The following is a 56,885-nucleotide window of genomic DNA, read 5'->3' as shown; positions in this document are numbered from 1 at the left end:
CCTCGTACCATCCGGTGTGACCACCGACACGAGGCGATCCTCTGCGTCCCAGGTGTAGCGCCAAGTGTCGGGTTTGCGGGACAGACGAGGTTTTTGGCGCAGAGTGATGCGGCCAGCGTCATCGTGTTCGTAGCGGACGCCGCCGGCTGTGCGGATGCGGGTCCCTGTGTAAGTGCGCGAACCCACCGCTTCCTGGCCAGGCAGGGGCGTCGGCCAGCTGGCCTGGACCTGGTTACCCGCCTCGTCGTATGCGTACGTTTCCGTCCAACCCGCCGCATGAACCGCGGTGACCCGGCCAGCCGCGTCCAGGTCGAAATTCCGGATGCCATTCAGCTCATCATCGATCCCGACCAGGTTGCCGTCCGCTCGATAGGTGTAGGCACGGCGCTGGATACGTCGGTTGGAGGGGCCGACAAGTTCTTGACTGGTCAGGCGGCCCAGCTCGTCGAAGGCGCTGTTGAGGGTGACATCATCGCCGATGCTGCGGGAGAGTTCCCGGCCTGCCTTGTCATGGGCGAAGATCAAGGTGCGGCCGGAGGTGGTCAGTTCGGTGCGGTTGCCCACAGCGTCGTATGTCCACGTGCTCATCGCACCGGACGGTGTGATGCGGCCCGTGCGGCGCCCCAGCACATCGTGTGTGTACGTCAGGGTGCGGTCGTCTACCGTCTCCGCTATGAGACGGCCCGTCTCATCCCGCCTCCGGGTCAGGACCGCATCCGGTCCACGCGCCTCAGCCAAGCCCCCCGTCGGGTCGTATGTGTATGTCGTGACCGCACCTGCCGCGTCCTTTGTCACCGTGCGCCCCAGCACATCCCGCTCGAAGCGGATGGTCTTACCGGAAGCGGTAGTGCGGGCTGTCAGCTGTCCGGTTGCATCGTGCGCGTAAGCGAGGACGCGGTCGTCAAAGTCTGTCTCGGATACTAGACGCCCGGCCGGGTCGTACTCGTAGGTCCATGTCAGTCCCTGAGGGTTGGTCACCTTACGTAGTTGAAGCTGCGTGTCGTGCTCGAACTCGTACCGCACACCGTCCGGCCCCGTGCGGGCGATCATCAGGTCGAAGTGTGTGTACTCGAAGCGGGATATCGCGCCCATCGCATCGGTATGGGTGGTGCAGTTTCCCTCGGCGTCGTATGTCCACCACTCCGTGCCGCCGTCCGGTGCGGTGCGCTGGGCCAGCCTGCCTTCGACTGTCCACTCCAGCAGGGTGGTCGCTCCCAGAGGATCGGTGACAGCGACCGGGCGGCCAAAACTGTCCCGCTCGTAACGCGTCACCGCACCCAGCGGATCCGTGATCTCCAGCGGCAGTCCCGCCGGATTGCACCGTACTGTCGTCGTGGCGCCCAGCGGGTTCGTGATGCCAGACAGGTTCCCCAGCTGGTCGTACGTGATGCGAGTCGTGCCCCTGGAGGAATCCGTCTGCTCCGTGCGGTTGCCGAACTCGTCGAAGCACTGGGTGAGGTGAGTGCCGTCGGCGTCGGCTATGGAGACAGGCAGGCCCTGGTCGTTGTAGCCGACGCTGCTGTAACGGCCGTCGGGCCTTGTGATCATCAGCGTGCGGCCCGCTGCGTCGTAGGCGTAGCTGACTGTGCGGCCGAGCGGGTCGGTGGCGGTCAGGAGCCGGTCGTGTCGGTCATATGTGGTGCGGGTGGTGGCCCCGTCTGGGGCGATCTCTTTGACGACCTGCAGGTCACGGTTGACGTGGTAGCGAGTGCTGTGACCCAGTGAATTGGTCGCCGTGATGACCCGGTTGCCCGTGTCGGGATCGGTGCCGTCGTAGGTGAAGGTATTACCCAGATGGCCGGCTTCGCCTGACTGAGAGATACAACGCGCTTGGTCGTCGTAGACGTAGCTGTACGACGAGTTGTTGGTGTCCGTCCATGCGGTGATGCGGCCGAGTGAGTCGTTAGTGAAGCGGGTCGGGATGCCGGAGGACTTGGTCACCGCTGCCAGGTGGCCGTGTTCGTCGTAGCCGAAGCGGACCAGTTCTTGGTCACCGCCGTCGGTGGCTGCACCGGCCAGGTGCAGGGCGGTTATTCGGTCCTCAGCCGTCGTGATCTTGAGGTGATAACCGGCTGAGTGCACGATTGCCGTGGGGGCGCCTTGGTCGTCGTATTCGAAGGTGAGGCTCTGGCCCGAGCGGTCGATGACCTGGGCCAGGAGTGCGATGCCGTTGCCGTCGCCGCCCGGGGCGGCGAAGTCCCATATTCGGCCGCTCAGCTCGTCGGTGACTGTGTAGTCGCCGTGGGCGTCGATGGTCAGCGGGTACTGGCCGCCCTCCAGGGGCAGGGTCGGCACGCCGGGCACGGGGTGGGGGTAGGCCAGCATGGCCCCGTTGTCGCGGATGAAGATGACGCCTTCGGCGTCGATCTCCAGGCGCTGGTCGGCGGTGGAGGTCCAGTGGGGGCCGAACCAGCGACCGGCTTGGTAGGACGACTCGAATTGACGAGAGAAGACCAGCGGTAGCCGGGCAGGCAGTGACACATCGGTTTGCGACAGCGCCATCCGGCCGGTGGCCATGTCGATGGGGTCGCCGAACCACTTGCACTTCAGCTCCCGGGAGAAGTCCTTGAGCGCTGTTCCGACGCCTCGGCGTGCGGCGCCCGTGCCGGCTCCCCTTGCTGCTCCTCGAGCGGCGCCCTTGGCCACCCCGCCCGCGCCCTTGGTTCCGATCAGGTTGGAGAGGAATCTGCCGCTGGAGTCGCCGGGGTCGCTTGACCACCCGGTGCCGATGATGCCCTTCGGGATGCGCTCCGGATGGGCAGCCGTGCCGAGCAGGTTTGTAGCCAGCAGATGCTGCTGCTTGCCCCACTCGGCGGGGTGGGTGATGTTGTATGGGTCCAGTGGGTTGAGGGTGCGTGCCAGGACCACCATGTCGCCGGCGCCTTTGAGGAAGCCGCCGGCCACGTGGGTGAGGTTCATGCTCGCGCTGAGGGCGGAGTCTTTGGCTTCGGCACGGAGCCGGTCGGTGAGACCTGGTTTCTGCGGGGCCTGTTCCATTGCCTGCTTGACGCGCAGGTAGGCGTCGCGTGCGGCCTCGGTGCGCTGGCGGCGGGCTTCGGTGAGGATTGCCTGCGCCTCGCGACGGCCGGCCTCACCCGGGTCGTGGAACGCGCCTGGTTGGGCCGGTTTGGGGCCGGGATCACCACCTGCCGCGGCGATCTTGTTGTACTGGGTGGCGGCCGTCTCGTACTGGGCGACCTGGGCGGCATATGCCGTTTCGGCGCTCTGGCTGGCCCGCTGGGCACTCTTGTAGGCCTCGATGGCGGCGGCGGCCTGCCCCTGGGCCCAGCTGACCGCTTCCCCGTACGCCTTCAGGGCCTTGCCGGCTTCCTCGCAGGAGTCGGCAGCCTTCAGCCAAGCAGGCGGCTGCATCCCGAACTTCTCCCGGAACGCATCCCCGGCCTTGCCCTGCCAGGCACCGCTGTCCAGCCCGCGCAACCCCTGGCCGACCGTCTCGAACGCCTTGCCGAAGTCGGCCAGGTGGGACGCCCGCGCCTCGATCGCCGGGGCGCTGCCGTGGATCAGTTCCCTGGGGTCATCGCTCTCGCCCAGTTGCCGCTCGGGGACATCGCCCCCCAGGCGGTTGCTCACGCCTTCGCCGTAGTCCCGGACGCCTTCGGCGATCCGGTCGGCACCCACCGCGGAAAAGCCGTCCGCCACCTTGTCCGTGACCTGGTTGGTGGCCTCTCCGACGCGCTCCTTGGCGGAGTCGAGCATGTTCTCGGCCTTGGCGCCGACATGATCGACGGTGTTCTTGATCGCACCGCCTATATCGGGCAGGTCGATCCCCATCAGCGCTCACCCCCGGCAGAGCCTTCGGCGGGGTTCTGCTCTGCTTGAGGCGGGCCGTCCCACTGCCATTGGGTGTCGTCCTGCCACGCATTCCACGTCGAGGTATCCAGGTCCTGCGCCAGTTGGTCGTTGGCCTCGCTCTTCGCTTGTTCCGCGTTGACGATGGACTGGGCGCTGTAGTCCGCGTCCATGAAGTGGCCGATCGCGTTGCCCTTGAGGACCGTGTCCTTCACGGACGTCCTCTCGATCTCCTCCTGAGACGCGTACGGGTTGCCGGCGACCTGGTTCCACACGGTCTTGAACGTGTTGGCGGCGTAACGTTCCTGCTCGTGATACAGGCCTGCGTTCAAGCCGAGGCCGGCGGCGAAGTTGTTGGCGTCCTGCATGAGGGTCCGTACGCCCCAGCCCCACCGGTCGCAGAACTCCGCGAAGATCTCCTGCAGCGGCTTGTCACCCAACTCCAGCCCGGCCAGCTCCAAGTCGTCGAAACCCCGGCCCAGATTCGCATCGACGTCGAACCCGAGCTCCTTGAGCTCGTCCATCGCCAGGTTGATGCCCCTGGTGATCTCGCCCAGTGACTCGGTATCCGCCCGGTACCCGCCCGCGTCACTCATACCGCAGCCCCCTCCCCGTTGAGTGCCACCACGTCCGGCACGATCCCGGCCACCGGCGGCAGCACAAGCGGCGCCGCACCCGCCACATCCACAGCGATACCGACCGGCCCGCCAATGTCCGGAATCACCTGATCCAGAAGCCGGGCCCCGAACACCGGCACCCACTCATCAACGACCTCGCCCCGCTGCCCGGCGAAAGCCTCCAGCGCCTCTACACCGGTGAAGGCGAACAGCCAGCGCACCGGACCCGTCGCCACCGACAGCAACCCCCCGTCCACCACCGGCACAAGCACCTCACTGCGCCGGAACTCCCCCACCAACGCCCGCAGATCACCCGACCCCGTCCCGGCCAACTGCTGCAGCCGCAGTGCCAACGCCTCAGCACGCATACCAGGCACCCCCGTTACTCATTGCGTACGCGAACCAGCACCGTAACCGACCCGTCCGACAACCCACCAACAGCCCCAGACACCAAACACCCAAGATGACGCGAAGAAGCCAAGAAACGCACATGCCTGCTTCCCGGTGGGGTCCAGGGACATGATCGCCATGTAGACGCACTTTAGGGCGGCGGTCTCGTTCGGGAAAGTGGCCGCGGGCCTGGCTGTTACTCGCCCCGCGATGCGCTGGGCGAATTCATCCATGTAGACCCGGTGTTCCACGTGGATCATGGATTCCGGGATTTCCCCGAGCGGTGAGAGGTTGACACCTTCGAGCTTCCCACACCCGTCGAGATCGCTCAGCGCGTGCAGTAGGGCTTCCAGGGCCACCCGGGACTCTTCGTGCGGGACCAGCATGGCGACCAGGTCCCCTCCCACTCTGGCCTGGGTGTCGGAGAGCAAGTGCACGAAGTCCTGAACGCGATTACGGTTCGGTCCTCGTGCATGTTGATCTGCTGGCCGGGCTGGACGTGCGTCCAGGGGGAGGGGGTGAGGGGCACGAGGCGAACCGTGGCTCCCCACCGGGCTCCAGAGAGGGTCCTCAACCCAGAGCCGGGAAATGCTGACAGCGCGCAGTCCCTCCCCTCCGACGTCGAGCGCCGCCCGGCGGGCTCGCTGCTGTCGCCAGGCGTTGGTGCGGCAGGTCGCCGAGCAGAATCGTCGCGACTTCCTCGACTCCGGAAGGAGCGGGCTCCCGCATTGGTCGCACCGGGGAACGATCCTCCTGACCACGATCCCAGGGTCCTCCGGATGCAGGCCGGTCGCCAGGAGGGCCACGCGGAGCTGTGCTGCCGCAGGTGGGCTTGGCTCGGCGCGAAGGAGGGGATCCGGCGGCATCGCACTGGGTGGAGGCCGCCTCGCCCCCGTGCTCGAAGTCCAGACGGAACGGCTGCGGCAGCACCTCCACCACAGTGAGAAGGTCCAGCGCCAGAAGAAGCCGTTGCTCCTCCAGCGACTCGAATCCGTGGTGTCGGCCGGTCGCCACGAACTACAGACCAGGGCGGTGCCGCTGTCGGGCCCGCCAGGTGAACCGGCGAACCGGCCGCGAGTCCAACACCGGCACCGACTCCAGATGCCGCACCGGCCAGACGACTTCACCGCCTTCGAGCAGCAGGTCGTCGACCACCGACGCGGCCAGGACCCGCCCAGCCCAAGCTGCCCGCGAAGAGTCTCGTCACCCGTGAACGGGCTGATCAGCGCATCAAGATCGCACCCATCCGACCGGATCACCGGCCTGGCCCGCGTACTCATGCGCCAACGAGACCACCCCCAGCCGCCTCACCGACCGCAGCGGGACAGATCCCACCCGTCCGAGTGACAGCCGAACCCGGCCCGAGGCATTGTGGTGACGCAGTTCACTCGCCGATGGCCGCCTTGTAGCCGGCAGCGTCGAGGAGCCTCCCGAGCTCGGAACTGTCCGACGGCCTGATCTTGAAGATCCACGCCTCGTAGGACCAGTACGCCGCGTTGATGAGATGCGGTTTGTAGCACAGCTCCTCGTTCACGGCGATCACCTCGCCGCCGACCGGCGCGTGGATGTCCGACTGGGCCGTGACCGCCTCGACGGCACCGACGACATCGCCAGCCGCGACGGGTTTGCCGACCTCCGGCAGCTCCACGAACACCATGTCGCCAAGCGCCTGCTGAGCGTGATCGGTGAGCCCGACCGCCAACGTGCCGTCCGACTCCGACCGCACCCACTCATGCGACTCGGTATACCGCAGATCAGCCGGAATGTTCGACATGCTCACTCCACAGTTGTCCTAGTTGATCAGCAGACTCAGCATGCCCGATATCACGAAGGATCGACCGGATTTCAGTAATGTAACTGACGAGGCGTCAACAACCCATGACGACGCGCAGCCGGCCGACTTGGAGCGGCCAGACCGCGATCATCTTGAACGCAGAGAGTGATCAGCGCGTGGTGGGCCGCCCGGAGTGGCGGGGTGACGCCGCCGGGCCGAAACTGGACTGCGTGGGCGAGGGGGTGAGCGCTACCCTGCGTCACCATGCAGGAATATGAAGCGAAGAGCGAGCCCCTCATCGGCCGCGAGCGCACCGTCCCGGTGGGCGAACTGAACCTCTGGGCCGAGGACTTCGGGGCGCCGGGGTCGCCGGTGGTGCTGTTGGTGATGGGCGCGCAGGCGCAGGGCGTCCAGTGGAACGACGGCCTTGTGCGGCGCCTGGTCGACGGGGGCCGCCGAGTGATCCGCTACGACCACCGGGACGTCGGCCGGTCCTCCACCGTCGACTTCGCCGCGCACCCGTACACCGTTGCCGACATGGCCTCGGACGCTCTCGCGGTCCTGGACGCGTTCGGCGTCCAGCGAGCCCATTGGGTGGGCGCCTCCCTCGGCGGGGTCATCGCCCAGCGCGTCGCCCTCACCCACCCCCACCGGGTCCTCACCCTGACCAGCCTCTCCTCCCAGCCGCTGGGCACGAACACGGTGGCGACGGTGCAGCGCGCCCTCACCGGACTGCCCCCACTCGTCGACCACCTCCCACCGCCCAGCGCCGCGTTGCTCGACACCCTCTTGTCGACCCTGCCCGCTCCGGACGCGTCGCTGCCCGAGTACCTGGCGACCAGACTGCCGCTGTGGCGAGTGCTGCACGGACCGGTACTGCCGTTCGACGAGGAGGAGTACCGCGCGATGGAGACCCGGGTGTACGAGCGGACACGCGATGCGCGCTCCGGGCTCAACCACACCCTCGCCGGCGCCGCCGCGGAGGAACTCACCACCGCGGACCTGGCGGCCGTCACAGCGCCCACACTGGTACTGCACGGCACGGAGGACCCGATGTTCCCGCCCGCGCACGCACAGGCCACTGCCACGGCGGTCCCCGGTGCTCGCCTGGTCATGATCGAGGGCATGGGACACACGCTGCCCACCGCACTGGACACCCGCCTGGCCGACGAGATCCTGCGGCACACAGCACTCGACCGGGCGTGAGCCCCCCTGAGCGGGCCGACCCGCTCAACAGGGCTCACGCCAGCCCGACGCGCCGGTGCGGACAGCTCCCCTCAGGGGCGGCTGTCCGCCACGTTCACCGCGTGAGTAGCTCAAACCCGCCACTGGCACGGCTCGCACATCGACGGGAACAACTTTGACTGGGAGGCCGCGTGCGACGTACGCGGGAGCGCGGGAGGCGGCGCCGCCTGGGCGCCATTTGTGTGGGGAACCGGCCCTCATACCTCGTCGTCGTGGTTGTACAGGCGCTGCTCCAAGTCGCTCACCCAATGCTGGGCCCACGCACGCAGCTCGGCCGTCTCTTCTGTAGTGAGGCCGTACGCCATGAACTCGTCGTCGTCGGCCCACTCCGCACCGATCAGTCGGTCGCGGAGGTCGTGCAGGCGAAACTCATCGCGGCCATGGCGCCTGCCGAGCCGTTCCAGTTCATTGCTGGTGCGGTGGCGGGAGGCTGCGTGTACGTCAATCAGGTCGCGGACGGCGCCGCGGTCGGCCAGGGCGCGGACCTTGGTGCCGATGACGGAGTCGAAAGCGAGGACCGGCCCGTACTCGGTCTGGGCCGGGGGTGTCCAGAAGTGTTCTTTGAGGACATCGACCTCGCACTCCTCGCCGGTGTCCGGGTCCGCGGCGATCAGACGGGCCGACAGTGCGTCTACATCGATCACGCGCACTCTCCAGCCCCGCGAGACCAGGCCCTGTTCCAGGCTGACGATGATCTCCGCCATCGGAGCGGGGTTCTCGGTGGCGACGTCGAGATCTTGGCTCAGGCGCTCGACGAGACCGTGCGCTTGGACGGCGTACCCGCCGGTAAGGACGAGGGGGAATGGGGTACCGAGGTCGATGACGTCGGCCAGGAGCCGGCGGTGCAGGTCGCTCAGTTTCACGCGGCGGCTGATCCCGCGGTCGTCAGCTCGGGGAAGGCTTCCTCCCAGACCTGCCGCAGGTGCCTGCTGACCAGGGTGCGCAGGACGGGCCACTGTGCCAGGAGGAGGTCGCGGTTCAGCAGGGTCACGAGGTCCTCGTGCTGCCCCTCGGCCAGGACGGTGCGGTACAGGCCCATGCGAAGGCGTGGGCGGTCCAGGTCGTAGGCGCGCAGTCCGGACCAGGCGACGTGCAGCGGCAGCTCGACCACGCCGTGCTTCGGGCCTGCGAGCTTGTCCAGCGAGGCAGGCAGCCGGCCCGCGTACCGGGCGTGCAGCACCTCGGCGGCCGAGGACGCCGCGCCTGTGGAGGAGAGCATGACCATGGACCCGATTATCCCCCGTCCCGCCCGTCTCCGGAACCGCAGAGGAGCGCAGCCGTCCCGCCGGCGGTTCGCGATCCGCTCCGGGCGGGATCGCTCTGGGTAGCAGTCCTGCCGCGTGGGGGTCATGACCTCACACCATGGCAATGCGCGCGCTGCAGGGGCCCTGACCGCGCCTGGCCCAGGAACCCGCTCCAATCCTTCGCACCCGCGCCGAGGCGGTGAGCGCGTGCCAGACGGGCAGAGCTCGGGTGTTTCAACGTCGCAGGAAGCCAAAGATCTTGTTCTCCCGGCGCCACGCATCGGCTTGCGCCTGCGCCCTACTCAAGCGGCCCGCTCCTCCGCCCGCGGGCGCTCGCTCTCCTTGCCTCGGATGCAGTTATCGCAGTCGCCGCCACGGGGTACGGTCTCCAACCCGTCACCCGCTGGGCCAGACCTCACGCCCGCGGGCCGGGCACGCCCATGCGGCGGCCTTCTGCCTCCGCCGGGTCTCCTCCCGCTCGCCCTGCTCCTAGGCGCGGCGTTCGGCGCGACGGCAGGCGTCGGACCTGCTGGTGCAGCTCGGACAGGGCACACCGAACACGGCCTGATATCCGGCTAGGCCCGGGCAACGTACTACATCTCGTCGAGGTACCCCGCGTGCCCCTCATACGCAGTACAAGCTCCTCGGTGCAGGAGCGCCCCCTGCCGCCCTCTGGGGTTCGATCGCGGGAGTCCACCACGAGTGCAACGAGCCTCTGCACGGAGGGCGGCACCTTTTCTATGACCACATCGAGCGACTGCGTCCACCCTCGGGAATGGAAGTGGTCCCGCGATCTCTGGGGGGGGTGAGATCGCGGGACCATCTCAGGGCCGGACAACGGGGGGCGTCCGGCTGGGGGACTCTTTGGTGCTGGTGCCCCAGTGAGTGAACGTTTATGCACAGCGCTAGGTCACGGCATGGTCGAAAGGTCGTATCGGGGGCGCCGGGGCTCCCCGACCGAAGCTGCTCCGCCATCACGGACTGCGGCCTGGTCAGCCGCTGGGGGCTGTACCCCTTCCCCGGATCTCGGTGCCTCGGCCACGGGGACGTCCAAGCGTGGCCGCGCCAAGAGCGGCGGATGGGTCCCAGCGCTCGATCGCGGTGTCCTCGCTGACTTCCTCGACCCGTTCGGGGATGCCTGACGTGAAGGGGTTCGCGGCTGCCCGGGCGCGGGAGAAGCCTACGGCGGTCCAGGGTGGTCGGAACCGGTCTGGCTGATGTGGTCGGTCAGTTGGCGGGGCGGGCGGCTTGAGTCCGTCAGTGCTGGTGGCCGAGTGCGGCTGACGGACCACTGCCGGCCGTCGGCTCAACAAGCGGCGCCGCACGCCTGCACGTCGTCCGGCTCTTCGCGGGCACCTAGGGGCCTGTGTGATGTCGTGATCAGCTGTCGAGTCCTGTCCTCTTCGCGGGGTGGGATCCGGTAGGACTGGGGTTGTGACACGTAGGCAACTCACCCATGCTCAGTGGAAGTTCATCGAGCCGTATCTGCCGATTGGTAGGTACGGCCCGTACCCGGAGCGGTTGCGGGAGCAGTTCGAAGGTGTGATCTGGTAGGCCTTGTCCGCGGCGACCGCGCCGGGCGTCGTGCGGGGACGGCCGACCGGCAGGCGGACATGATCTGGATCGACGACCTCCTGAAACCCGCCGACTGATCACAACCTCACACAGGCCCTAGCGCCAGCACTGCGCAGGTGATGTCCACCTGGCGGAACCGGGAGGGTGTACCCCAGGTCAGTACGGTCCATATCAGGCCCGCCAGGACCGCACCGCCAGCCACAGCCAGGGCGACGCCCACCGTGCGGACCCTCCTCCTTCGCCGAAGCAGGTCCCGCTCCGTCTGCTTCACGTCGTGCCTCAGCTTGCGCAGCGAAGCGCGTTCATTGGCTTCGGCCTGCCGTTGTTCAGCGCTCAGATGGTCATCGGCGTCGCTGACACGGTGAGGCGCATCGTCGTCAAGGTTGCGGGCCACGGCTTCCGTCCTCTCGTCTGCGCAGGCTCAGCGGGCGAACGCTTCGGTCAGGCTGATGCGGTAGCCGTCCTCTTCCATCAGCACGACGGTGACACCGAACGGGTCGGAGTGGTCCAGCTCGATCGGGGTGAAGGAGAAGTTCACCGCGGCCTGGATCGGCGGCACCAGCTCGCCGCCGGGCTGCGGCGCGGGGGCCGGCCTCCAGTCGGGGGCCACCGACGCCCAGCCCTCGGGGCTGCGCGACAGGAGCTGCTCGCTGTAAGGGAACTGGTGCAGGACGTGCCCGTCGCGCGTGGCGAGCACCATGTTCAGGCACGGTGCCGGGCCGACGATCGGCAGCTCGCAGGCGGTGGCGACGTCGTGGGTCTCCCAGGCGAGGACGACCTCGTCCGCGCCGGCCGCCGCAGCGATGTTAGCGAGTTCGGCGATCCCGGCGAGCGCGTCCTGGCCGACCTTGAGCGGGCGGACCCAGATCAGCCCGACCAGCTCGCCGCGCACCAGCGGCATCATGAGCGGCCGCGGCACGATCCCCTCGTTCAGCGAGGCGGTGTACGTCTCCTTCGCGACGCCGACCAAGCCGTTCCACATCCGTGCTTCCACGGGAGCCCCCTCCGTCTACGTGACCGATCACCGCTGACCCTGCCACTCAAGGTGATGCCGTGTCAGCGAATTGATCAGCCAGCCACAGGCCGGCGTGGCTGGCGGCGCGTGGCCGAGCCTGCGGGGAACGAAGACAGCGCGGGGTACGGGCGCGATTCTCGCCGCGCCCACGGCAACACCGTCATTTCTGGTCGACGCTCGTGGACCCGGTGATCACCAACTGACTCCGGAACCTGTCGAGAATCGCTGTTCCTAGTGCTGTGACCGCGTAGGTTCGCCGGGTTGGTGGTCGCGACGGTTGGATGTGCGGTGACGTCCGTTCGACCGCTGGAACGCGGTGGCTGAGCCTGTCCGTGTACGCAGACTGACCGACCAGGAGGGGCAGAAGCTGCAGCAGATCGTGCGCCGGGGCAGCACGAGTTTGTGCGCTATCGGCGCGCGATGATGCTGCTGGCCTCGGCGGGCGGGAACCGTGTGCCGGTGATCGCCCAGCTGGTCCAGGCAGACGAGGACACCGTGCGCGATGTGATCCACCGCTTCAACGCGATCGGCCTGGCCTGCCTGGACCCTCAGTGGGCGGGAGGCCGTCCCCGCCTGCTCACCCCTGACGACGAGGACTTCGTCATCCGGACGGCCACCACTCGCCCCACCAGGCTCGGCCAGCCCTTTACCCGCTGGTCGGTCCGCAAACTCGCCGCCTACCTGCGGAAAGTGCACGGACGTGTCATCCGCATCGGCCGGGAAGCCTTACGGTGCGCGCTCCGGCGCCACGGCATCACCTTCCAGCGCACCAAGACCTGGAAGGAGTCCCCAGATCCCGACCGCGACGCCAAGCTCGACCGGATCGAGCAGGTGCTGGGGCGCTTCCCCGACCGGGTCTTCGCCTTCGACGAGTTCGGGCCCCTGGGGGTCCGGCCCACCGCAGGCTCCTGCTGGGCGAAGCAGGGCAAGCCCGACCGGCTGCCGGCGACCTACCGCCGCACCCACGGCGTCACCTACTTCCACGGCTGCTACTCCGTCGGCGACGACCGTCTATGGGGCATCAACCGCCGCCGCAAAGGCACCGCCAACACCCTGGCCGCGCTGAAGTCGATCCGCGCCGCCCGACCCGACGGCGCCCCGATCTACATCATCTTGGACAACCTCTCCGCCCACACCGGCGCGGACATCCGCCGCTGGGCGAAGAAGAACAAGGTCGAGCTGTGCTTCACCCCGGCCTACGCCTCCTGGGCCAACCCGATCGAAGCCCACTTCGGACCGCTGCGGCAGTTCACCCTGGCCAACTCCGACCACCGCAGCCACCCCGCGCAGACTCGGGCCCTGCACCGCTACCTGCGCTGGCGCAACGCCAACGCCCGCCACCCCGACGTACTCGCCGCACAACGCCGAGAGCGTGCCCGCATCCGCAGCGAGAAAGGCATCCGCTGGGGCGGACGTGCCAGATGCCCGGCGGCGTGAAGGATCGGCAACCGGCACAGCCCACTCCCACAACACGGACCGCGAGGAGCTCTGCATGGACCATCAGGACGTCGACGCCGCCGTGGCAGAGATGCTGCGGGTGCTTGGCCCCCATACCGCCGAGGACTGGACGGTGCCGGCGGGGCCGCTCGAATGGACCTGCTGGCAAACAGCAGCCCACATCGGCCACGACCTGCTGGCCTACGCAGGGCAGCTGGCAGCACAGCCCGCCGACGCCTACCTTCCCATCGACCTGAACGTTCGCCCCACTGCCTCGCCAGCCGAAGTACTCCAGGCCGTCACCGCCTGCGGCGGACTGCTCAGCAGCGCCCTGGCCACAGCCAATCCGACCCTGAGGGCCTGGCACTGGGGCCCGTGCGACCCCGAAGGGTTTGCGGCGATGGGCGTCGCCGAAACCCTGCTGCACACCTACGACGTTACGCAGGGCCTGTCCGTGGACTGGCTGCCACCAGCACCGCTGAGCGCAGCAGTACTCAACCGGCTCTTCCCCGCCGCCCCTCCCGGAGACCCCACCCAGGTACTCCTTTGGTGCACCGGCCGCGGAGAACTCGACGGCCTCCCTCGCCAAACCTCATGGAGGTGGGAAGCAGCACGATCGGACTGATCGAGCTGACCCCGGCGAACGTTCGCGGTCACAGCACTAGAGATCAACGAAGTCAGTTCTCGTTCGGCTGAGCCCAGGCGTGGCGGCTGTGCAGCGCTGGACCGGTGCGTCAGTCTGCAAATGCAGACAGGGCGCCCCCGGCATGGCCGTCACAATCCGGCCGGGGGCGTACGCACGAGCGGGCGGAGGGTGCGAACGTCGTACCGCCCACGTCTGGCACGCCGGACTGCCACCGCCTCGCCCTCGAAGCGCACCGCCAGGCCTCCCTGCAGCGCCCGATGACCTGGCCATCACGGAGGCGGCGGAGCGCGCCGCGATGCGGGAGCTGAGCCGCCACGCGCTCCCCGAACCTTCGAACGCGCGGCGAGTGCCCTTTGGACCCGCCGCGTTCCGGCGTACAGGCGGTGCCTACTCGAAGGGGCACTCGCCATTACCGGCCACTGCCCCTCTTTTCTTTGGCCCGGTCACCGCAAGGTGGGCGGGCCTTCTTGTTCTGGGTCTCTTGCCGTGCGGCGCCTACTCGGCGGCTCCGAGCAGAGCACGCCGGTCCTGGACGAGCTGCCGCCAGCGGGCACGGACAGGAACCGGGCCGTCGACCCATGTGGTGGAAGTGAGACCAGGCAGGGGCAGGCTGGCCATGAAGTGGGCGATGTCGGTGAAGTAGGCGAAGTCACCGGACGCGGTGAGCGCGCGGTGCGGCCAGCTCTTGGTCCCTCTGCGGACAGCGTGGTGGAACGCGAGGGTGAGCTCCACGAACCGGTGGAGGAAAGGGAGCCCTGTGACGTCGATGTCGGTGTGCGGGCTTTGCGCGCGGCCGGTCGGGACGTGGGGGCGGGGTAGCCCTACTGTTGCTGACTGCTCAGAAGTTGAGAGACGCGCTGCGGCGAGATGCCGAGGATGAATGCGATGTCTCGTCCCGTCATTCCATGGCCTCTCAGTGACATGGTCGTGCGCCGCATCTCAGCAGCCGCCTCAAGTTGGGCCCTGTGAGCATCAACAGTTGCTTGAGTGGCCGATTTGACGCGCTCATTCAGTTCGTCGCCCAGATCTACTTTGACCTGAACGCCATGCTCCGAACCCGTCACCCCAGCGGCCCGCATTAGCGTGCGACCGTGTTCGCTTACGTCAGACAACCTCTTGACGTAGGCAGGGCCAAGACCTGCAATCTCCAGCTCCCAGCCTTTCTCGGATCGGCGAGCGGTGATCCTTGGCAGATCCATCTCACATCCCTCTCTTTGAAGGCTGGAGTCAATCTAGACCCCCTAGACGCAAGATGTCAAGGGGGCCTAGATTGATCCGGGCCAACTAGTGGCGCCATGCATCTCATGGCGGGGCTCTTCGTCCGCGCTCCGAGTCATTAACGCCAAAACCCATAAAGGTCTGCGGTGTCCTTTACGGCGGACCTGAGCCGTTCAGCCAGAAGGCGCCGTAGATGGCACCGCCAACCGCTGTGACAATTATGAGGGCATAGGCATACAAGGGGCGACCCCGAGCCAGAGCTATTGCGAGCGGCAGCAGTATAGGGAAGGCCGGCATCAGGAGGCGGGGCTTTGACCCGAAATAGCCTGAGGCGCCTACCGCCAATATCGTGACAACTGCAGAGTAAACTATCAGGGGAATCGGATGCTTCTGCCTCAATGCGATCCAGTGAGGCCAAGCGGAGAGGCCAATGATGAAGAGCGCGCACGTGCTCTTGAGTCGCCGCTGGGCGGATCGACGTGCTGCCCAGCCGCACGGCCGACACCCTCACGCGCTCCTGGCCAAGCTCACCGCCACCTGCCCCGAGATGACCCAACTGGCCTCAGCTATCGGCGCTTTCGCCCCGCTCCTTGCCCCCCACGCCGACAATGCCGACGCACTCTCGCGCTGGATCGTCCAGATCCGCGGCGCCGACCTGCCCCACCTGCACGCCTTCGCCCGAGGTCTGGAACGAGACCGCGATGCCGTGACCGCCGCCCTCACGCTGCCGTACAGCAACGGCCCCACCGAGGGCGTCAACACCAAGACCAAGCGGATCGCGCGCCAGATGCACGGACGCGCCGGCTTCACCCTGCTTCGCCACCGCATCCTCCTCGGATAGCAGCACGCGCCGTCACCACCGAATGTGAGACAGGGCCGTTTCTTTTACAGTCCCCCCGGACTCGTTGCGCCAGTGCTCGCGCACCCGCTCCAACTCAGGGCCGCCGAAGAAACGCGGCACTGGCCACGGCGTCACGTTACGCAGTTGCTGGATCGCCGCTTGGACCTTGGCGTCTGACCTCCGGTTCAGAGAAGCGGACGGATCGCGTACGCGCCGAAACTCACGGATACGCGCGGAGAATCAAGAACGAGGCGTCCTGGACCTGGGGGAAGATCGCGGTTGACCGCGTGTCCTGATGTCGTCCGTCCGAGCCGCAGGACAGCATCGACCGGATGAAGCCTCCTGCGGACCCGGAGCGGACTCCGGACGGCAGATACGTGGTCATCGACCACCGCCGATGGCCTGCGACGGATCCGGAGATCCCCGAGGACGTCGCCTCCCGCCTACGGCATCATCTGATGGCGGCGCGCCGCGGGGTGGCTGCCGCACGCCGCGCCGCAGACGCGAAGGCTGAGGGCCGGGCGCGGAAACGCGTGAACACCGCGAAGGTGGCGCTCGGTGAGCGGGGTGATCCCTGGTGGGAGCAGTCTGCCGAGGTTCGCCGTCTGCGCTGGGAGAGGGGGCTCCACGAGCTCGACCAGGCTGAGCGGGAGGAGGGCGGGCGCGCACCGTGAGGCGGGTTGTCTCCTTGGGCGTGGTACGAGGCTCCGGCTCGTGGTGCACGGAGCGATCAGGTCCCTGGACCCCTGCCAATTCGAAGCGGACCGCTGTGCACTCCGGTACGGGCCGCTGAGGGGCGAGGTCCGACATACCTCGCGCGGGAGTTCGCCGAGAAGGCGCCGGCCGTTGCGCGCAGGGATGGGCCCCGGCGGGTCGGTTCGTCCCGGGGGAGCCGGGGCGCCCGGCCGGCGATGCCGCCCTGACCGGTATGACCTCAGCCCCCGGGGAAAGGAGACTCACGTTACCCACCCCGGGCGAGAGGAGTCCACCGATGGCAGCCGACGACATGGGGCACGCCGAGGACGCGTGGTGGCGGTCCGCGGTGGTCTACCAGGTCTATCCGCGCAGCTTCGCCGACTCCGACGGTGACGGCGTCGGCGACCTGGACGGCCTCACCGGACGCCTGGACCACCTGTCCGGGCTCGGCGTCGACGTGCTTTGGCTGTCGCCCGTCAACCCGTCCCCGCAGGCCGACAACGGGTACGACATCAGCGACTACCAGGACATCGACCCCGTCTTCGGTGACCTGGCGGCCTTCGACCGGCTGGTGGGCGCCGTGCACGAGCGCGGGATGAAACTCGTCATGGACCTGGTCGTCAACCACACCTCCGACGAGCATCCGTGGTTCCAGGAGTCACGCGACCCGGCGAGCCCGAAGCGCGACTGGTACTGGTGGCGTCCGCCACGTGAGGGACGCGAACCCAACAACTGGGGCTCCTTCTTCTCCGGTGCCGCCTGGGAGCTGGACGCGGCGAGCGACGCGTACTACCTCCATCTCTTCTCGCCGAAGCAGCCCGACCTCAACTGGGAGAACCCCCGGATGCGTCGGGCCGTGTACGCGATGATGCGCTGGTGGCTGGACCGGGGCGTGGACGGCTTCCGGATGGACGTCGTCAACCTCATCTCCAAGGACCCCGCCCTCCCCGACGGCGAGGTGCACGAACAGGGGCCGTACGGTGACGGCTCGCCCTACTTCGTCTGCGGACCCCGCATACACGACTACCTCCAGGAGATGCACCGCGAGGTGATCGCCCGGTACCCGGGCCGGCTGCTGACCGTCGGGGAGATGCCCGGGGTGACGGTCGAGCAGGCCCGCCTGTTCACCGACCCGGCGCGTGCCGAGCTCGACATGGTCTTCCAGTTCGAGCACGTAGGGCTCGACCACGGGCGGGGCAAGTTCGATCCCCGCCCGCTGCGGCTCACCGACCTCAAGGCCTCGCTCGGCCGCTGGCAGTCCGGCCTCGCCGACGTCGGGTGGAACAGCCTGTACTGGAACAACCACGACCAGCCCCGGGTGGTCTCCCGGTTCGGTGACGACGGACCGAGCCACCGGACCCGGTCCGCGACGATGCTCGCGACCGTGCTCCACCTGCACCGGGGCACGCCGTACGTCTACCAGGGCGAGGAACTCGGCATGGCCAACGCGCCTCTGCGCACCATCGAGGACTTCAGGGACATCGAGTCCCTGAACCACTACACGGAGGCGCTGCGCGCGGGGGCGCAACCCGAAGACGTCCTGCCGGGACTACGGGTGATGGGCCGCGACAACGCCCGTACACCCATGCAGTGGGACGCGTCCCCGCATGCGGGGTTCACCACAGGCACCCCGTGGATCCCCGTCAACCCGGACCACACCGAGGTCAACGCCGAAGCGGCCCTCGCGGACCCCGGCTCCGTCTACCACCACTACCGTCGGCTGATCGCCCTCCGGCACCAGGAACCGGCCGTCGTGCACGGCGACTTCACGATGCTGCTGCCGGACGACGAGCGGATCTACGCGTTCACACGCCGGCATGGCCGCACAGTGCTCCTGGTCGTCGGAAATTTCACCGGCGACACGGCCTCCGCCGTCATGCCCGCCGGATGGGACGGCGCCGAACTCGTCATGAGCAACGGCCCTTCGGTCCCCGCGCGGCCCGGCCGCCTCGTGCTCGCCCCGTGGGAGGCGCGGGTGCACCGGCGCAACGACTGAGCCGGGCGGGCGCGACGGCGATCGATGATCCCTCCGGTACCGGGTATGCGGACCTCATGACCGTCTATGGATTCCACGCCTCCCACGAACAAGTACCTCCCGCCGACCTGCTGGCAGCCGTCGTACGCGCGGAAGGCGCGGGCTTCACCGCCGCGATGTGCTCGGATCACTTCTCGCCCTGGAGTGTCCGGCAGGGTGAGTCCGGCTTCGCCTGGTCCTGGCTCGGCGCGGCGCTCCAGGCCACCGGCCGGATCCCCTTCGGAGTGGTGAACGCCCCGGGCCAGCGCTACCACCCGGCGATCGTCGCGCAGGCGATCGGCAGCCTCGCCGCGATGTACCCAGGCCGCTTCTGGGCGGCGCTGGGAAGCGGTGAGGCGTCCAACGAGCACATAACCGGCGACCGTTGGCCGCGCAAAGACGTCCGGAACGCGCGGCTGCGCGAGTGCGTCGACATCATCCGGGCGCTGCTGTGCGGCGAGGAGGTGAGCCACGACGGGCTGGTGACCGTGGACCGGGCCCGGCTGTGGACGCGCCCGGAGACGGTGCCGCCGTTGGTGGGAGCCGCGTGCAGCGAGGCGACCGCGCGGTGGTGCGCGGAGTGGGCGGACGGCCTGATCACGGTCAACGCGCCGCGCGAGACGCTGCGCCGGATCGTGGATGCCTACCGTTCGGCGGGTGGCGCCGGCCGGCTGCACCTCCAGGTCCACCTCAGCTGGGCCCCCGACCTGGGGACCGCCCAGGAACTCGCCCACGACCAGTGGCGCACCAATGTTCACGGGCCGCCGGCGAGCTGGGACCTGGACTCGGCCGAGCTGTTCGACAACGTCAGCGAGCACGTCTCACCGGACAGGGTCGCGGAGTCCGTCAACATCTCCGACGACCTCGGCCGGCACGCGGCCTGGCTCCAGGAGTACGCCGACCTGGGCTTCGACTCCGTCATGCTGCACCACGTCGGCAAGGAGCAGAGCGCCTTCATCGACGCGTTCGGCGCGAAGGTGCTGCCGCAGCTGGACGTCACCCGTCCCCCGGCCGCCGTCGCGGAGGGTGTCCGATGAGGATGACCCGTACCTCCGACCTGTGGTGGAAGAACGCGGTCGTCTACTGCCTGGACGTGGAGACGTACCAGGACTCCGACGGCGACGGCACCGGCGACTTCGCGGGGCTGACCCAGCGCATCGACCACCTGGTGCGCCTCGGTGTCACCTGCGTGTGGCTGATGCCGTTCTATCCAACGCGGGAACGCGACGACGGCTACGACATCACCGACTTCTACGCCGTCGATCCCCGGCTCGGCACGCTGGGCGACTTCACCGAGTTCGTGCGCACCGCCCGCGACCGGGGCATCCGGGTCATCGCCGACCTGGTCGTCAACCACACCTCCGACCACCATCCGTGGTTCCAGGACGCCCGCTCCAGCCGCACGTCGAAGTACCGCGACTGGTACGTCTGGTGCGACAGCCCGCCGGAGGACGGCCCCGAGGGTGTGGTCTTCCCCGACGTCGAGAAGAGCGTGTGGGAGTACGACGAGACCACCGAGCAGTACTACCTGCACCGGTTCTACAAGCAGCAGCCCGACCTCAACGTCGCCAACCCGGCGGTCCGTGACGAGATAACGCGCATCATGGGCTTCTGGACGCAGCTCGGACTGTCGGGATTCCGGGTCGACGCGGTGCCGTTCCTGCTGGAGACCGACGGCCAGGAGGACGCGGACCAGCTGCCCGACCCGCACGAGTACCTCGCCGACCTGCGGGCCTTCCTCGGACGTCGCAGCGGTGACGCGGTGCTGCTGGGCGAGGTGAACCTGCCCTACCCGGACACCGCGAAGTTCTTCGGCGACTCGGAGTCCTCCCGCGGTGACGAGCTGACCATGTGCTTCGACTTCATCGGTATGCAGCAGATGTACCTGTCGATGGCGCGGGGCGAGGCGGCCCCTCTGGCGGCGGCTCTCCGGGAGCGCCCTGCGGCGCCCCGCGACGCGCACTGGGGGACGTTCGTCCGCAACCACGACGAGCTCACGCTCGACAAACTCGACGACGACGAGCGCGCCGAGGTGTTCGCCGCCTTCGGCCCCGACAAGGACATGCAGCTCTACGACCGGGGCCTGCGCCGCCGCCTGCCGCCGATGGTCGACGGCGACCGGCGGCGCGTGGAACTGGCGTACAGCCTGCTCTTCTCCCTGCCCGGCACACCGGTGCTGTTCTACGGCGAGGAGATAGGCATGGGCGAGAACCTCGCCGCCGAGGGCCGGCAGGCCGTCCGCACCCCGATGCAGTGGACGCCCGACAAGAGTGGCGGTTTCACCGCGGGGGAGGGAGTGGAGCTGCCCAATCCCGTCGTGACGGGTGCGTTCGGCCCGACGAAGGTCAACGCGCACGACCAGGCGCACGACCAGGCTTCGCCGCTGGGTCGGATGCGGACGCTGATCGAACGCTACCGGGAGACCCCCGAGCTGGCCTGGGGCGACTACCGGGTCATCGACGCGGACGATCCGGGCGTGCTGGTCCACCTCAGTTCGATGGAGGGCGGCGCGGTGCTCGTGCTGCACAATTTCTCCGAGCGGTCCGTCACCGCCTCCGTCGAGGTCCCGGGACTGAGGGGCGGCCGGCTGCTCACCGATGTCTTCACCGGTGACACCCTCAAGTCGGCGGCCGCCGGCCTCGTCGATGTCGCGCTGGACCCGTACGGCTACCGGTGGCTGAGGGTCAACACCCCCCTTGACGACCCGGATCGGGCGGCAGCGGTGTGATCCGACGCGCGCGAGGTGTCCGGCCGCACGGAGTGGGCCGGGCACCTCGCGCGATGGTCGTCGTCCCGCCGGCTAAAGAGGTCCTAACAGAAGCCGTTGATGGTGTGACTGGCGGCTTGGACGCTCGTTGCTCTGTTCGTGGGGAAGAGGAACTCTCGTCCGCGGATTGTTTCGGACGAACTGTGGCTGTTGATCGAGCCGTTGCTGCCTGAGCCGACGCCGAAGGTGGTGGCGGGGCGGCCGCGGGTGCCTGACCGGCAGGCTCTGTGCGGGATCCTGTTCGTCCTGCACACCGGCATCCAGTGGGAGTACTTGCCCCAGGAGCTCGGCTTCGGCTCTGGCATGACCTGTTGGCGGCGTTTGGCCGCGTGGAACGAGGCCGGCGTGTGGGACCGGCTCCATGCCGTCCTGTTGACGAAGCTGCGGGCGGCGAAGCAGCTGGACTGGGCCCGGGCGGTGATCGACTCCAGCCACGTGAGGGCCGCTCGGCGGGGCCCAGAAGCGGACCCAGCCCGGTCGATCGCGCACGTCCGGGCAGCAAGCACCACGTCCTCGTCGACGGGCAGGGCATCCCGCTCGCGGTGTCGCTGACCGGAGGCAACCGCAACGACATCACCCAGCTGATGCCCCTGCTCGCCAAGATTCCGTCTGCCCCCGGCCTGGTCGGTCGACCGCGGCGGAGGCCGGAGACCTTGCTCGGCGACCGAGCCTACGACCACGACAAATACCGCCGCCTTGTCCGGTCCCAGGGCATCAAACCGGTGATTGCCCGCCGCGGCGTTCCACACGGCTCTGGTCTGGGCGTGTATCGGTGGGTCGTCGAACGCACCATCTCCTGGCTGCACGGCTTCCGACGCCTACGCGTCCGCTGGGAACGACGCGACGACATCCATGAAGCCTTCCTCGGCCTCGCCACCTGCCTCATCACCCACCGACACGTCCAACGCCTTGTTAGGACCTCTAAGTGAGCGTAGACGGCAACGATCAAGAAACGGGCGCCTCTTGGCCCTTCCGTTACCGCGCCGTGGGCCCCCGGCTGGTCGGCAGGGGCCGCCCGGTGGCTCAGTCGGCAAAAGGGAGGTATACCCGGTTCCCGGCAGCGGCGGAAGCCCTCCGAGACGGCGAGCTTCTGATCACCGCTTCAGGTAACGGATCGGGCAGCTGACGTCGCGGTGAGCGCAGACGGGCGAGGCTGACTTCGGTGCGCCCGCGCCCGCGACGTTTCCTGCAACGAAGGGCGCCCCAGGCGGGCTTCTCGCCGGCGCACCTTGTACCCCGCTCCCCGACCGGTTCGGCCCGGGGCGATCGTGCGCCGGGCCCCGTCGGACGGCCGCGCAGGAACATCCCTGGTGCGAAAACGCACGAGGGGGCGGCGCGCCGTTGGCGTGCCGCCCCGTGGTGCCCTGTGCCTGCGGTCAGGTGGGGGCGGTGTGGCCAGCCGCGGTGGTGGCCGCCGCGGCCCCAGGACTCGGTGTCCACGGTGTGGCGGCGGTCGTTGCGCAGGGTGGCGGTGTCGGAGTGGTTGTCCCACATGTAGTGGTGGCAGTCCATGTAGAGGTCGGTGCGGGTGTCGCGGCCGACACCGGTGTGGATACGGACGGTTGAGCGGCCGGCGAGGCGTACGTCGTGGAAGCGGTAGCGGTTGCCGTCACGGTCGCGCAGGGTCCAGCCGTCCAGGTTCACCGCGCGCCGGTGGCTGTTGGTGATCTCGATCCACTCGCGGTTCAGCGACCGGTTCGAGCGGGTGTCGGGGCCGGGGCTGTCGGCCTGGACGGCACTGATCTCGACGCCCGACCGGCGCTGCTGCCGGTCCTCAGCAGCATGACGAAGTCTGGCTCCCGCGGGGTAGCGGGGCCGGACTTCGAAACTCGTTCAGCGCTGCCGGAGTGCCGGGGTTCAGTCGGTGTCGATGCCGCGCGCGGCGAAGACCTCCGCCGCGTCCGGCACGGCCAGGACGCCGTCCTCCACGAAGGTGACCTCCCGCAGGTTGGGCAGCAGGGCGAGGTCGTCGAGCGAGCGGACGTCGAACAGGTCGTCCTCGCCGTCCCAGGCGGGGGCGCAGTGCCGGAAAACGTCCGCCCCGGCGTCGAAGCACAACTCCTCGACGCGGGCGAGCAGCTCGGCCGGGATCTCCAGGGCCTCGAAATGGGCCCGGGACTCCGGCAGCACCTCCGCGTGGAGGCCGTTCTCCAGGACGTGGGACGCAGGGTCGCCGATCCCCCGCTCGGCCAGCCGCGCGGGCAGGTCGTAGACCGGAAGAAGCGGGGCGGGGCCGTACATGAGCTCCTCGATGACGAGCAGCTTGAGGTTGAAGTCGCGGAACTGGGTCATGGCAGATGAGTACCACGGAGGTACGACACGCCCCCGGCCGGGCCCGGCCCCGCTCAGGCCGCCGTGGGCGGTCAGCCTTCGAAGGCGCATGGGCGTGGCGGACGTGGAGGCGCCGCAGCTCGAAACCGACTCGCGTCATGGCTTCGCTGCTATCGCACTGACATCACGACGCCGAACCACCACCGCCAAAATCGCAGATCATCAGGTGCCGCTCGACATCACCAGCGCGCTCGTCTCGCGCGGCAGCCGGCTCGCCTTGTTCGGCAGACGCTCCAGGATGCGGTGGTCGTGGCTGGCGAGCGCGGTGGTGATCGCCCAGACCGGCTCGTGGGCGGTGGCGAGGATGTCTTCGGGGTCGGCGCCGCGGGGGATGTAGGCGGGGACGACAAGGCTTGCGGTCTTGTGTGGAGGCGCTGCGCTCGTACGGTTTCGGTGCCACCGTCTTCCAGCGGCCCGGCTCTCGGGCGGCCGCCGCTTTGGACACCACGGGGCAGGACTTTCCGAGGCGAAGCGGGCGCCGGCACCGACGTTCCGGGTGAAGCTGGAGTTCGAGAGCTTCTACTGCAAGCGGGCGTGCCAGGGAAATGGGCCGGAGCGTTCCTCCAGCTTCGCGGGCGGTATCGAGACCTGGTGCTCGCCGTCATCAGGATGGGCGGCGCGGGTCCGTCTGCCCGACTCGGCGGGTCCGAGCGGTGCGCGGCCGCGGCACCGACCCCAAGCCTCAAGAGACCTGAACAGCATCCGCGAACCGCCCCGCCCGGCCAGCACCACACCAACCGCCTCAACCAAGCGCTGCAGCTCTGGTGTGCGCCGCTGGTAACGCACGGTCAGTCCCGCCACTTGCTCGGCGAAGGTGCCCTTCGAACAAGCTGGGTTTTCGCAGTACAGGCGGCGCACGGACAAGTGGAGGTGCAGAGGCCGGCCTCCGAGAGTGACGTCGGCGAGGCGCCGCATGTAGCGGCTGTGGACCCACGCGCTGGGCTCGCCGCATCCCGTACATCCCGCTGGAACACCGGACCTCGTGCGGGCGCGGACCGTCACGGCAGCATCGGAGACATCAACCGAGACCACCAACACATTTGCCAACTGAGGTAACAGGCTTGCTAGTTCGACAGAGCACAGCCACAGGCTGCCCGCTACGGGGGCTGGCCCACCGTGTCACCGAGACGATCTCCGACTACGAAAATCTTGCCAGAGCCAGCTGAGATCGTACGCCGACACCCGTCGATGTATCGAGTGATCCCTCGCGCTATCTCCGCGAGGCCGACCGCGTCTACATAGCCGACCGGCTACTGGAGAAGGCCACCATCCGGGCGATCGCCGCCGAGCTGGGCCGCAGCCCATCGACGATCAGCCGCGAAGTCCGCCGCGACGGCAGCATCTTGGCCGACGGCCGCTGGCATTACCGGCCCTATACCGCCCAGCGCCGCGCTGACGCCCGCCGGCCTCGCCCCAAGACCGGGAAGATCGGCCAGAACCCGGAACTGCACGACTTCATCCAGTCGCACCTGACCATGCGCTGGAGCCCTGAGCAGATCTGTCACGCTCTGCGCAGACGCTTCACGCATCGGCCGGACATGCACGTGAGCCACGAGACCATCTACCAGGCCCTTTACACCCAAGGCCGCACAGAACTCCGCCGCGAACTGACCCAAACTCTGCGCACCGGACGTGCCAGGCGACGCCCTCGCCGCCTGGCCGACCGCAGGCGCTTCCGTGCAGTCAAGAACATGGTCATGATCAGCCAACGGCCGCCCGAGGCAGCCGACCGGGCTGTCCCCGGGCACTGGGAAGGCGACCTGATCCTCGGCCGCAGGAAGCACTCCGCGATCGCCACTCTGGTCGACCGCAGCACCCGTTACCTGATGCTGGTCCACCTGCCCGACGGCTACAACTCCGCAGCCGTGCGCGACGCCCTCATCGCCACCTTCGAGACCTTGCCGCCCCTGCTGAAGCGGTCCCTGACCTGGGATCAGGGCACCGAGATGGCCGCTCCCCACGGCTTCAGCATTGCTACCAACATCCCGGTCTACTTCTGCGATCCCGGCAGTCCCTGGCAGCGAGGCTCGAACGAGAACACCAACGGCCTGCTACGGCAGTACTTCCCCAGGGGCACCGACCTGTCCACGCACACCCCTGAGGACCTTCAAGCCGTCGCCGCCGAGCTCAACAGCCGCCCGCGCAAGACGCTCGGCTGGCAAACCCCAGCCGAGCGTCTGTCTAAACTGCTCGCAGCTTGATCAACTCACCACGGTGTTGCAACGCCCCCTACAGCGGACCCCTCACCCGAGGGGCGGGCCGGGGGGAAGCTGTTCTGCACCCGGGCGAGTGATAGTGAAGGCTCCGACGGCGGAACACCCGGTAGGCGGCCCGCCTACCGCAGGGAGTGGAACCACCGCACCACGGCGGCGGTTCCCGCCTGCTGGGAACCCAGGTGGCGTGAGCCGCCGTAGTCAGGGGTGCCGAGGTCGATCGGTGGGGCATGGACGCCGCGGGTGCGCAGGGCGGCGTGGCAGCGGCCGCGGGTGCGCAGGGCGGCGTGGCAGCGGGCGGTGTTCGCGGTGACGGCCTGCTCGTCGCCGTCGGCGTAGTAGAGCCGAATCGGAGCGCGCGGCGTCCAGTCGGTACACACGCCATCGGCAATCCGCAGGGCCGCAGCGAGCCGTCCGGTGGGATGGGCCAGCATCGCCCGGCCTCGGGGGGTAAGCAGCGCGTCGACGGAGTCCGGGGTGCCCGCCTCGACCTCCTGACCGGTGTGTGTGCCGTCTAGCAGACCTTCGATCGTCTGGTCGTAAGGCGCGCGGAACACCTGGGCCGGCGTGTCGTACAGGTGGTGCAGGCGGTTGAAGGCGACCAGGGTCAGCGCCGTGTAGATCACGCTTGCCTTCGGCTCCGTCTGCCCGGCCAGCAGCGCGGGCAGTTCCGCGTCGCGGAACGCGTACGCGCCGCTGATGGGCGCCACCGCTCGCAGCCGGAACCATCCGTCGGCGCCTTCCTGCAGCGACCGGGCCAGTCCCAGTGCCGCCGAGGCGCCCTGTGAGAAGCCGGTGACCAGTACGTCGCGCCGCAGCTCCCGGCCCTTCGCCGTCGCGACGGCGCGGGAGGCGCGCAGCATGTCCAGGGCGGCCGTCGTCTCCGAGGGCACGTCCATCCAGGGATGTGGGCCGGGGCCCAAGCCCAACCCGAGGTAGTCGGGGAGCACTGTGGCGAATCCGGCGGAGGCGTAGGTCAGGGCGGGTGCCTGGTCCCAGACGCTGGTCGACACGGAGGCGACGTCGCCCTTGAACAGTTCGGTGCCGTGCGTGAAGGACACGGTCCGCAGCCGCCGTTCACCGCTCCGAGGCAGGGCCAGCAGTCCGCTGGCCGTCGTGGGCCGACCATGAGCGTCAACTGTGCGGTACACGATCCGGAAGGTGTCCAGACCGTACCGTACGGCGCCGGTGTCCCAGGCACCCGCCTTGTCCCCCGCAAGTTCGGCCGCGACCTCGCGGGCGGTGAGCGTACGCAGGTGCTCGACCGACACGAGCGGGCCCCGCGATAAGTCCGCCGCAACGGGCGCGACAGCGGCGGCCCGGGGTTTCTCTGCTGTGTTTGCGACTACGGCCGTCGTGCCGCTCGCCGTCAGCGCCACCGACACCGCCGAGACCATCAGTATCCTGCTCATTCGCTTCATGCCGTGACCGTACGTATCCGCCGACAGAGCCGACCACCCGGCCAACCCTCCGACGTGTGTGGGGTTTTCCCCAGAGTGCGTTCGGTGCTCGCCGTCGCTGTCCCGACGACGGCGTTCCCCGCCAACTTGATCCGGCACACCTGCAGCGACCTCGACGCCGTCACCTCCGAACTCAACAGCCGTCCACGCAAGACGCTCGGCTGGGAACCCCAGCCGAGCGTCTGTCTAAACTGCTCGCGGTTTGATCAACTCACCGCGGTGTTGCAACGACCCCTGGAATTCGCCGTGATCGCCCCGACCATGGCGGCTCGGTGGGCGCTCCGCCCGGGTCATTGTGCTGGGCGACGCGTGCATGATCCGCCCCACAGCAAGCGCGCTCGAGGGCCTGCCCGCCCGGCCAGGGCCGTCACCTCCCCAACGGCGCTCCCGGTCTTTCGCTCACGCGGCGTTCCACTGATGGGGCCGGCCCCCGCGCCACTCCACCCAGCGCGGATCGTCCAGCACCCTGTCCGGGTCGATCACCCCGGCGGCTTCCAGGAAGACGACCAGGTCGTGGTCGGACGCATCGGCGCGGGCGGCCTGGTCGCGGTAGAGGACCTCGCCGTCGGGGTTGTCGAGCGCGGCCGTCAGCGTCTGCTCGCCCTCCCGTCCCAGCCGCCGCCACACCGCCGCGTCCGCGCCGTGCTCCTGGAACTGCTCCAGGGTGGTGAGGACGACGGGCACCGCCTGGCCGTAGGCGCGCATGATCCCCCGGTGGTAGGTCTCGTACCGGCGCGGCGCCCAGTAGCGGCGGCCGGCCCCCTCCAGCACGCCGACCGTGTTGTCGACCTTGGCCTCGGTGCTGTCCGCGAACACGAACGCCACCGGCACCAGGCCCTCCCGGCCGGTCGGCGGGTAAAACCGGCGCCACAGCCGCTTCTCGTGGTCGACGTGGTCGATCGCGCCCGGCCGCGAGCGAACCAGGCCCACGGTGTGCTTGTCCGCGTCCCGTGGCAGCAGCCGGCCCCACTCCCAGTACCGGCGCAGCTTGGTAACCAGGTCGTGCGCGTCTTCGGTGCGGCGGTCGATTTCCACCAGCATTACCGGCACCCCGGCCGTCGGGGCCCGCACCACCAGGTCCGCCCGCTGCACGTAGCCGCCTGCGAGCCGGTGGCCGATCTCGGTCTGGAAGCCGAGCCGGTGACCGACCCCGGCACGGTGGAGTTCGGCGGCCGTCGAGGTGACCGCCGCCGCATGGTCGTCGTAGCTGGCGCCGAGCAGATCCCCGGTAACCGGGTCGTACTTCTCCTCGCGCAGCGCCGAGACCCGTATGCCCTTCGGCTCCAGCAGCTTCTTCGCCTCGCCATGTCCTCGCTTGGTCAGCACCCACACCTGCCGCTGGTCATCCCGTACCAACTCGATCCTCACCAGGTGGTGCTCCTCCAGATACAGGAGGTTGTCCCGTACGAGCTTGTCGTGCTGGTTGTCCGGACGGGTCAGCTTCCACAACTGATCGGGCGTCGCCCTCTGGAAGATCCCCAGCGCTTGCAGCAGTTCCCTCCGCCTGGGCTCTGTCGAGCGTCTGATCAAGGCCGCCGCTTCGGCCGAGCAGGGCTGGTGGGACGGGGTCCTGCCCGACTGCTGGCTGCTGGCTGCTGGCTGCTGGCTGCTGGCTGCTGGCTGCTGGCTGCTGGCTGCTGGCTGCTGGCCGAGTGGCCAGAAGAGGCCCCGGTTCCCACCGATTACTGGCTGTCCAGCCTGCCCGCTGACACCCCGATCGCCGATCTGGTCCGGCTGGCCAAGGTCCGCTGGCGCATCGAGCACGACTCCCAGGTCAGCTTCTCCGACTTCTCGCACAACCCTTGGGCCGCATCAGCGGTCTCCTGTTCGAACCCCGTGCACATCCGAGGACAGCTCCGGCAAACACGGGCGATTCCCACATGCAACAGGAGACTCAACTTGCGTAAGCACCTTGTCACCGCGCTGGCCACCGCCACGGCAGCGGCACTGACCGGCGGTCTGCTCGTCGTCGGCGCGGGCACCGCCGCCGCGGCCGGCTCGGGCGTACCCGGTGACTTCAACAACGACGGTTATCGCGATATCGCCGTCGCCGCCCCCGGCGCCTACGTCAACGGCCGCTCCGGCGCCGGTCAGGTCGTCATCGTCTACGGCGGTGTGAGCGACCCGTCGAACGCCAGGCGTGCCGTCATCAGTCAGGACAGTGCCGGCGTCCCCGGGGCCGCCGAGGCCGGTGACGGATTCGGCGGCGCCATCGTCTCGGAGGACTTCAACGGCGACGGCTACGCCGACCTCGTTGTCGGAGCCCCCGGTGAGGACGTCGGCACCGACACCGACGGCGGCACCGTCGCCATCCTGTGGGGCTCGGACGCTGGCCTTGTCAGCGGTGTGACGGTCGCCGACCCCGCTCCGACCTCGCACGACAAGTTCGGCCGGCTCCTGACCGCGCTCTCCGACAGTGACCAGAAGCCCGACCTGGCGATCGCCTCCGACAAGCCCGTCATCGACGTGTACCGCGGAGGCTTCACCAAGTCGGGCACGAACGGCGGCGGCTACCGCTTCGTCCCGCCTGCCTCGGTCACGACCGCTCCAGCCTCTCTCACCTCGGGAAACTTCGCCGGCTATGACGGGATCGCCGACCTGGTCGTCACCGGCGCCAACACGTACTACGCCCTCGGCTCCCCCTCGGGCCTCAACCCCTCCAGCCACACCAAGCTGCCCACCAGCAGCGCCGCCGCCATCGGCGACTTCGACAACAACAAGTACCAGGACATCGCGCTCGGTTCCCCGGACGAGTCCGGCGGCATCGTCCGCATCTTCAACAGTGACGCGAACGGCCCGGCCGCCGCCGTCTCGTACAGCATCACCCAGGACTCCCCCGGCATCCCCGACACTAGTGAGGCCGGCGACCGCTTCGGCGCCTCACTCGCGGTCACCCGCTGGAACGGGGGCAGCCATCAGGACCTGGTCGTCGGCGCTCCGGGCGAGAGCCTGGGAAGCGCCACGGGAACCGGCGCGGTGACCTATGTGCACGGCAGTGACAACGGGCTCGACGGGGTAAGCAATGACGCCTGGTTCTATGCGCAGAGCACCCCGAACATCGCGGGCAACGACGAGACCGGCGACCGCTTCGGCAGCTCCGTCCACCTCGCCGACACCCACAACGACGGCGTGACCGACATGATCGTCGGCGTCGCCGGCGAGAACTCCTCGGACGGCGCGGTCGTCTACCTGCGCGCGGCCGCCTACTCCGGCACGCCCGGTATCACCCCGGCCGGCACCGGTGTCTCCACCACCGGATCCCCCGCCTTCGGCACACACCTGGCCGGCTGACAACAACAGCGACCCGCCTGGGGCTCCAAAACGAAAGGGGGTCTCAGCCGGTCCAAGTGAGCGAAGTTGCCCGGAACGCTTTGCGTCCCGGGCAGCATGTGCGGGTGGCAGCCACGAACCCTTAAGGAGTTGCGAGTCTCGGCTGTCTCAGGCCGCGGCCGCCGAGGTCGCCGATCCGACGGTACGGCGGTGTTCGGCGTTGATGCGCAGGGCTTCTTCGAGTTGGTCCTCAAGGACGATGATGCGGCACGCGGCCTCGATGGGGATGCCCTGATCAACGAGCTCCCGGGCCCGGGCGGCGATACGCAGCTGGTAGCGGGAGTAGCGGCGGTGACCACCCTCTGAGCGCAGCGGGGTGATGAGACGGGCGTCGCCGAGGGCGCGCAGGAAGCCCTGGGTGGTGCCGAGTATGTCGGCGGCCCGGCCCGTGGTGTAGGCGGGGAAGTCGTCGTCGTCGAGACGGCCGTGGGTGTCGTCTGCGGTCATCGCACCTTCCTGTGGAACATGCTGGAGGGGCCCTGGTGCCATTGGCACCAGGGCCCCGAAGGAACTGCTACACCATCTGCCGGCCCTGGTTACTGCGCCGGCCTCTTGTGTCCGCGTGCCCGACCTGGTTGCTGTCGGGGGTGCGGGGATCGCGGTTGCTTGACCGGAGACCACCTCACTATCGGATGTCCTGCGGTACCCGGGCTCAACGCTTTCCGCCCGGGCGATCCTGATGGCGCTTCGTTCCTCCGTTCTTCCCTCGGTCGTACCAAACGGGAGCTTGTACTGCTGGTACTGCGTATTGCCGGTACTGCTGTACTGCGAATTGCTCGTGGCCTCGCCCAAGCGCCACGTTTCGGCAGCCAGCCCCGTTGCCCGTCCTGCGTCTGCTCTGGCTTAGAACCCCACTGCCGAACCTCCCGGTGCGCGCGCCCGCAGCCGACGCCTTCACCGAGGTACCGCTCACTGACTTCACTGCTGGGTACTGCGGAACTGCACTTGCGGGTACTGCACTGCGGTACTGCTCATGGCGGCCCCTGATCACTTCGGGCCGCCCGGTCCGGTCGTCAGTCCCGTCGCCGTCCTGCAACCGCTCTGGCTTCGAAACTCCACCACCGCACCGTTCTGCACACTGCACTTACGGGTACTGCGGGTACTGCTGCCCGGCAGTTCACGTCTGCCAGGCCCTGCGGTCTCTCTGCTTTACGAGAGAAACCATAACCACGCCGCCACCCAATGTCTACTCCAGCCGACATAGATTTCCGTCCGTTCGACGGTGAGGTAATCGGCCTCGAACGGCGACATGGGCAGGGCGCACTGCGGTCATCGCCGGGTGTACCGCCGCATGCCGGGGCGCAAGCACCAGGCAGACACGGCCGGGCATTCGACGAGCGGGACCAGGTGGCCTGATGGACACGATGAGCATCACCGTTGCACCCGCCTGCTCCTCGACATCCCTCGCCGGCGCCCGCGAGAGCGCCCGGCACTTCCTCGCAGATCTCGTACCGGCGATCGCAGCCGAGGCCGCCGACACGGTGGTCCTGATCGTCTCCGAGCTCGTCACCAATGGCGCGCCACGGCGGCGGCAGCTGCGCCCTGGACCTGACCACGCACCCGGACAGCATCGAGGTGGCCGTGCACGACCCCAGCCCCAAGGTGCCGCGCATGCGCACCGCCGACCTGAACAGCGGCACCGGAGGATTCGGCTGGCCCATGGTCAACCGCCTCGCCCGCGCCACCTCCGTGACCCGCCAGACGACCGGCGGCAAGACCGTAAGCGCCCTCCTCGCCCCGTAACGCCAACGCGCCTCATCGGACACGGCGTTCACGGTGGCGACAGCCCATGCTCGCGGAACAAACCCTCCAGGGCAGCGCTCGTCCGGTTCCCCCTTCTGCAGGGCGGGCCAATCCGTAAGTCAGGCTGGCCAAAGCTCCGAGACGGGGACCACTGACCAGTCCCATGCCCCGTTGGCGTCCGTGTCGGCGAGGAGCACCAGGTCCTCTTCGCTCACGCGGGCCCGCCCGCGGGCCACGGCGAGTTTCGCCAGGTAGGCAAGGTGGAAGTCCTCGGGGAGATCTCTGCCGCCTTGGGTGGCCCGGTGAACCAGAACCACGGTGTCGTCCGAGCCGACGCGGGCCGCGACAAGCTCCTCGGCGGACATGCTGAGGTAGGTGATGGCGTCGGAACGGATCAGACGGCTCTTCCCCGGCTCGTCATGACTTGGACTCAGCACCCAGACGTCGGCCATGGTCCCCTCCGGAACGGTCAGCGGTGATCATTCAGGACCATCCTTACTCACCCGCCCAGGAATCTCGACGAGGAGATCAAGCCCCGACAAGGAGATCGGACCGCTGATCACCCAGGCCGCACTCGGCTCGTCGCGCTGCCCGGGGTCGGCCCCGAAACCGCCGGCCAGCGGCTGACGACCGCAGGTGACAATCCCGACCGGCTCCGTTCCGAAGCAGCCTTCGCACACCTCTGCGGAGCGGCCCCCGTCCCCGCAAGCTCCGGCCGCACCAACCGCCACCGGCTAAGAGGTCCCGTACTCGCGCGTCGTCTGAGGACCCGTTCGCGGTGAAGCCGAGGGTGGCCCGGAACTTGATGACGAGCCCACCCGAGGTGGTCGCGCGCTGCCTCGCCTGTGCCCTGACCTGCGGTTGCCACTCCGACTCGGTCTCCTTCACCAGCGCCTCCAGGAGGCGCTCGGCTTGGTGGAGGCACCCGAGAGGTAGCGCTGAACTGTCTTGCGGGAGACGCCCAGGCGCTCCGCCAGGCTCTTGGTGGAGCCCTCTCCGGCTTGCGAACGAATTTCATCTGGGCTCGCGCGGATTTCGGAGCGGGCCGGGTGAACAGGGCCCGTGTGGGGTCCCGAATCTTGTGTCTTCGTCCGCGTGGCGATGTCCACCTGATGTCCATTTGGGAATGGCTGCGGGATCCATGCCTCCAGTGCTGATACTTCGCCTCTTCGTGTACGGGACCCTTCCGGCTGCCATCGGTGCGTACGGACCGGGGCAGGACCCAGCGGTCGACGGCCGTCCGGGCCGCCTGGCACAACGCGGGTGGGGGGCCGACGGGGACAGCGGAGCCGGCGACACGTCACCCGGGGGCGCCCGGCCGGGCGCCCCCGGGGTTTTGGCGATCAGCGGTTCGGGCGATCCCGGCGGATCACCGGATCACTTGGCCTCCAAGTCGCTCCTGATCATGGACACCGCGGAAGCCAGGATGCCAATGGCCCTCTGCACCTCGCGGATGCCCTCGTTGGTCTGGGGCTCGTCCTTCTGGTCGACCCCGGCGACACACGCGTTGCTTCCGTGCTCGAAGTCGGTAAGGGCTTCCGCCCAGAAACCCTTGGCCTTCTCGCTCGGAGGGGTGCCGTACTTCTTCGCCTTGGCCACCGCTGCCAGCAGCTCCTGACAAGCGGTGCGCTTGTCGTCCATCACTTGCATGCTCGCCGTGTTGACGTGGCTCGAGCTGTCGGACAGCGCCTTGACCCTGTCGTCACCCCCCGAAGACCACCAGTCCTCCAACTCCTCGGCCGGGGTCGAGGAGCAGCCGACGAGCAGCACTCCGGTGGCGACGGTAGCGGTGGCGACAGTGAGCAAGCGGACGCCGAAACGCATGGAACCCCCTATGTTCGAATCCCATTGATGTTGCCAGGAACCACCTTGCCGGGTAGGGCCAACGCGCGAACTGGCCACCGCAAGCGCTCCCGCTGCCCAGCGGCGGCCTCCTCCGGCCGGCGAGGCCTTCTCGAGGACATCGACGCGACCCGAACCGCTTTCTCCGCGGCGTCCACAGCTTCTACTGCCGGTACTTCGCCTACGGCGGGTGAGGAAGGGCGCGCTCGTCATCTGGTCAGTCAGTCCTAGCTATTCCTCTTACGCGAGCGATCCCCCACCAAACGACGGACCCGATCCCTCACCAACCAACGAACATGCTGCTCTGCAGCGGACCGTCCTCGCCTTCGGCGCCGGCTTCTCCGACCCGGGCGAGCAGCACGCGGTCGGCGGGTCCAGCCCCCTGAGAGCAGAGCTCGGGTCGGGAGCACAGAGGACGCAGCTCCCACGGGAAGGCCAGTGAGGTCGCGAGGCCGTTTCCGGGAGTCGGGGTGCCCCTTTACCCATTCGAACCGCTGTGCGCCGCTGCGAGCGCCACTCAGGCCCTTGATCGCCGCTTCGCAGAGCGCCGCAGGAGGCCGTACAGCGCCGGGAAGATTCCTGTGTGCCGAGCGGCAGCCGGGTGGCGATACGACGCTCACCTGCACGCCGCCATCGTCGAGCTCAGCGGTGAGCTGGAGCTCCCAGCTACCCGTAACGGGCGCTTCAGGGGCGCGGTCATCCCAGAAAGGCTGCGCGGTCAGCGACGCCGGCCGCCGCCGATGCGGCGGTCGTCGGCCAGTGCGGTCAGCGGGCCGAACTCGCGGGCAAGCTGGCTCCACGTCAGAACCTCGCCACAGCGGGCCGGGAACTCCTTCGGGTTGAACTCGGGCATGGTCCAGGTGCCAGTGCCCCGATCCCGTAGCCACAAGTCCCCGTCACCGTCGACCACAGTCGGCGGGACCGGTACGGGCTCGGCCTGATCGATGGGCTCCCAGGTGACCCGGCCCGGGTGGGAAACACGGCGCAGCTCGGTGGTGGCCAGCCGCGCCGCCAAGTCACGGGTGGACTCTTCGGCGTCCTTGACCGACGCGAGTCGGAATGCGTCGTCAAGTACGGGCAGGGCTGGATTCTTGCTGCGCTTTGAACTCATACGCTGACTACCTCCGGTGGGGGGCGTCACATCCGTTATGGCACCCCGTAGAGCAACACGGTATCCGAGGCGGGAGCCGGGCCAGGCCTCCTCCGCTGGAACGGTCAGCAAGCCCGCCGACACCCAGGAAGATGCTCTGCGCCAGGTCAGCGACTTGTTGGGTGAGGCGAGGAAGGCACTCGACACGCTGACGAAGTAGCTGGAAGCAACCGTCCAGCCCACGGTTCAGCCCCCGCTCGGTACAACCCTCTCCGGGGCGAGCGCGGCCTCCAGGCGATCCAGCCGTTCGTAGAGAGCGCGAACGAGGCGGGCGCGGTTCTGGACGCAGCGCACGGTGCCCTCCAGCGTCGCGGACAGCCGGTTTTCCGCCTCGCGCAGGACGACGTCGGCGAGCGCCCAAGGGCCGCTGCTCTTCGGCAGCTGGTCGGCGCGGCGCCGTACGTCGGCGGCGACCGCGCGGGCGTGACCGGTGAGCTGGAGGCCGATCTGCTCGTAGTCGCGGGTCGCGAGCGTGTCCTCGCCGGTCCAGGCGAGGACGGCCTTGACGAGGCTTTCGTACGGTTCGCGATCCAGCGGGAGCTCCGCCTCGATCAGACCGTCGGGGTCGTACAGGACCGTGTGGCTGCTGGTGTGCATGGCGGGCCTCGCGGCTGGGGCGTCGTCGCGCGGGTGGCCGGCGGTCACCGCTGAGGGTCCTCGCTGCCGTCGGCCCCGTCGTCCTGGTCCTCGGCCCGCTGGGCGAGGAACCGGGCGAGGCCGCGGTCCGCGCGGGCGAGCAGGGCCGGGGAGGGGGCGCCGTAGGCGGGCGGCTGGAGGCCGCGGCCCAGGACGGATTCCTCCATGAGGACGACGTAGCGGTGGCCGCCCTCGTAGAGGAAGCGAGAGCGGGCGATGCGGGCAGCGACCGCTTCGGCGACGTCGTTGGGGGTGCCCTCGTGCTCGAAGCGGATGTAGTCGGTGACGGGCTCGGACACGACCCGGGCCCGCAGGACCTTCACCCCGCGGGCGACAGTCCGCTCCACCAGCGGCAGCCACCCGCTCCAGTACTCCGAGCCGTCCGCGGGCACGCTCCCGTCCCGCAGGAACGCCTCAAAGACCTCCCGCTCCTCCCTCACGGCGTAAACGTCGCGGAGCTCCAGGTGCAGGGCGTGGGCCTGGGCGGAGTCGAGCAGCTCCTCAAAGCTGGGAGCCGGCGGCCTCTGCGGCATCGCACGCCCTCCTGATCTGCTCCACCATGCTGAGCGGGATCCGGACGATCCCCTCGTCGTCTGCGGGCGGACTGTCCTGGCGGCAGGCGGCCCGGGTCGCCGGGTCGGCGAACTTGCCCTACAGAACCATTTCCGGGCCCTGGGCGGTGTCGGTGTCCACCCACACCGCAGGGCAGTTCCCTCCACCCGAGTTCGGGTCCGTGCCGAAGAAAAGTAACGCCATGATCCCCTCCGAAGCGAGCCGGTTGCGCGTAGTTGCGCATCTGACCGTCCCGCGCGCAGGGCCCTCGGTCAAGACGGGGCCCCGGGCTGCCATCGCACCGGGGCCTCGTGCAGGTCGACGACGACACCCTCGACCGCTTCGAGGCAGTCTTCAAGAAGCTCACAGCCTGAACCTAGACACGGTCGCGGGTTCACCAACCAGCTCCTGCCCGTCGGGGCCGCCAACGCGACGGGCAGGAGCTGGTGTTCATGGGACCAACGGGCCCGGGTGCTGCCTCAGGCTGTGACGCTCGCGGCGGCCCTACTCCGAGTCTGCGAGGGCCGCGAGGTACTGCTCGGCATCGAGGACGGCCTGGCAACCGGAGCCGGCGCCGTGCTGCTGGCAGACACCGACGGGCAGGTCAGGGACCGAGCGCGAAGGTACGTCCAGGAGAGACGGCTGCCCGAATGGCCGCATCCCACGATGCCGCTGAGGCCGAGCGGGTACGGTGTTTCGCCGTTGTCGTCGGAGTGCTCTGCGTCGGCAGGGCGGCCGGGCCGGCAGGGCCGGCGTCAGAAATACTGCTGCACATGAATGATTCCCCACCCGCCGGCAGGCTCGGCAAGCTCGGTCTGTCGCGACGGCTGGTCCCCATGACCGGTCGTGACCCGGAAGAGCACGGCCGGACCGCCTCGCCGCTGGAGCTGCTGTTCGACCTCACCTTCGTGGTCGCCGTCGGCACGGCGGCGTTCCAGTTCGCCGAGATGGTCGCCGAGGGGCACGCCGGCCAGGCGGTCATCGCGTTCGTCCTGGCGATGTTCGCGATCAGCATCGCCTGGATCAGCTTCAGCTGGTTCGCCTCCGCGTTCGCCACCGACGACTGGCTCTACCGGGCCGTGACGATGCTGCAGATGATCGGCGTCGTCGTGTTCTCGCTCGGCCTGCCCGCGATGTTCCACTCCGTCGAGGAGGGCGGCCACCTCGAACTGCGTGCCATGGTCATCGGCTACGTCGTGATGCGGATCGCGATGGTGCTCCAGTGGTGGCGTGCCGCCCGCCAGTCCCCGTCGTTCCACGACGTGGGCATGGCCAACATCCGCTGGACGGTGATCGTCCAGGCCGGTTGGATCGTGGTGGCCTTCGTGCACATGCCGATCGGCGTCGTCTTCGCCGCGTTCGGCGTCCTGGGCGCCCTCGAACTCGTCCTGCCGGTCCTGACACAGGGCTCCGCGGGCGGCACCCCCTGGCACCCGCACCACGTCGCCGAACGGTACGGACTCTTCGCGATCATCGTCCTCGGCGAGGGCGTCGTCGGTACGGTCGCCTCTTCCGGAGATCTCCTGGGGGGCGGGGACGGCACACACTGGACCTGGAACGCCGTCGTCGTCGTCATCGCCGGTGTCGGTCTGACCTTCGGCATGTGGTGGATGTACTTCCTGACGCCTTTCGGCGACATCCTGGTGCACCGCCGCAGCCGCGGATACCTCTTCGGCTACGGCCACATCCCCCTGTTCATCGGCGTTGCTGGGGCCGGCGCCGGGCTGCACGTGGCGGGCCTCTACATGGAACACCACGCCAAGATCTCCGGCACCGCCGTCGTCCTCGCCCTCGCTCTCCCCGTCGGCCTCTACATGCTGATGGTCTACCTCCTGCACACCCTGCTGCTGTCCACAGCAGACCGCTTCCACATCCTTCTGGTCGCCCTCACCATCGCGGTACTGCTCGCGGCAGTCCTCCTGGCCGCCGCCGGTGTGGCCATCGCGGTGTGCCTGCTCGTGGTCATGCTCGCGCCCTTCGTCACCGTGATCGGCTACGAGACGGTCGGCCACCGTCACCAGCAGCAGATGCTGCAAGAACTGGGTGCGCAGTAGGCAGAGCGCCATCATCACCGGACACCGCAGCGGACCCATCAACGCGCCCAATATGGGTGGGACGGATCCCACCCCTCACGGATGCGTCGAGAGACCGGGCTCTCCCCGTTCCGTAGGAAGGAGTATGGAGAGAAGTTCGGCTCGCTCTGCCTCGTCCATTCGGCCTGCCAGCCGAAGGGACGAGCTCGGCGAGGACGGAAGAGCCGATGACGGTGGCGACTTGAGGTCCGGCCCGTCTCGCGGCGACTCCGCTTGCGGCGCTGGTCACGGATCTCCCCGATGACACCGGGGCCGGTGAAGTGGGCGTGCATGCCCCCGGTGATCGCACGGAGCGTCTCGTTCAGCTCGTGCATCGTCTCCGCGCCGGACAACTGCACGCGGGCCACGAGGACGGTGTCGGTGACTGCGGCGAAGGACAGCAGTCCGACCGGGCGGGCGAGCAGCCCGGCGCGGCGCGGCCCACGGGAGCGGGATGGGTGTGCTGGAGCTCGGACAGGGCGTGCCACAGGTCGCCCGGCAGATCCTGGGGTGCGGTCTCTTCTCGGCTGCGTCTCATACGGCCTGTGTAGGGCCTGCGGTGGGCGGGTGCCGTCGGATTGGCCAGCCCGTCCCGCCCGGTGGCGCGGTGACTTCGGGACCGGTCCCGCTGTGCGGCCTGGCGGCTGCCGACCGCACAGCGGGCTCGTGCGGTCGGGCCCGTCGGCGGAACCAGCCGCGGCCCCTGTCCGGCTCGGGGCCGTCCTGCGGCTCCGGCGGAGCGGCGGCCTCGAGGCTTGCGGCTTCGGCGGCGGCCTCCTGGCGGGCGACGTCGTCGGCGCGGCAGGGGCCGCACACGGACTTGTCCCCGGCCCGTACGGCGGTCCGGTGCACGGTGATCTCCTGCCAGCGTTCGTCCGTGAACTTCCGCCCGCAGCGCTTGCACACCGGGCGCTCCGCCTCCCGCTGTGCGGCGCGGCGCTGCTGGTCCGCCGCGTCGGCGCGGGCCTCCTGGTCGCGGTAGAGGGCGTGGCCGTCGAGGTTGTCGAGCGCGGCCGTCAGCGTCTGCTCCCCGGTCCGTCCCAACCGCCTCCACACCGTCGCGTCGGCGCCATGCTCCTGGAGTTGCTCCAGGGTGGTGACGACGACGGGCACCGCCTGGCGGTAGTCCCTCGCGGTGACAGCCTTCGGGTAGAGGGTGTCGTACCGGCGCGGTGCCCAGTAGAGGCGGCCGGCTTCCTCCAGTACGGCGACCGTGTTGGAGACCTTCGCCTCGGTGGTGTCCGCGAACACGAACGCCACCGGGACCAGGCCCTCCCGGCCGGTCGGCGGGTAGCCCCGCCGCCACAGCCGCTGCTCGTGGTCGACGTGCTCGATCCCGTCCGGCCGAGAGCGGACCAGATCCACGGTGTGCTTGGCCGCGTCCTTCGGGAGCAGCCGGCCCCACTCCCAGTACCGGCGCAGCTTGACGACCAGGTCGTGCGCGTCCTCGGAACGGCGGTCGATCTCCAGCAGCATCACCGGCACCCCGGCCTCCGGCGCCCGCACCACCAGGTCCGCCCGCTGCACGTACCCGTCGCCAAGCCGGTGCGGAATCTCGGTGGCGAAGCCGAGCCGGTGACCGATCCCGGCACGGTGGAGTTCGGCGGCCGTGGTGGTGACCGCTGCGGAGTCGTCGTCGTAGCCGGCGCCGAGCAGCCGGCCGGTGTCCGGGGCGTACTTCTCCTCGCGCAGCGCCGAGATGCGTATGCCCTTCGGCTCCAGCAGCTTCTTCGCCTCACGGTGTCCTCGGGTGGTGAGCACCCACACCTGCCGCTGGTCTTCCCGGACCGTCTCGATCCTCACCAGGTGGTGGTCCTCCAGGTCCAGGAGGTTGTCCCGCGTGAGCTTGTCGTGCTGGTTGTCCGGCCGGGTCAGCTTCCACAGCTGGTCGGGCGTAGCCCTCTGGAAGATCCCCAGCGCTTGCAGCAGCTCCCTCCGCCCGGGCCCTGTCGAGTTCTTCCTGTGAGTAGGACGCCTTTGGACATGAGGGTTGTCGGACCTGCGCCGACCCCCTGTCCGCCGGGACTGACCTGCAACAACGCCCGAATCGTGGCGACGGGGCGCGGAGGGGGTGATGGAGGGGGCTACGGAAGGGTCCTTCCGGGGCTGCTCAGGCTCGCTGGTGCTGCTCGCCACAGGGTGCTCCTGGTGGGTGGGGCGGGCCGATCCCGCCGTTCACCTCGTACAGGTGCGGTTTTCGGCTCTCGTGTGACGCCGATCTTGGAAAACCTCTCCGCCGTGACCGCATCGTGATCAGCCGTGTCCTGTGACAGGGAACTTGGACCGATTGCCATCGGGGTTGGACCGCTGTGCAGGCAGCAGACTCCGATAGTGCAGGCTTTGGTGAATTCAGCCTTCCATGTACTGTCGTGGGTGTGCTGACTCTCGCTGCTGACATCGAGGTGCTGGCGCGGTTCGGCCGCGCCCTCGCTGACCCGATCCGCTGCCGGATTCTCCTCGCCCTGCGTGAGGCGCCGGCCCACCCCGCCGACCTGGCCGACGCTCTGGAGATCTCCCGGACCCGGCTGTCGAACCACCTGGCGTGCCTGCGCGACTGCGGCCTTGTCGTCGCGGTGCCGGTGGGCCGGCGCACCCGCTACGAGCTCGCCGACGAACGCCTCGGTCACGCGCTGGACGACCTGCGCACCGCCGTGGTCGCCGTCGAAGCCGACAAGACGTGTGCGGACGCGGAGCAGAAGGGCTGCTGCTGATGACCGCCGAGATATCCATCGGCATAGGCCCCTCCCCGGCCCGCCGCGACGTCCTCGCCAGGCGGATCCGGCTGCTGGTCGCGGCCACCATCACCTACAACGTCATCGAAGCAGTCGTCGCGATCACCGCCGGGACGATCGCCTCCTCCACCGCGCTGATCGGCTTCGGGCTCGACTCCGTCATCGAGGTCTCCTCCGCCGCCGCGGTCGCCTGGCAGTTCTCCGCCTCCGACCACGCCACCCGAGAGGCGCGGGAGAAGCGGACGCTGCGCTTCATCGCGGTGTCGTTCTTCGCGCTCGCCGCGTTCGTCGGCATCGATGCTGTCTGCGCGTTGGCCGGCACCGGCGAGGCCGAACGCTCCATCCCCGGCATCGTCATCGCCACCCTCTCCCTCGCGGTCATGCCGTTCCTGTCCGCCGCCCAGCGCCGGGCCGGACGCGAACTCGGCTCCGCCAGCGCGGTCGCCGACTCCAAGCAAACCCTGCTGTGCACGTACCTGTCCGCCGTGCTCCTCGTCGGCCTGGTCCTCAACGCCACCCTCGGCTGGTCCTGGGCCGACCCCATCGCCGCCCTCGTCATCGCCGCCATCGCCGTCAAGGAAGGCCGCGACGCCTGGCAGGGCAAGGGCTGCTGCGCGGCCCCGGCCGCAGCGGTGCCGCCTGCCGGTGCCGAGCAGAGCGACATCTGCGGGTGCCGCCCCGGCTGCGACTGCTGCGGCTGAACCGCACCCACCGAACACAGCGGGCCCCGGCAAGCACACCGTCGGGGCCCGCTGCCGTCCAAGGGGCACGGGCACGAACCGGCATCGGATGCTCCGAGACCGGGGCCCTAAGCTGACCCGGGCATTGGCCGTGGGACGGAACAGGAAGGCGCTGCGGCGTGGCGAACACCGAAAACGACCTGGCGGGCGCGCAGCGCGAGCACTGGCAGGGCACCTATGCCGCCCACCCGGGCATGTACGGCGAGCAGCCCTCCGCGCCCGCGGTCCATGCCGCGGAGGTGTTCAGGGCCGCCAGCGCGCGGGAGGTGCTGGAGCTCGGTGCCGGCCACGGCCGAGACGCCCTCTACTTCGCTCGCGAAGGCTTCACCGTGCAGGCCACCGACTTCAGCCCCGTCGGTCTGGAGCAGCTGCGGGAGGCCGCCCGGGCCCAAGGCGTCGCGGAGCAGGTCACCACCGCCGTCCATGACGTCCGTGAGGCGCTGCCGCTTCCGGACGGCTCCGTGGACGCCGTCTTCGCGCACATGCTGCTGTGCATGGCGCTGTCCACCGACGATATCCACGCGGCGGTGGGCGAGATCCGCCGTGTCCTGCGGCCCGGCGGCGTGCTCGTCTACACCGTCCGGCACACCGGCGACGCCCACTACGGCGCGGGCACCGCGCACGGCGACGGAATCTACGAGCACGGCGGCTTCGCCGTCCACTTCTTCGACCGCGACCTGGTCGACGCCCTCGCCGACGGCTGGACCCTGAACGAGGTCCACTCCTTCGAGGAGGGCGACCTGCCCCGCCGCCTGTGGCGCGTCGCCCAGGCCCTGCCCCGATGAGCCCGAATCCGGTCCCGGCCGCGGACATCACCGTCGACGGCACCGGCCTGCTCTGCGTGACCCTCCTGCTCCGCCTGCGCGCCCGCATCGCCACCGCCGGACCCGGCACGGTCGTCCACGTCCTCGCCACCGACCCGGCCGCGCCCCTCGACTTCCCGGCCTGGTGCCACATGACCCGGCACGAATACCTCGGTCCCGTCCCCGGCGAGCGGCCGGTGTACGCGCTGAGGCTCGCCCCCGACGCCGTACCCACCCGACCCGACACGCCCTGGCACCGAGCCGGCTCCTGAACGCCGCACGAACCATTCCGGTCGGCGGTCAGCCTGTCCAACTTCAACGGCACATGATCCAACTTCACTGTCACGGGACACTCGGCAGGGGGAGAGTTCTCCCCCGTCGGCGCCGGACTCTGTCCACAGGGCCGCGAGTCGAGCATCGGTTCCGAGGCCGCCGCGATCCGCGGGGCGGCCCGTACGTGAGGAGCCGAGATACCTGACACCACGCCGCTCGCCCCGATGACCCAGCACACGGCCATCAGCGCCTTCAACTACATCCGGGCCGTCCAGGCCGACGACGTCGACCCGTCAGCGCCCTCCTCGCCCGGCAACGCCAACGCGCCTCATCGGACACGGCGTTCACGGTGGCGACAGCCCATGCTCGCGGAACAAACCCTCCAGGGCAGCGCTCGTCCGGTTCCCCCTTCTGCAGGGCGGGCCAATCCGTAAGTCAGGCTGGCCAAAGCTCCGAGACGGGGACCACTGACCAGTCCCATGCCCCGTTGGCGTCCGTGTCGGCGAGGAGCACCAGGTCCTCTTCGCTCACGCGGGCCCGCCCGCGGGCCACGGCGAGTTTCGCCAGGTAGGCAAGGTGGAAGTCCTCGGGGAGATCTCTGCCGCCTTGGGTGGCCCGGTGAACCAGAACCACGGTGTCGTCCGAGCCGACGCGGGCCGCGACAAGCTCCTCGGCGGACGTGCTGAGGTAGGTGATGGCGTCGGAACGGATCAGACGGCTCTTCTCCGGCTCGTCATGACTTGGACTCAGCACCCAGACGTCGGCCATGGTCCCCTCCCGGAACGGTCAGCGGTGATCATTCAGGACCATCTTTACTCACCCGCCCAGGAATCGTCTGTCATAGGGCGGCTGTGTGAGTCGTCTTCGCTGGCCAGTGCCAGGGCTGCTTGCCCAGGTCGGTTCCCGCGGAACCCCTCGCACATAGCCCCGTTCGCTGCCCCCCCGCTGGGCCCAGAAACAGCAGCGCGGCTGGCTACTCCTCCACCCCCACCAACAACACCTCCTGGCCAGCATCGGGCATCGTCAGCATCCGAAACCTCTAGCTACGCCCGGCGGCACTCGACACAGGAGTGCCCCAGCAGCCAACTGCCGTTGCCCCGCCCCAGACGGCAGACGGCAGACGGCAGACGGCAGACGGCAGACGGCGCATCCAAGCGCCGCCGCATACCAACGATCACTGAACCTGCACCTTGCGCAGCCCATGACACGACCTGATCAACCAACCAGTTGACTGACAAATCCGCAGGTCAGATCCCCGCCCCCAGCCCAGCACCCAAATCACCGCACCTACTGACACCCCACGATCACCCGGCCACAGACCCACCGCAAACTGATCAACGCAGGCCAAACCACCAACGACTGATCAGAAAAACCACTCCTGGACATCGCCGCACTCGCGAAGCTGGGCATGGACTGGGCAGGGTCGGTGAGGATCCCCCAGGCCGCCCCGGACAGCGTCTGACCGCTTCCTGCGCCGTGACCGGCCCCCGGGCCTCTTGAGGTTCGGGGGCCGGTGCTGTGGCCGCGCGCCAGCCTTCCGGAGGGCGCGCTGTCAGGAGGGTGGTTGGGCAGGTGATCGGAGCTTCACCAGTTCCCAAAGGGTCTCTCAGTGAAGTAGTCGGCGTCGTCGACTCCCCTTGACCTCATGGTCTGGCGTGCGCCGTTGTCCAGCCGCCGCACGGCCGTGAAGCGCCCTGTGAAGCGCCCCCCAGGACGCCTTGGCGAACGCCCTGCTGAACGTCCTGAAAGGCGCCCTGCCAGGCGCCCTGCCAGGCGCCCCAGCATGAGCATCGGCTCTGTCGCGCAAGAGGGGGCCAGCCCGGCGAAACCCGCCCCGTAGGCTCGCTTCATGCGAGGAGTCCAGAGCTTCCACAACTTGTCCTTCGCCGCCCTGTACATCGAGGCGCGGTACCGCTCCCGGGGTGAGGCCCCGGACAAGTGCCTCGGGCCGGCCACCGGCTTTCTCATGGGGGTCCCCCGGGGACTACTGGCTCGTCACCGCTCGCCATGTAGGGAACGGACGCCGCTCCGATACCGGGAAGACCATAAGCCCGGACGGACTGTGCCCCGACTACATCGAAACGGCGCGGCTCCGACCTCGCGCACGTCGTACCCAGTGGGCGGGTGTTCGGGACGTTCATGCCGCGCGCCCCGATAAAGCGTCGCTGCCCCGGATCTACTGATCAGTCCAGCTCGCGCGATCGAGACCACCGCGCACTCGCCCTGGAGCACTGAGAGGTCGGCCGTCAATCGTTCAGGGCATCTGCGGTACGGCGGGTGGTGCGGCGGAGGTAGTGGGTGACGGCGGGGTCCGCGTCGAGGGTGTATTCGGCATCGAGGGCGGTGAGGGTCTGGGCGATGCGGGTGAGGGAGTCGCTGGAGGTGTCCAGGGCACAGGTGGTGCCGGTGACGGCGCGGACGCGGTCGGCGAGTGCTCCGGTGCGGGCCCGTACGGTCTCGGCGGGGGCCTGGACGGTGGCGACGGCCCGGTAGCGCGCCGGGGCTCCGGCGATTTTCGAGGCGAGGTAAGCGGCGGGGTCGGGGCCCGGTGCGGGGAGTTCCCGGGCGGGGACGCGGCGGCCGGTGGGGGCGGGGTCGGTGATGCGGTCGAGGCGGTAGATGCGCCAGGCGTCCTGGTGGGTGTCGTGAGCGATGAGGTACCAGAGGCTGCCGTAGGCGACCAGGCGGTGCGGCTCGACGCGGCGGGAGGCGTGGGCGTGGTGCCGGGTGGTGTAGTCGAAGGTGATGATCTCGTGGTCGCGGCAGGCGGCGGCCAGGGTGGTGAGGACGGCGGGGGCGGCCCGGGGTGAGGGGGTGTACCAGGCGAGGGTGGTGGTGGCGTCCTGGAGGGCGGCGGCCTGGATGCGGAGGCGGGCGGGAAGGACCTGTTCGAGTTTGGCCAGCGCGCGCAGGGCGGCCTCCTCGAAGCCGGTGACATGTCCGGCCGCGGTACGCAGGGCGACCGTGAGCGCGACGGCTTCGTCGTCGTCGAGCAGGAGCGGGGGCATGTCGGCGCCGGAGGCGAGGCGGTAGCCGCCGGCGTGGCCGCTGACGCTGTCGACCGGGTAGCCCAGTTCGCGCAGGCGGTCCATGTCGCGGCGGACGGTGCGCACGGTGACGCCGAGGCGGTCGGAGAGTTCGGCGCCCGACCATTCGCGGCGGGTCTGGAGCAGGGTGAGCAGCCGCAGCATCCGGGCGGGCATGTCGGTCGTCATGGCCCCAGTGTGCCGTTCTTGGAGGACACCTGATGTCCTCGAAGAAACCTAGCGTGGAGTCATGCCCGATGGTCGGCCACGGCCACTGCCGGCCCCAGGAGAAGATCACCCCCGCTCCAGGAGACACTCTTATGAAGATCGCACTGCTCGGTACCGGATTCGGTATCGCTCACGCCGGCGTCTACGCCTCCCGCCCCGACGTCGAGGTCGTCGTCTTCGGACGGACCCCGCAGAAGCTGGAGGGCTTCGCGGACAAGTTCGGCTTCGCCACCACGACCGACCTCGACTCCGTCTACGACGACCCGGCCGTCGACCTGGTCGACATCTGCCTGCCCACGCACCTGCACACCGAGCACATCCTGCGCGCCCTCGACGCGGGCAAGCACATGCTGTGCGAGCTGCCCCTCGCCCCCAGCGTCGAGGAGGCCGAGCGGATCTGCGCCGCGGCCGAGGCGAGCGGGAAGCGGGTGTTCGTCGACCTGTTCATGCGCCTGCACCCCGCCGTGCGCCACCTGCACGAGACGATCGCCGACGGTTCGCTGGGACAGCTGAAGTCGCTGCGCTCCTACCGCAAGGCGGGCCCGATCTGGGGGCCGGTGCCACTGGGCGTGGACAAGCTGGCGCTGGAGGTCATGCTCTCCGACCTCGACTACGTCGTCGCCGCCCTGGGCCTGCCCCGCACCTTCCACACCCGCGCCGTGGCCGCGGACGCGCAGCGGGCCGGGGCGGAAACGATCCTCGCCTACGACGACGCGGTGGTCGAATTCACCGCCTCCACCATGGTCCCGGCCGCCTACGGCGTCACCCACGGCTTCGAGGCGACCTTCACCAACGGCGTCCTGGAACTGCACGAACGCCCCTTCGAGCAGACCGGGCCGCAGATGCGGCTGACCGAGTACACGGCCGCCGGCCGCCGCGAGATCGAGCTCACCCCCACCGACAACTACAGCGCCGCGATCAACCACGTCCTGAACTGCCTCACCACGGGCGCCCCGGACACACTGCTCACCCCCCGTGCGGCGACCGACAGCCTGCGCCTGGCCCTCGACATCCACCAGGCCCTCACCACCGCCCCCTGACCCTCGCGGCCCCGGCCGGCCCACCGTATGCGCCCGGCCGGACAGCCTGCCGCACCGCCTCGGATGCAGGACCTGGGGGTGCTGTTCGAGGGCGACGACCTGGGCAAATGGCTGGAGCGGCAGAAGAACCCGGGTACCTGGGCGCAGCTTCTCCCCGAGCAGCAGGAACGGCTGTCCAAGCTCGGCGTACAGCCCGACCAGACCCCGTCTCCCGCCCCGGCAGCCGCTCGTGCGACGAAGGGGGCCCGAGCAAGGAGCAGGCGGCGTTCCAGCGGGGCCTGGCGGCCCTCACGCAGTGGGTGGAGCGGGCAGGTGCGGACCGGCCCGTGCCGAGGGGTCACAGCGAACAGATCACAGTCAACGGCGAGACGGAGCCAGTGGACCAAATCGAGGCGCGACAGGCTCACGGAGGAGCAGCTGGAGGCGCTGCGGAAGCTGGGTATCGCCTGGGCGTGACGCCGGAAAGCGAGACCCCGGGGCCGCGACGGTCCCGGGGCCTCGTGCGTGGGGGCCGCTGCAACGCGGTGGTGCAACAGCGGCTCCGAGTGGCCATTCGGGATCTGTCACCGCAGGCCAGGCGTGCAACACGGTTCGATATTGCAATAACGGTGGCGCCGTCGCCCATCGACCACAACGGACACGGGCGGCGAGACCCGGACGAAGAGCGTCGTCATCATCGAGGACATCAACGTCGGCGTTCCCGTGCGCCAGGCCTACGACCAGGGGACCCAGTTCCAGCACTTCAGCCGCTTCGCCAAGGGCGCGGTCAATGTGGAACGGGCCGACGACACCACCTCCAACTGGCAGGTGAAGGTCGCCAAGTCCAACCGCAGCTGGAAGGCGAAGATCACCGAACAGGTGCCGGACGAACGCATCGCCTGGTCTTCCGAAGGAGCCAAGGGCACGACCAAGGGCGCCGTCACCTTCCACTCGCTCGACGACAACCTCACCAAGGTGCTCGTCGTGGTCGAGTACTTCCCGAAGGGGCTGTTCGAGAAGACCGGCAACATCTGGCGCGCCCAGGGCCGCCGTCTGCGCCTCGACCTGAAGCTGTTCCGCAAGTTCGTCACCATGCAGGACGAGCCGGCCGAGGGCTGGCGCGGCGAGATCCGCGACGGCGAGGTGGTGCGTGAGCACGACGAGGCCGTCGAGGAGGAAGAGAAGGAGAAGCGCCGCGCGGAGGACGAGGACGGCGACGGGGAGGACCACCGCGACGAGGAGGACGAGGGGGACGCCCGCGACAAGGACGACGACTACGAGGGCGACGAAGAAGGCCAGGACGGCCACTGGGACGAAGCCGAGGACGAGGAGGACGAGGACGAGTCCGCGAGGGCCGGCAGGGCGCGGGACGAGGACTCCGGCGAAGAGCCCTACGACGAGGAGCCGCTCGACGAGGAGGAAGGGCCGTCCGACGAGGAACGTCCGCGCCGCCGCACCGCCGGCCGGCGCTGAGCAACGCCGGATCGAGGTCGAACGGCCGTGACCGAACCAGCCCCCAGCAACCTCGGCTCCTTCCCGTCGAGGGCGACCCCCCGCGCCCCCTCCGCCGTACGGCCAGGGCACGTCGGCCAACCTGGCCGACATCCTGGAGCGCGTACTGGACAAGGGCATCGTGATCGCCGGCGACATCCAGATCAACCTCCTCGACATCGAGCTGCTCACCGTCAAGCTGCGCCTGCTCGTGGTCTCGGTCGACAAGGCCAAGGAGATGGGCATCGACTGGTGGGAACACGACCCGTCCCTGTCCTCCCGCGCCGAGGGCGGCGCCCGCGATCTGGCCGAGGAGAACCGGCTGCTGCGCGAGGAGATCGCCGCCCTGCGCGACGCCCGGGCACTTCCGCCGTCCGACCGGCGGCCCGCCGGGCGGGCGGTCGAGCGGCGGCCCGCCGAGCGGGCGTCGGAAGGCGCGCCGGAACGGAGGCCCCGGCGGATGGCGGAGGGTGCGCCGGAGCGGACGCCCGAGAGCGCGCCGGAGCGGAGACCGGAGGACGCGCCGGAGCGGACGCCCGAGCGGCCCCGGCGCAGGGCGGCTCCGTCCAAGGCCGCTCGCCCCGGTGAGAAGCGGCCGCCGAGGACCGACCGGTGACCGGCTCCACGCTGCTCACCGGGCCCACCGCGCCCTCGGCGACCTCCGAGACCGTGACCTACGTGTACGGCGTGGCGGCCCGCGCGACGGGCTGCTGCAAGGCGGTGGCATCCCTGCGGGGCGTCACCAGCCGCACCGGTGCGGCTGGTGACGGGAGAAGGGGAGGCGGAGGGCCCGGCAGCTATCGCCAGTGACGTTCCGGCCGGCGACTTCGAGGCGGCGCCCCTCGCGGCCCATTTCGAGGACCTCACCTGGCTGGAGGCTGTGGCTCGGGCCCACCACGGCGTCATCGACGCCGTTGCGGCCGGCGGCACCGTCCTGCCGCTGCGGCTGGCGACCATCTACCGCGACGACGACCGCGTCCGCGCCATGATCACGGCCGACCGCACCGCGTTCGAGCGCCGCCTCGCCCGCCTGGCCGACAGCGTGAAATGGGGAGTCAAGGTGTACTTCGCACCGCCGCCGGAGTCGGCCGCCGCCACGCCCCCACCCCCGGGGCGGACCTCAGCCCGGTCGACGCGTCCTGGTGCCCGCGGTGGCCAGTCGCCTGGCAACGCGCCTTCCACCTCACCCGCCCCACCTTGAGGCCGGCCACCCGCTGCCCACTGAGCCCGGACAGGTCAGCGTCCAGGGCGAGGATCTCGGCAAGTAGGTACGCACACAATCACTCCCGTGCGAGCAGCTGAGCACCGTGCAGCAGTGGATGTGCGAGCAAGTCCTCGCCCGCACCGAGGACAGCAAACCGAAACCGAGGATTACTCAAGCTGAGTGGGCCGCGCACCTCGCCGCTGCCCGGCAGTTCTACGAGCGCGAACACCACCTGCGCGTACCCCGCCAACACCTTGAGATCGTGGACGGCATCGAGTACAAGACCGGCGGCTGGGTCACCAAGCTGGCACCCGAGCGGATCGCGGAACTGTCAGCGATCGATATGCGCGGGCATAAGGGGGCTACTGTCACTTGGCCTGTCGGGTCCGCGTTACCCATCCATTCAAGCGCTTCTAGTGAGGGGCCAGCGGCGGAATGCCGGATCGGGGAGTCGGCATGGGCGAGCGTGACGGGCCGCGGGCAGGGCCCTGCGCGGCGGTGGCGGCTACCGCCCCAGAGCCATGCCCTTGCAGCCCGGGGCCCCAATCGGCCAAAGCTCCTCAGTTCGGCGCGCGCCTTTGCAGCTGCTCCACGGTGCCCGTGTCACGTGGTTGACCAGCGTGTGTGGGCCAGGCGTGGCCCGGGTTGCGCGCGGTTGGCCCGCCCGTCGCCGCAACATCTCGATGCGGCCGCCCTGGCGCCGTGAGCTGAGGGTAAAGCGCGTTCGTGCTGAGCGGCGCCGACGGTCGGCCCGGGTGCGCCAGTCGACCGTCGGCGTCGGAGGTCAGTGCTTGAGAGCGTCCTTGCCCTTTTCCACTGCCTGCTTCGCGTCGCCCTTGGCCTGCTTTCCCCTTCCCTTCGTTTCGAGGGATTCGTTGCCTACCGCCCTGCCGGTCGCTTCCTTTGCCTTACCCCGGGCGGTCTCGGCCGTGTGCTTGACTTTCTTGCCTGCGCCCATGTGCGTCACCTTCTGGGCAGGTGTCCCGCGTCGACGAGTCCGCCGACACGGGAAGTGGCTTATTGGCCCAGTATCCCACCATTAGGGTTAAATACGACGAAGTCTCTGACGTCAAGCTTCTGCGGGGCTGGGCCAGCGGCGTCCCCACAAGGCCATGCTCGGCATCGCCCAACTTCTCAACCTCGCCCTCGCTGGAAAACTCACATCGCATATGGGCAACCTTTAGGCGACGCGGTGGGCGCGGTGGCGGACTTCCCGGAGTCGGACCTTCGACGGGAGGCGGCCCAGGCCTGCGGAATCCCGGGCGTGCGCGAGCGTTTCCCGGCTCAACTGCCCCAGAGTCTCCGCCGGTTCCGCGTGAGGCTCCAGCAACAGCCGCACTCGTGCGGCCGGAGCAGTACGCCCGCCCGTCAACCGGACATGAGCCTGCGAGACTCCGTCCAGGGCTTGCGATTCTGACTCGATCGCGTCCTCCAGCGCCCGGCCGTTGAGTCGGGCTGCCGCGCCGTCTTTGCTGTCGACCAGGACCTGGGCCAGCCGGTGCCTGCGGAGTTGCGCGAGGAGCCACCACAGCAGCAGCGCCAACAATACGGCGAGCACCCCGATGACGACCGGCCACCACCAGTTCTCGTCCCGCCATCGGCTACGTCCCTCGGTGCCCAGTACCACATCGTCCGGCCCACGGAAGGGCCACCAGCCCGGCACGTCGAAACCCCAGCGGCGCTGCAGATCCAGCCCGCCCAGCAGCACGCCGCCCCCCAGGGCGAACAGTCCAAGGCCGACCAATCCCAGCAGCACTCGGTTCACTGTCTTGAGCACCGGGATCACCTCAGCCCTTCTTCGGGCGCTGGACGCGCACCGCCACTTTGGGCTGCCGGGCGAGACCCAAGGTCGTCACGGCTTCGCCCAGCGCCGTCTCCAGTTCCGCGCGGACCTCGTCGAGATCGCGGAAATGCGCCTGCACCCGGCCTTTGACCTTCCGGCGGCCGACATCGACTCGCGCCGACTGGACACCGGGCACGCGCATGGCCCGGTCGCGCAGAATCAGGGCAGCTGCACGGCGGTCGAGCCCGGCGCGGACCTCCCCTGTCCCGGAGACACCGGTGGGCGGCCGCATCGGTAGCAGCCCACGCCTTCCCGGCGTCACCGCGAGCAGGAAAAGCCACACGCCGAGGGCCATCGCCACTGCGGCCCCGGCGATCATCCAGATGTCATCCAGCGGCCGTGTTGCCAGCTCGTCGGCGAGCCGCCGTCGCCAGTGCATCGCGGACCGGCCTGCCCGCACCGAGACCACGTCGTACAGGAGCAATCCGATGGCCGCGGCGGACAGCAGGGCCACCACGGCTGCGGAAATCCGCCGCGCAGACCAGAAACGGCGCGCCGACCGGCCCGATTCATGCAGCTCTGCCTTCGTCGAGCCCTTGCCCAGGGAGTCACCGACGGGCGAAGCTGCCCGTCCCGGACCGGAGGATGGATTGCTGTCGCTGGTCGGCTGCCGCCGGGTGTTCGCGCTCATCTCACCCTCTCCTGATCTGTGTGCCGCGAGTGCCCCGAATGAAGCCTCTCGACCGACACTGTGAGGTCGGAGACGTCCATGCCGGCCCAGGCTCTGAGCCGTTCGGTGATTTCTCGGTGCAGCGCGGCGCACTGCGCCCCGATGTCGGACGGATAGCCGAGTTCGACGATGATGCGCAGCCGTGCCTCGCCGAGCACCGCCTGCCGTCCGGTGGCAGACTCGTCGGCTCGTCCTGCGGTATTCCGCTCCGGTGCCCACCGCACGGCTGCGGTCACGTGCGGCGTCCGGCGGCCGGGTGGCACGTGGCTGGACTCGGTGAACTGGCTCAGCGCCTCGCGGGCCACCTGGGAGGCGATCTTCGCAACGACCCGGTCGGTGACGGTGGTCGCACCGCGCTCCCAGCGGGGTACGCCCGGACGCCCTTCGGCTTCACCGGCCACTGCCGCCAGTCTCATCGTGCCCGTCGCCGGTCGTCGCGGATCCGCTCCTGCCGGTCTCGGCGGCGGACGAAGTCACCCGGTTCGAGATCACCCTCCACAACCCGCCCGACCACGAGCCCGACAACGCCCAGCCCCAGCACCAGCAGGAAAGCCCACAAGCCACCGAAATACGCGGCGAAACCCAGCGCCATTCCGGCAATCAAGCCCACCATGGCCCTGCTCATCACGCGCTCCTTCACTCAAGCAGCGGCTCCGTCCCCGTCCCGGCTACTGGATCCGCTGCCGCTCTTCCCCTTCGTCCTGCTCGTCGGGCAGCTTCACATCACTGACCATGATGTTGACTTCCACGACTTCCCGACCCGCCATCCGCTCCACTGCGGAGATCACGTTCTCCCGCACCGCACCGGCCACATCCGTGATCGAAACGCCGTAGTCGACGACGATCTCCAAATCGATGGCCGCCTGCACCTCTCCCACCTCGACACTGACCCCCCGCGTGACGGACGGGCCGCTCCCGGCGCCCGGCATCCGCTCCCGCATGGAGCCCATCGAGCGCGCGAAGCCACTGCCCAGGGCATAGACGCCGCGCACGTCCCCCGCCGCCATTCCGGCGATCTTCTCCACCACCACATCGGCGATGGTCGTCCGGCCACGAGAACCGGGCGCACCGCCATACTTTGCGCCGGCGTTCTCGGTCATCAGGACATTCCTCCTTTGAGGCACACATCTCGCACTCTGTATTCATTTTATACTCGCTTTAGCGCCTTTTGTTCGCTGTGGATCATGGAGACAGGTGGTCAACTAGGTGACGCGAATGCCCCTGCCCGGAGCCCTCGCGGACACTCCGGGCACAGTTGCGCCAGAGTGAAGCGCGGGCATGGAAAAAAGAGGGTGAGAGGTGATGAAAACCGAGGCGTGGACGCAGGCAGTACGGCACCAGCTGCACCTGGGCCGGCTGCTCCCGCTCGGCGGTCCCGACGACGGCACATGGATCACCGAACAAGCCGCCGTCCGGGTCCTCGGGCTCGCGGCAGCTGAGATTCATGGTGTCCGGCTGGAATCTCTGCGCATCGGACCGGCACCGCTCGAGCCCGTGTCCGAGCCAGCCGTCCGTCCGCCGGCCAGCGCGCTACCGCCGGGCCCGCTCAGAATCGAGGCCGCCTTCACAGCATCCCCCGGGCAGCCGCTGGATGAGACCGCCGAACAGTTGAGGAACGCACTGCTCAACGCGGCCGCTGAACGGCTCGGCCTGGCCGCCGTGAGTGCTGACCTGCGCGTCACGGATCTCCATGAGGGCCCGGAGACAGGCGTGACGTCGCGGACCGCGGCGAGGGCCATGATGCCCGCGCCGGAAGCTGGAGTCACGCGAAGCTCGCCCCCAGCGCCCGGAACCGGCTCCATGCGGGGGCCTGTCGGGGAGCTGGCGGACGTCGCGACGAGTGTTCCGGGGGTCGCCCGCCTCACCGCCGTGCTGGGAAGCCGCCCGGTCAAGGTGGAGCAACATGACGATCCGCCCGGCCGCCACATCCAGATCCAGCTCGCAGTCGCCCCCGGACACCACCCTCTGGAAGTCGCCCGCGCCGTCCGGGACGCCGTAGGCGACGCAGCCACCACCGACAGCTCGGGGCCGGTCACCACCGCCGTCCTCATCACAGAAACCGCGGCCTAGCCAGGCGCCAACGGCAGCTCACGCGTTGGGCCCCGGTCCCGCTCATCTGGCCTCACCCTCAGCGCAGGCCACACCGCGGCCACCGCCTGGCCCGAACGCGCAGACACCCGCCTCGGCCTCGCCATCTTCACTGTCGGCGCCTCAGCACTCTCCGGATCAGCATGAAGGCCGCAATGGCGATCACGGCAATCCCCATGAGGATCACGATTGCCCCGACGACGACCAGGACCGTCCCAAGCAGGATCAAGATTGCCCCGATGACAAGAAGAAACATCGCAAGGACGGTCACGGTCGCCTCCTTTCCCCCTCCCGACTCTGACTCCTTCCCGCCCCCTATCGCAAACATTTCCGGCGGTCGCGCGGGGAAATCGGCCAGCCCGGCCGACCCACCGCGACGGCCTGCGACGCCGGCAACCTCACCGCCGAAGACCGCGTCGGCGCTCCGCGTACCGAGCTCGACGGTGCAGGCCTCACCTCCATGACACCCACCCTCAAGCTGGCCCTCACCTTCCACCAGACCGTCCTGCACGACCATGACGCACGGACCGCCACGATCTCCCGCCTACGCGAACTGGCCCAGGGCGGGGACTTCGCGTTACTACGTCGACACCGCGCACTTCATGGCCGACCTCCCGCTACCTGCCAAGCACGCGGCGCCACAATCGGCTGGTCGACGAACAGGCCACCCGGCGCGGTAGCACCAGCTCGTCACCACCCGGCGCGATATTCTGCGCACCAGGCCGTAGGCATCGGGGCTTCCGCGTGCGTCTGACCGAAGCGTTCGGCCGCTGACCAGCCGTCGCGGTACGCGCTGCGTCAAAGCCTGCACCGCAGCCCTGCCTGTACCAACCCCACCGATCCGGACGAGCCCGCAGCGCCGAGGCCACATCGGCGGGGCGCCGAGCCGCAGAGATCAGCCCGGCTGGGCGAGCGCAGTGGAAGGCCAAGCCCAGTCCTGCCCTGCGATGCGTACGCGAAGCCACCTCGATGTTGACGACGTACGACGTGGAGCCGGAGGTAGCACGCGCGTGGCGGCGAACTTCAATCCCACCGTCGGAAGACGCCGCCTGGGGGCGGAGCTTCGTCGGCTCCGCCAGGCCAAGGGGCTCAAGGCCACCGAAGCGGCCGAACGGCTCATGGTCTCCCAGCCCAAGATCAGCCACATCGAGATCGGGCGCCGCTCCGTCAGCCCCCGCGATGTACGCGACCTGTGCGTGCTCTACGAAGTGACGAACCAGCAGGTCATCGACTCCCTGATGGAAATGGCCCGCAAATCCGGGCAGCAGGGCTGGTGGCACGCCTACGGCGACATCCCCCACAGCATCTACATCGGCGTGGAGACGGACGCCGCATCCATCCACTCCTACGAGCCCATGGTGATCCCCAGCCTGCTGCAGACCCCCGCCTACGCCGACGCGGTCATCGGGGAAACAATCCCCCTTCTCACCGCCGAGCAGGCCACCTTCGGGTACGGCTTCGCCGCCAGCACCGGATCTACGACCCGGCCCGCCCCCTGCGGCTGTGGGTCGTCCTGGACGAATCGGCCCTACGCAGCGCCGTCGGCAGCCGCAACATCATGCGCGAACAACTCGAACACCTCCACGTCCTCAGCACCGAACCGCACATCACCGTGCAGTTCCTCCCCCACCACATGGGAGCCCACCCCGGCCTCTCGGGACAGTTCTCCATCCTGGACTTCGCCGACAGCCCCCAGGCAGGGGTAGTCCACCTGGAACGGTTCACCCACGACCTCTACCTGGAAAAACCACCCGACCTACAGCTCTACAGCGTGCTGTACGACCACCTCCAGGCCCAAGCCTCGGGGTCAGGCGGCCCTCGAAGGCAATCTGGAACGCGTTGGGGGGCCTTCCAGCGCATGGTCCACCGCTTGCAGCCTTTCATCGTCGGGTCCAGGCTCATCAGCGCCATGTATATGCACTTCAACGCGGCGGCCTCGTTGGGGAAGTGTCCGCGGGCGCGGACAGCCCTGCGGATGCGGGCGTTGAGGGTCTGTCCAGTAAACGGTGTAACCGTGGTTGGCTCGTGGGTCAGATTCGGTTGTTGGTGAGGCGACCGTCGAAGGCGATGTCGAAGGCCTGGAGGGCTCGCTTCCAGCGGGTGGTCCAGCGTTTGCGGCCGGCGCCGGTCGGGTCGAGGGACATCACCGC

The 56,885-nt window shown here is 69.1% G+C and carries 50 protein-coding genes and 10 pseudogenes (1 of these 60 running past the window's edge); 27 read left to right on the top strand and 33 right to left on the bottom strand.

The genetic code is table 11. From position 1 onward, the window contains the following. The 5 genes from AC07FK_RS32125 to gcvH form a co-directional block, all read right to left on the bottom strand. Positions 1–3,792, bottom strand: the 5' portion of a protein-coding gene (locus AC07FK_RS32125; protein WP_479108445.1) for a putative T7SS-secreted protein. The gene continues 1,014 nt to the left of window position 1, outside the view; the window shows 3,792 of its 4,806 coding nt (coding positions 1–3,792); its start codon is at positions 3,790–3,792; its stop codon lies off the left edge, out of view. Beyond that, positions 3,792–4,406 carry a hypothetical protein gene (locus AC07FK_RS32120; RefSeq protein WP_479108444.1) on the bottom strand — a complete coding sequence of 205 codons (615 nt, stop codon included), beginning with the start codon at positions 4,404–4,406 and terminating at the stop codon, positions 3,792–3,794. The genes AC07FK_RS32125 and AC07FK_RS32120 overlap by 1 nt, the downstream gene beginning before the upstream one ends. Further along, entirely contained in the window at positions 4,403–4,795 is a 393-nt protein-coding gene (locus AC07FK_RS32115; RefSeq protein WP_479108443.1) for an SseB family protein, read from the bottom strand. The genes AC07FK_RS32120 and AC07FK_RS32115 overlap by 4 nt, the downstream gene beginning before the upstream one ends. 18 nt (positions 4,796–4,813) lie before the next feature. Next, positions 4,814–5,248: a hypothetical protein gene (locus tag AC07FK_RS32110; protein ID WP_479108452.1), complete on the bottom strand. Its 435-nt coding sequence runs from the start codon at positions 5,246–5,248 to the stop codon at positions 4,814–4,816. A gap of 953 nt (positions 5,249–6,201) precedes the next feature. Beyond that, the gene (gene gcvH / locus AC07FK_RS32105; RefSeq protein WP_479108442.1) at positions 6,202–6,591 is read right to left on the bottom strand and encodes a glycine cleavage system protein GcvH; all 390 of its coding nucleotides are present in this window, start codon (positions 6,589–6,591) and stop codon (positions 6,202–6,204) included. 264 nt (positions 6,592–6,855) lie between these two features. On the opposite strand from gcvH, the gene AC07FK_RS32100 reads away from it, so the two are divergent. Beyond that, entirely contained in the window at positions 6,856–7,797 is a 942-nt protein-coding gene (locus AC07FK_RS32100; RefSeq protein ID WP_479108441.1) for an alpha/beta fold hydrolase, read from the top strand. 236 nt (positions 7,798–8,033) lie between these two features. Here AC07FK_RS32100 and AC07FK_RS32095 read toward each other — a convergent pair whose 3' ends face one another. The 4 genes from AC07FK_RS32095 to AC07FK_RS32080 all read right to left on the bottom strand — a co-directional run bounded on the left by AC07FK_RS32095 (position 8,034) and on the right by AC07FK_RS32080 (position 11,637). Further along, positions 8,034–8,699 (bottom strand): nucleotidyl transferase AbiEii/AbiGii toxin family protein, encoded by a 666-nt coding sequence (locus AC07FK_RS32095; RefSeq protein WP_479108440.1) that lies wholly within the window; start codon positions 8,697–8,699, stop codon positions 8,034–8,036. Continuing rightward, positions 8,696–9,061: a hypothetical protein gene (locus AC07FK_RS32090; RefSeq protein ID WP_479108439.1), complete on the bottom strand. Its 366-nt coding sequence runs from the start codon at positions 9,059–9,061 to the stop codon at positions 8,696–8,698. Before AC07FK_RS32090 ends, AC07FK_RS32095 begins: the two co-directional genes overlap by 4 nt. A gap of 1,679 nt (positions 9,062–10,740) precedes the next feature. Further along, positions 10,741–11,049 carry a hypothetical protein gene (locus AC07FK_RS32085; RefSeq protein WP_479108438.1) on the bottom strand — a complete coding sequence of 103 codons (309 nt, stop codon included), beginning with the start codon at positions 11,047–11,049 and terminating at the stop codon, positions 10,741–10,743. A gap of 27 nt (positions 11,050–11,076) precedes the next feature. After that, positions 11,077–11,637 (bottom strand): hypothetical protein, encoded by a 561-nt coding sequence (locus AC07FK_RS32080; RefSeq protein WP_479108451.1) that lies wholly within the window; start codon positions 11,635–11,637, stop codon positions 11,077–11,079. Between the two features lie 349 nt (positions 11,638–11,986). On the opposite strand from AC07FK_RS32080, the pseudogene AC07FK_RS32075 reads away from it, so the two are divergent. Both AC07FK_RS32075 and AC07FK_RS32070 read left to right on the top strand, forming a co-directional pair. After that, positions 11,987–13,107: pseudogene (locus tag AC07FK_RS32075) on the top strand (IS630 family transposase). 55 nt (positions 13,108–13,162) lie between these two features. Further along, on the top strand, positions 13,163–13,732 hold the full coding sequence (locus AC07FK_RS32070) for a maleylpyruvate isomerase N-terminal domain-containing protein (protein ID WP_479108437.1): 570 nt from the start codon (positions 13,163–13,165) through the stop codon (positions 13,730–13,732). Positions 13,733–14,248: 516 nt separating this feature from the next. On the opposite strand, the gene AC07FK_RS32065 is transcribed toward AC07FK_RS32070, so the two are convergent. Both AC07FK_RS32065 and AC07FK_RS32060 read right to left on the bottom strand, forming a co-directional pair. Next, complete coding sequence (locus tag AC07FK_RS32065; RefSeq protein WP_479108436.1) at positions 14,249–14,485, bottom strand: hypothetical protein; 237 nt, start codon at positions 14,483–14,485, stop codon at positions 14,249–14,251. 89 nt (positions 14,486–14,574) lie between these two features. Continuing rightward, complete coding sequence (locus AC07FK_RS32060; protein WP_479108435.1) at positions 14,575–14,952, bottom strand: hypothetical protein; 378 nt, start codon at positions 14,950–14,952, stop codon at positions 14,575–14,577. Positions 14,953–15,485: 533 nt separating this feature from the next. On the opposite strand from AC07FK_RS32060, the pseudogene AC07FK_RS32055 reads away from it, so the two are divergent. The 6 genes and pseudogenes from AC07FK_RS32055 to AC07FK_RS32030 all read left to right on the top strand — a co-directional run. Continuing rightward, positions 15,486–15,812: pseudogene (locus tag AC07FK_RS32055) on the top strand (transposase); the annotation flags it as partial. Positions 15,813–16,144: 332 nt separating this feature from the next. Continuing rightward, positions 16,145–16,486, top strand: coding sequence for a hypothetical protein (locus tag AC07FK_RS32050; RefSeq protein ID WP_479108434.1), 342 nt, complete (start codon positions 16,145–16,147; stop codon positions 16,484–16,486). Positions 16,487–16,803: 317 nt separating this feature from the next. Further along, entirely contained in the window at positions 16,804–18,504 is a 1,701-nt protein-coding gene (locus AC07FK_RS32045; protein WP_479108433.1) for an alpha-glucosidase, read from the top strand. Positions 18,505–18,560: 56 nt separating this feature from the next. After that, a complete protein-coding gene (locus tag AC07FK_RS32040) occupies positions 18,561–19,559 on the top strand; it encodes a TIGR03885 family FMN-dependent LLM class oxidoreductase (protein WP_479108432.1) in 999 nt (332 codons plus the stop codon). Between the two features lie 2 nt (positions 19,560–19,561). After that, positions 19,562–21,250 (top strand): alpha-amylase family protein, encoded by a 1,689-nt coding sequence (locus tag AC07FK_RS32035; RefSeq protein ID WP_479108431.1) that lies wholly within the window; start codon positions 19,562–19,564, stop codon positions 21,248–21,250. Between the two features lie 165 nt (positions 21,251–21,415). Next, a protein-coding gene (locus AC07FK_RS32030) for an IS5 family transposase (protein WP_479108450.1) occupies positions 21,416–22,218 on the top strand; the annotation gives its coding sequence in 2 pieces (ribosomal slippage) (positions 21,416–21,734 and positions 21,734–22,218; 804 coding nt in all). A gap of 94 nt (positions 22,219–22,312) precedes the next feature. On the opposite strand, the pseudogene AC07FK_RS32025 reads toward AC07FK_RS32030, so the two are convergent. Both AC07FK_RS32025 and AC07FK_RS32020 read right to left on the bottom strand, forming a co-directional pair. Next, a pseudogene (locus AC07FK_RS32025) lies at positions 22,313–23,041 on the bottom strand (lamin tail domain-containing protein); the annotation flags it as partial. A 105-nt stretch (positions 23,042–23,146) separates the two neighbouring features. Then, positions 23,147–23,581, bottom strand: a complete 435-nt coding sequence (locus AC07FK_RS32020; protein WP_479108430.1) for a DUF6892 domain-containing protein — start codon at positions 23,579–23,581, stop codon at positions 23,147–23,149. Positions 23,582–23,675: 94 nt separating this feature from the next. On the opposite strand from AC07FK_RS32020, the gene AC07FK_RS32015 reads away from it, so the two are divergent. Beyond that, complete coding sequence (locus AC07FK_RS32015; protein WP_479108429.1) at positions 23,676–23,957, top strand: hypothetical protein; 282 nt, start codon at positions 23,676–23,678, stop codon at positions 23,955–23,957. Positions 23,958–24,139: 182 nt separating this feature from the next. Here AC07FK_RS32015 and AC07FK_RS32010 read toward each other — a convergent pair whose 3' ends face one another. After that, positions 24,140–24,622, bottom strand: coding sequence for a transposase family protein (locus tag AC07FK_RS32010; RefSeq protein ID WP_479108428.1), 483 nt, complete (start codon positions 24,620–24,622; stop codon positions 24,140–24,142). 197 nt (positions 24,623–24,819) lie between these two features. Here AC07FK_RS32010 and AC07FK_RS32005 point away from each other — a divergent pair. After that, positions 24,820–25,821 (top strand): annotated as a pseudogene (locus AC07FK_RS32005) (IS30 family transposase); the annotation flags it as partial. A 134-nt stretch (positions 25,822–25,955) separates the two neighbouring features. Here the strand turns inward: AC07FK_RS32005 and AC07FK_RS32000 are convergent. Further along, positions 25,956–27,254: an alpha/beta hydrolase family protein gene (locus tag AC07FK_RS32000; RefSeq protein WP_479108427.1), complete on the bottom strand. Its 1,299-nt coding sequence runs from the start codon at positions 27,252–27,254 to the stop codon at positions 25,956–25,958. A gap of 438 nt (positions 27,255–27,692) precedes the next feature. After that, positions 27,693–28,742, bottom strand: coding sequence for a replication-relaxation family protein (locus AC07FK_RS31995; protein WP_479108426.1), 1,050 nt, complete (start codon positions 28,740–28,742; stop codon positions 27,693–27,695). 34 nt (positions 28,743–28,776) lie between these two features. Here AC07FK_RS31995 and AC07FK_RS31990 point away from each other — a divergent pair. Both AC07FK_RS31990 and AC07FK_RS31985 read left to right on the top strand, forming a co-directional pair. Further along, a pseudogene (locus AC07FK_RS31990) lies at positions 28,777–29,060 on the top strand (hypothetical protein); the annotation flags it as partial. Positions 29,061–29,192: 132 nt separating this feature from the next. After that, positions 29,193–30,584 carry an FG-GAP and VCBS repeat-containing protein gene (locus AC07FK_RS31985; protein ID WP_479108425.1) on the top strand — a complete coding sequence of 464 codons (1,392 nt, stop codon included), beginning with the start codon at positions 29,193–29,195 and terminating at the stop codon, positions 30,582–30,584. Positions 30,585–30,731: 147 nt separating this feature from the next. On the opposite strand, the gene AC07FK_RS31980 is transcribed toward AC07FK_RS31985, so the two are convergent. Next, positions 30,732–31,070: a helix-turn-helix domain-containing protein gene (locus AC07FK_RS31980; protein ID WP_479108424.1), complete on the bottom strand. Its 339-nt coding sequence runs from the start codon at positions 31,068–31,070 to the stop codon at positions 30,732–30,734. A 908-nt stretch (positions 31,071–31,978) separates the two neighbouring features. On the opposite strand from AC07FK_RS31980, the pseudogene AC07FK_RS31975 reads away from it, so the two are divergent. Beyond that, a pseudogene (locus tag AC07FK_RS31975) lies at positions 31,979–32,366 on the top strand (ATP-binding protein). A 119-nt stretch (positions 32,367–32,485) separates the two neighbouring features. Here the strand turns inward: AC07FK_RS31975 and AC07FK_RS31970 are convergent. After that, positions 32,486–32,818 (bottom strand): hypothetical protein, encoded by a 333-nt coding sequence (locus tag AC07FK_RS31970; protein ID WP_479108423.1) that lies wholly within the window; start codon positions 32,816–32,818, stop codon positions 32,486–32,488. Between the two features lie 159 nt (positions 32,819–32,977). Between AC07FK_RS31970 and AC07FK_RS31965 the strand changes: the two are divergent. Further along, positions 32,978–33,103: pseudogene (locus AC07FK_RS31965) on the top strand (transposase); the annotation flags it as partial. Between the two features lie 640 nt (positions 33,104–33,743). On the opposite strand, the gene AC07FK_RS31960 reads toward AC07FK_RS31965, so the two are convergent. The 4 genes from AC07FK_RS31960 to AC07FK_RS31945 form a co-directional block, all read right to left on the bottom strand. After that, a complete protein-coding gene (locus tag AC07FK_RS31960; protein ID WP_479108422.1) occupies positions 33,744–34,190 on the bottom strand; it encodes a hypothetical protein in 447 nt (148 codons plus the stop codon). Positions 34,191–34,926: 736 nt separating this feature from the next. Then, positions 34,927–35,319 carry a hypothetical protein gene (locus tag AC07FK_RS31955; RefSeq protein WP_392277810.1) on the bottom strand — a complete coding sequence of 131 codons (393 nt, stop codon included), beginning with the start codon at positions 35,317–35,319 and terminating at the stop codon, positions 34,927–34,929. A 225-nt stretch (positions 35,320–35,544) separates the two neighbouring features. Next, entirely contained in the window at positions 35,545–35,955 is a 411-nt protein-coding gene (locus tag AC07FK_RS31950) for a DUF6415 family natural product biosynthesis protein (protein ID WP_479108449.1), read from the bottom strand. A 44-nt stretch (positions 35,956–35,999) separates the two neighbouring features. Beyond that, positions 36,000–36,527 carry a DUF6879 family protein gene (locus tag AC07FK_RS31945; RefSeq protein WP_479108421.1) on the bottom strand — a complete coding sequence of 176 codons (528 nt, stop codon included), beginning with the start codon at positions 36,525–36,527 and terminating at the stop codon, positions 36,000–36,002. Positions 36,528–37,319: 792 nt separating this feature from the next. Between AC07FK_RS31945 and AC07FK_RS31940 the strand changes: the two genes are divergently transcribed. Next, a complete protein-coding gene (locus tag AC07FK_RS31940) occupies positions 37,320–38,600 on the top strand; it encodes a low temperature requirement protein A (RefSeq protein ID WP_479108420.1) in 1,281 nt (426 codons plus the stop codon). Between the two features lie 552 nt (positions 38,601–39,152). Here AC07FK_RS31940 and AC07FK_RS31935 read toward each other — a convergent pair. After that, positions 39,153–40,493: a replication-relaxation family protein gene (locus AC07FK_RS31935; protein ID WP_479108448.1), complete on the bottom strand. Its 1,341-nt coding sequence runs from the start codon at positions 40,491–40,493 to the stop codon at positions 39,153–39,155. A gap of 500 nt (positions 40,494–40,993) precedes the next feature. On the opposite strand from AC07FK_RS31935, the gene AC07FK_RS31930 reads away from it, so the two are divergent. From AC07FK_RS31930 to AC07FK_RS31915, 4 genes are all read left to right on the top strand, one after another. Beyond that, on the top strand, positions 40,994–41,329 hold the full coding sequence (locus AC07FK_RS31930) for an ArsR/SmtB family transcription factor (protein WP_360791921.1): 336 nt from the start codon (positions 40,994–40,996) through the stop codon (positions 41,327–41,329). After that, the gene (locus tag AC07FK_RS31925; protein WP_479108419.1) at positions 41,329–42,051 is read left to right on the top strand and encodes a cation efflux transmembrane domain-containing protein; all 723 of its coding nucleotides are present in this window, start codon (positions 41,329–41,331) and stop codon (positions 42,049–42,051) included. Before AC07FK_RS31930 ends, AC07FK_RS31925 begins: the two co-directional genes overlap by 1 nt. Before the next feature lie 158 nt (positions 42,052–42,209). Continuing rightward, on the top strand, positions 42,210–42,875 hold the full coding sequence (locus tag AC07FK_RS31920; RefSeq protein ID WP_479108418.1) for a class I SAM-dependent methyltransferase: 666 nt from the start codon (positions 42,210–42,212) through the stop codon (positions 42,873–42,875). Then, positions 42,872–43,165 carry a sulfurtransferase TusA family protein gene (locus AC07FK_RS31915; protein ID WP_479108417.1) on the top strand — a complete coding sequence of 98 codons (294 nt, stop codon included), beginning with the start codon at positions 42,872–42,874 and terminating at the stop codon, positions 43,163–43,165. The genes AC07FK_RS31920 and AC07FK_RS31915 overlap by 4 nt, the downstream gene beginning before the upstream one ends. A gap of 436 nt (positions 43,166–43,601) precedes the next feature. Here the strand turns inward: AC07FK_RS31915 and AC07FK_RS31910 are convergent, their stop codons facing one another. Then, positions 43,602–43,934, bottom strand: coding sequence for a hypothetical protein (locus tag AC07FK_RS31910; RefSeq protein WP_479108416.1), 333 nt, complete (start codon positions 43,932–43,934; stop codon positions 43,602–43,604). A gap of 1,478 nt (positions 43,935–45,412) precedes the next feature. Continuing rightward, positions 45,413–46,381, bottom strand: coding sequence for a helix-turn-helix transcriptional regulator (locus AC07FK_RS31905; protein ID WP_479108415.1), 969 nt, complete (start codon positions 46,379–46,381; stop codon positions 45,413–45,415). Between the two features lie 131 nt (positions 46,382–46,512). On the opposite strand from AC07FK_RS31905, the gene AC07FK_RS31900 reads away from it, so the two are divergent. The 5 genes and pseudogenes from AC07FK_RS31900 (at position 46,513) to AC07FK_RS31880 (ending at position 50,131) form a co-directional block, all read left to right on the top strand. Continuing rightward, a complete protein-coding gene (locus AC07FK_RS31900) occupies positions 46,513–47,460 on the top strand; it encodes a Gfo/Idh/MocA family protein (RefSeq protein WP_479108414.1) in 948 nt (315 codons plus the stop codon). A gap of 75 nt (positions 47,461–47,535) precedes the next feature. After that, a pseudogene (locus tag AC07FK_RS31895) lies at positions 47,536–47,916 on the top strand (helicase associated domain-containing protein); the annotation flags it as partial. Positions 47,917–48,162: 246 nt separating this feature from the next. Continuing rightward, entirely contained in the window at positions 48,163–48,912 is a 750-nt protein-coding gene (locus AC07FK_RS31890) for an SRPBCC family protein (RefSeq protein ID WP_479108413.1), read from the top strand. A gap of 160 nt (positions 48,913–49,072) precedes the next feature. Beyond that, entirely contained in the window at positions 49,073–49,546 is a 474-nt protein-coding gene (gene gvpJ, locus AC07FK_RS31885; protein ID WP_479108412.1) for a gas vesicle protein GvpJ, read from the top strand. A gap of 147 nt (positions 49,547–49,693) precedes the next feature. Next, positions 49,694–50,131, top strand: a complete 438-nt coding sequence (locus AC07FK_RS31880; protein ID WP_479108411.1) for a GvpL/GvpF family gas vesicle protein — start codon at positions 49,694–49,696, stop codon at positions 50,129–50,131. Between the two features lie 787 nt (positions 50,132–50,918). Here the strand turns inward: AC07FK_RS31880 and AC07FK_RS31875 are convergent. From AC07FK_RS31875 to AC07FK_RS31850, 6 genes are all read right to left on the bottom strand, one after another. After that, positions 50,919–51,092, bottom strand: a complete 174-nt coding sequence (locus AC07FK_RS31875) for a CsbD family protein (RefSeq protein WP_479108410.1) — start codon at positions 51,090–51,092, stop codon at positions 50,919–50,921. Positions 51,093–51,314: 222 nt separating this feature from the next. Beyond that, entirely contained in the window at positions 51,315–51,911 is a 597-nt protein-coding gene (amaP, locus tag AC07FK_RS31870) for an alkaline shock response membrane anchor protein AmaP (protein ID WP_479108409.1), read from the bottom strand. Between the two features lie 10 nt (positions 51,912–51,921). Next, on the bottom strand, positions 51,922–52,608 hold the full coding sequence (locus AC07FK_RS31865; RefSeq protein ID WP_479108408.1) for a DUF6286 domain-containing protein: 687 nt from the start codon (positions 52,606–52,608) through the stop codon (positions 51,922–51,924). Then, the gene (locus tag AC07FK_RS31860) at positions 52,605–53,048 is read right to left on the bottom strand and encodes an Asp23/Gls24 family envelope stress response protein (protein WP_479108407.1); all 444 of its coding nucleotides are present in this window, start codon (positions 53,046–53,048) and stop codon (positions 52,605–52,607) included. The genes AC07FK_RS31865 and AC07FK_RS31860 overlap by 4 nt, the downstream gene beginning before the upstream one ends. Before the next feature lie 11 nt (positions 53,049–53,059). Beyond that, positions 53,060–53,272 (bottom strand): hypothetical protein, encoded by a 213-nt coding sequence (locus AC07FK_RS31855; protein ID WP_479108406.1) that lies wholly within the window; start codon positions 53,270–53,272, stop codon positions 53,060–53,062. A 43-nt stretch (positions 53,273–53,315) separates the two neighbouring features. Then, entirely contained in the window at positions 53,316–53,747 is a 432-nt protein-coding gene (locus AC07FK_RS31850; RefSeq protein WP_479108405.1) for an Asp23/Gls24 family envelope stress response protein, read from the bottom strand. 202 nt (positions 53,748–53,949) lie between these two features. Here AC07FK_RS31850 and AC07FK_RS31845 point away from each other — a divergent pair, with 202 nt between their 5' ends. Beyond that, on the top strand, positions 53,950–54,717 hold the full coding sequence (locus AC07FK_RS31845) for a hypothetical protein (RefSeq protein WP_479108404.1): 768 nt from the start codon (positions 53,950–53,952) through the stop codon (positions 54,715–54,717). Between the two features lie 127 nt (positions 54,718–54,844). On the opposite strand, the gene AC07FK_RS31840 is transcribed toward AC07FK_RS31845, so the two are convergent. Next, positions 54,845–55,252, bottom strand: a complete 408-nt coding sequence (locus AC07FK_RS31840; protein WP_479108403.1) for a hypothetical protein — start codon at positions 55,250–55,252, stop codon at positions 54,845–54,847. Between the two features lie 493 nt (positions 55,253–55,745). On the opposite strand from AC07FK_RS31840, the pseudogene AC07FK_RS31835 reads away from it, so the two are divergent. Beyond that, positions 55,746–56,536 (top strand): annotated as a pseudogene (locus AC07FK_RS31835) (helix-turn-helix domain-containing protein); the annotation flags it as partial. Between the two features lie 10 nt (positions 56,537–56,546). Here AC07FK_RS31835 and AC07FK_RS31830 read toward each other — a convergent pair. Next, a pseudogene (locus AC07FK_RS31830) lies at positions 56,547–56,730 on the bottom strand (transposase); the annotation flags it as partial. Positions 56,731–56,885: the final 155 nt, after the last annotated feature.

This window comes from Streptomyces sp. NPDC046122 (assembly GCF_056429965.1).
This window is presented reverse-complemented; position numbering and strand designations above follow the sequence as displayed.

Coding starts and splice junctions, on each gene's coding strand:
- AC07FK_RS31940 (WP_479108420.1), top strand. CDS start 37,320: ATGAATGATTCCCCACCCGCCGGCAGGCTCGGCAAGCTCGGTCTGTCG.
- AC07FK_RS32120 (WP_479108444.1), bottom strand. CDS start 4,406: ATGAGTGACGCGGGCGGGTACCGGGCGGATACCGAGTCACTGGGCGAG.
- AC07FK_RS32100 (WP_479108441.1), top strand. CDS start 6,856: ATGCAGGAATATGAAGCGAAGAGCGAGCCCCTCATCGGCCGCGAGCGC.
- AC07FK_RS31955 (WP_392277810.1), bottom strand. CDS start 35,319: ATGAGTTCAAAGCGCAGCAAGAATCCAGCCCTGCCCGTACTTGACGAC.
- AC07FK_RS31960 (WP_479108422.1), bottom strand. CDS start 34,190: ATGCGTTTCGGCGTCCGCTTGCTCACTGTCGCCACCGCTACCGTCGCC.
- AC07FK_RS32080 (WP_479108451.1), bottom strand. CDS start 11,637: ATGTGGAACGGCTTGGTCGGCGTCGCGAAGGAGACGTACACCGCCTCG.
- AC07FK_RS31950 (WP_479108449.1), bottom strand. CDS start 35,955: ATGCACACCAGCAGCCACACGGTCCTGTACGACCCCGACGGTCTGATC.
- AC07FK_RS31910 (WP_479108416.1), bottom strand. CDS start 43,934: ATGGCCGACGTCTGGGTGCTGAGTCCAAGTCATGACGAGCCGGAGAAG.
- AC07FK_RS31970 (WP_479108423.1), bottom strand. CDS start 32,818: ATGGCCGACGTCTGGGTGCTGAGTCCAAGTCATGACGAGCCGGGGAAG.
- AC07FK_RS31865 (WP_479108408.1), bottom strand. CDS start 52,608: ATGAGCGCGAACACCCGGCGGCAGCCGACCAGCGACAGCAATCCATCC.
- AC07FK_RS32045 (WP_479108433.1), top strand. CDS start 16,804: ATGGCAGCCGACGACATGGGGCACGCCGAGGACGCGTGGTGGCGGTCC.
- AC07FK_RS31855 (WP_479108406.1), bottom strand. CDS start 53,272: ATGAGCAGGGCCATGGTGGGCTTGATTGCCGGAATGGCGCTGGGTTTC.
- AC07FK_RS32090 (WP_479108439.1), bottom strand. CDS start 9,061: ATGGTCATGCTCTCCTCCACAGGCGCGGCGTCCTCGGCCGCCGAGGTG.
- AC07FK_RS31945 (WP_479108421.1), bottom strand. CDS start 36,527: ATGCCGCAGAGGCCGCCGGCTCCCAGCTTTGAGGAGCTGCTCGACTCC.
- AC07FK_RS31850 (WP_479108405.1), bottom strand. CDS start 53,747: ATGACCGAGAACGCCGGCGCAAAGTATGGCGGTGCGCCCGGTTCTCGT.
- AC07FK_RS32070 (WP_479108437.1), top strand. CDS start 13,163: ATGGACCATCAGGACGTCGACGCCGCCGTGGCAGAGATGCTGCGGGTG.
- AC07FK_RS32040 (WP_479108432.1), top strand. CDS start 18,561: ATGACCGTCTATGGATTCCACGCCTCCCACGAACAAGTACCTCCCGCC.
- AC07FK_RS31925 (WP_479108419.1), top strand. CDS start 41,329: ATGACCGCCGAGATATCCATCGGCATAGGCCCCTCCCCGGCCCGCCGC.
- AC07FK_RS31980 (WP_479108424.1), bottom strand. CDS start 31,070: ATGACCGCAGACGACACCCACGGCCGTCTCGACGACGACGACTTCCCC.
- AC07FK_RS31905 (WP_479108415.1), bottom strand. CDS start 46,381: ATGACGACCGACATGCCCGCCCGGATGCTGCGGCTGCTCACCCTGCTC.
- AC07FK_RS32035 (WP_479108431.1), top strand. CDS start 19,562: ATGACCCGTACCTCCGACCTGTGGTGGAAGAACGCGGTCGTCTACTGC.
- AC07FK_RS32060 (WP_479108435.1), bottom strand. CDS start 14,952: ATGGATCTGCCAAGGATCACCGCTCGCCGATCCGAGAAAGGCTGGGAG.
- AC07FK_RS32000 (WP_479108427.1), bottom strand. CDS start 27,254: ATGAAGCGAATGAGCAGGATACTGATGGTCTCGGCGGTGTCGGTGGCG.
- AC07FK_RS31875 (WP_479108410.1), bottom strand. CDS start 51,092: ATGGGCGCAGGCAAGAAAGTCAAGCACACGGCCGAGACCGCCCGGGGT.
- AC07FK_RS32115 (WP_479108443.1), bottom strand. CDS start 4,795: ATGCGTGCTGAGGCGTTGGCACTGCGGCTGCAGCAGTTGGCCGGGACG.
- AC07FK_RS31840 (WP_479108403.1), bottom strand. CDS start 55,252: ATGGTCGTGCAGGACGGTCTGGTGGAAGGTGAGGGCCAGCTTGAGGGT.
- AC07FK_RS31900 (WP_479108414.1), top strand. CDS start 46,513: ATGAAGATCGCACTGCTCGGTACCGGATTCGGTATCGCTCACGCCGGC.
- AC07FK_RS31915 (WP_479108417.1), top strand. CDS start 42,872: ATGAGCCCGAATCCGGTCCCGGCCGCGGACATCACCGTCGACGGCACC.
- AC07FK_RS31845 (WP_479108404.1), top strand. CDS start 53,950: ATGAAAACCGAGGCGTGGACGCAGGCAGTACGGCACCAGCTGCACCTG.
- gcvH (WP_479108442.1), bottom strand. CDS start 6,591: ATGTCGAACATTCCGGCTGATCTGCGGTATACCGAGTCGCATGAGTGG.
- AC07FK_RS32050 (WP_479108434.1), top strand. CDS start 16,145: ATGAAGCCTCCTGCGGACCCGGAGCGGACTCCGGACGGCAGATACGTG.
- AC07FK_RS32020 (WP_479108430.1), bottom strand. CDS start 23,581: ATGACCCAGTTCCGCGACTTCAACCTCAAGCTGCTCGTCATCGAGGAG.